The sequence below is a fragment of the Staphylococcus sp. HMSC070D05 genome, assembly GCF_001815595.1.
In the GTDB taxonomy this organism is placed as follows: Bacteria; Bacillota; Bacilli; order Staphylococcales; family Staphylococcaceae; genus Staphylococcus; species Staphylococcus hominis.
Genome location: NZ_KV821095.1, coordinates 121,258 through 166,456 on the forward strand (window position 1 = coordinate 121,258; position 45,199 = coordinate 166,456).

Consider the following 45,199-nt stretch of genomic DNA (forward strand, 5'->3'; position numbering starts at 1 on the left):
CATTATATTGATTGTAACCTTTAGCTGTACTCCATAAAAAATGACGAGCAGATAATAAGAGTGATTCCATTTTACCAACATTTTGTTGTACAGTAGGTAGTGTAGAAATTGTTCCATCAATGCTATTAGGGGAATGCGTTTTGGCAAACTCAATAGCATAATCTCTCGCTGCTTGGGCGATACCTAAATATACACTTGGTATATGTAAAATCCATCCATTGGGCTGAGGTTTATGTTTCGTTTCTACAAAGTTTTCAAACGGAACTATAACATCATTTAATACTAAATCATGACTTTCCGTTGCACGCATTCCTAACATATTCCAATTATCTGCAATTTCTAAACCTTTAGTCTCTCTAGGAATTAAAAAGAAGCCTACTTCTTGAATATCTTCTACAAATGCAGCAACAATATAATGTGTCAATGCTTTACTCATAGAAGTAAACGTTTTCACACCATTTAATTTATAACCGTCTTTAGTTTTTATTGCATGCGTAGCAGGTCTCCCACCACGAGTAGGACTGCCAGTATCCGCTTCACTTACTGCTCTATTTACAAGCGCGCCATTTTTTACTTCTATTGCAAATTGATCAAGCATAGTTTGACTCCACATATGCTGTTGATATAATTGTCCTACAACGCTTAGATGCCAGCCTATAGACAGTGCTGTAGCGCCATCTATAGCTCCAAGATATGATTGTAAAACGACCATATCTTCTATTGTTGCACCTTCTCCACCATATGATTTAGGTAAAGTTAACACACTATAACCTTCCTCTACAAGCCATTTTATATTGTCAAATGGAAATTTAGAGTCAATATCTTCTTCTGCTGCTCTTTGTTTAAATGTATCTTCAATTGTTTTAAATTTTTTAATCCATTTTCTTTGAATATCACTACTTATTAAAAATGAATCTAACATGACTATCACCTATTCGATATTTGATATATTTAATCATAGTTTAACACTCGGTTTTAATAATATAAAGTATCTCATTAACATAGTATATTAGAATTAAAAAAGAGTGGACAGAAATTCTGTCTCACTCATTTACCCCATCATCATTCTATTGTATATATTTCTCTAACTCAACAATTAAAGCATTAATTCTCTCGCGTTGTTCTTTTGTTACATAAACAATAACTGTTCTTTCATCTTGTATACTACGTTTTTTTGATAATAATTGTAAATCTTTTAATTTTTGTAATGCTTTAGTTAAGTAATAAGGTTTAAATTCTGAATACATTGCAATTTCTTTTGAAGTAATTTCATCTTTTTTACTTTTAACAATATAATTTAAAATATAAATTTCTTCATAATTCAGATTATATTTTTTCTTAGTGTCTTTAAAAAACTTTTTCACTTGAAATGTTGCGTTAACTAAATCATTGATGTCTTTAATTTGTCCCATATTCTAAACCACTCCTCTGATGTACATCTAGTTGCTACAAGGTTCATGTATACTAACTACTACAACACTAAACATTTCTTATGCTATAAAAATTATTTTATAACATTTAAGTATAATATTTCAATATTTTTATGAAATTAAAATGATATTATATATTAAAATCTCATTTGCCAAATTAAATTATACATAATTATTTCATGTGTTATACACCTAAAAGTAACTAGTGATGTAAGAGATAAGCCTTTCTTACATCACTAGTTACTTTTATTTTTAAAAACAAATTATAATGTTAATTCCTTTTTTATCATTTTACTACAATGTCTCAAGATATAATGAATCTCTTCTTTTTTTGACATATTTAACTTTATACACACTCTACGTTCATCTATAACATCTCTTTCTTTCAAAATATAACCACTTTGTTGTAATCGTTTAATTACTAAATTTATATTTATAGACTGACAACGCGAAAAATAGTTTATCGATTTCAACGAGATATCATTTTGATTCGACCAAATAATGCCTAAAACAAGCAAATCATTTAAACTTAACTGATAATGCTTAATACTTTTTTCAATTTTATTTAAAACCTTATAAATAGTAATTAGATATGTTAACTTGCAATAATTCATATTTTTAATTGATGTTTTAAGATAAGTATTTTCAAGTAATTCTTCAATTTCTAATAATAAATGATTCATTTTTCTTTCATACATTTCTACAGGTAAGATTCTTAATCTTCGTTGATCATTTGCATCATAAGATTTAAAAATCCATTTTTCGTGGTATAAATGCCTAACAAGATAGAGTAAAGTTCGTTTAGATAAATACGTTTTTTTCATTAATGTTTCAATATCCATACCTTGATGGCTCGTTTTATGATAATCAATAATAGCATATAGTACATTTAGGTGTTCAATATTTAGATTTTTAGAATATTTTAAAAGTTCATCGACTGCTTTATAAAATAAAAGATAAAATAATAGTACATCCATATCACTTTTTGTCATGATAGTTGCCACCTCGCAATTTATACAACAATTCTAGAAGACAGACTTTAGTATTGCGATACAATTTTAAAGTGTTACCAGTTTATCTCTATATCATACATATACTTACTTCATATTAAGTATGAGTAAAGGTCTAAATACTTTATCTTTTTTACTTATTATCGGACTTAATCCTATTTTAGGTATGATAGTTACTTTTGGCCTCAGCTATAAGTAACTGTGCTTCATAATCTAAAGATATTTCAACCGTCTCGGTAGTCTTATATATTGGAGCAAATTGTTTTTTTCGTGCCTGACCTGGAGTCATACCATATTTTTTACTAAATAATGCAATAAATCTCGGAAAATGATTAAATCCATGTTTATAAGCAATATCTTGAATAAATTCACTACTATCTAAAATATCAAGTAAACATAATTTCAAACGAATATCATTAATATATTGAGCAATATTATGATAAGGTGTATGAAATTTAATCACTTGACTTAACTCTTTGTTAGACATATCAAGTGAATTCGCTAATGCTTGTTTATTAATCTTTTCATGATGATGTTCGATAATATATTCATGAACTTCATCTACAAGTGGATTGTCTAGTTTATAGTTTTGACGGTGTTTTCTTTGAATATAACCTAATTCTACACATAAATGTTTAACTAATTTATCCCTTATGTGTGGAAGTCGAGGTTTTCGACTTTCAAATTCAAGAAGATTAATAATAAATGATTCTAATTGTTTTCGTTCAATAGAAGAAAATTTATATCCTTTTTGTCTGATATAATCGTCTGCAAACCTTAAATAATCTGTGAATGAAATTTCAATTATTGCAATAACAGAGTTCGTTTCGCCTTCTATCGAATATAAATCATTTAACATAATAAATACGAGATCTCTTTTTTTCATATTATATGTATCTAAGTCTACATTTATTTTTCCAGAACCCTTTAACCAATATATAAGTTTGATATTGGATTCTTTTTGTTTTAATATTCTCGTATTTTTTAAAAGCTTTACCGAAAAATTATCTATCATACGTCTTTCCTCTCGTTTGTAATATAAAGACTAGATATAAGCGATGACATTTCTCCCCTTTATTCACCACTTAATTCTATTGAATTATCGCCTCGATACTTATGTATGCGTATCGGAGATCTATCTTCATATACAATTTTATGTTTTATTTCGGTATTAGCAGTAGCAATATTTTGACTTATTTTATCACTTTATTATCTTATAGTATGATTTTATTGTTTTTCAATATAAACTTACTTTATTTATATATAAGGATGACATATAAAATAATTTTTTAGTATTTGTTTAATCAAGTAATCATTCAATAGGCTAAATTATTTTGTTATAAATTATTTTTCTATTATTTTACAAAAAGATTACAAGAAAATGAATGTTTTTTTCATATTCTTCTGTAAACACTGTCATAATAGCTTTTTTTATATTAAAAAATATTACTAAGAATTAAATTTACAAGCTTTTATATTATCGAAAAATTACAAATCATTAACATTCCCCACAAATTGTAATTTTTTTGATAAAGTATTTCTTGTCGTTAAGTAAAATGATTTAAAGACTAAGTTAACAAATGACTATTAAATATAAATAATATTAATTTAATTCTCAGGAGGAAATTTATAATGAAAAAAATCGCTACAGCTACAATCGCTACTGCAGGAGTTGCCGCAGTTGCTATCGCCGGACAAGGACATGAAGCTCATGCAGCTGAACAAGGATATAATCCAAATGATCCTACTTCATATAGCTACTCTTACACTATCGATCAACAAGGTAACTACCACTATACTTGGAAAGGTAACTGGAGCCCAGATCGTTTAAATCATTCTAACTATAATTACAATTATAACTACAATACATATAATAATTATTCTAATACAAATTCAACTCATAGTTATAACAACTATAATACTAATAACTCAAATCAAGTTGCTAGTAATCCAACACAATCTTACACAACAAATAATCAACAAACTGGTGGTTTAGGTGCTGCTTCTACTTCTAATAATAATGTAAAAGTAACTACTGTAACTGCACCTTCATCAACAGGTGTTTCAATTTCTAACTCTGCTAGCTCAGGTAGAAACTACTATACTTCTGGCCAATGTACATATTATGTATATGACCGTGTAGGTGGTAAAATCGGTTCGACTTGGGGTAACGCAAATAACTGGGCAAATGCTGCAGCATCTGCTGGTTACACAGTAAATAACCGACCATCTGCAGGGGCAATTATGCAATCTACTGCTGGTGCTTACGGTCACGTAGCATATGTTGAAAGTGTAAATAGTAATGGTTCAATCACAGTATCTGAAATGAACTATGGACATGGTGTAGGTGTAGTAACATCTCGTACACTTTCTTCAAGTGAAGCTGCTTCATATAATTTCATTCATTAATTAAATTGATAAAGAAAAAAGATTTAGAATTCAATGTGAATTCTAAATCTTTTTTTATGCATAAATACAAAAAGCGTTCAAAACTTTAATTAGTGTTTAGAACGCTTTAAGTTATAATATTAATTAAATTCATTATTATGGATTGAATTATCGCCACAAAAATTAAATCCTCTTTTAATTCATTTTTTAGGATATTTAAAATTAATGTATTTTTTAAATAACATCGCTACTATGCTTCTAATCAATACTTTAACTCTAACTTTATCATTTCCATATTATAAGAGAGTTAAACATTAAATTAATCCTTTAATTTACTTTTTTACGTATTCCAATACCAGTAAATCCATAAATAATTGCTAATATAGCACATAAATAACATGGTACTGTCCAAATAAAGAATTGATCAACTGAAACTCCTAATTGTTGCGCATAGTAAATACTTGATGTTCCCCAAGGAATTAATGGTAGAACCATAGTACTTGAATCTTCTAATGTACGAGATAAATTACTTCTATCTAAATTCATATCTTCAAACATGTCTTTCATAAGTACTCCAACCATAATAATAACAATTGACGCCACACCAGCAGCAAATACCAACATTAGTGACGATAGCACAGTAATAAGAACGAGGGTTCCAACAGATTTAACACCTTTTGCGACAGTTTGTAACATTACATCTAAACAACCAGATTTCTCTACAATACCTGCAAATGCATAACCACAAAAAATGGTCACAATGATTTGTGTCATACTCATCATTCCACCTTGTTCAATCAATGTTTTTGCATTTTCGGTAACATGAGAATGACCAGTCATAGATGATGTAAAGCCATCAAATGTTGCTTTAAAACCATCTACAAATTTGAATCCATTATTAAACTTACCTATCAAAATAGCACTCAACGCTGAAACAAGCATAGATGGAACAGTTGAAATTTTAAGTATTAAGCAAATGATAATCACAATTAAAGGAATCCATACGAAAAAATTAATATTATAAATAATAGATAGTTCATTTAAAAGTACTTTTATTTGCTTTGTATTTACATTACCTTGGGAGTTTAATCCTGCAAAAAACCATACGATAAGTCCAATGATTGATGCTGGAATAGTTGTCCACATCATTGCTCTAATATGAGAAAAAATGTTTACTTTTGTTACGAGTGCAGCAAGATTGGTTGTATCTGATAAAGGTGACATTTTATCTCCAAACACTGCACCTGCAATAATTGCACCTGCTGCCATTCCTTGATTTATACCAAGTTGACTTCCAATAGATATTAAGGCGATCCCAGCTGTAGACGCAGATCCCCAAGCTGTCCCGGTCGCTAAACTACATATAGCCGAAATAATAAATGCTGACATTAGAAAATAACTAGGATTCAAAAACTTAAGTCCATAGTAGATTAATGCAGGTACAGTACCTGCGTACATCCAGCTACCTACAATAATACCTACAGCCAAAATAATGAAAATAGCAGGCATAGCTGTTGTCAATCGATGTGTAATTCCTTCTTCCAAGTCTTTCCATTTTAAACCGACACGCATAGCAATAAAGGCAGCGTAGGTTGAGGCGATAAGTAACAATACTTGAATAGGGATATTAAATTTAATAAATCCAATTGTAACAACTATTACCATGACAATAATTGTAGATATTGCTTCTAAAAATGTGGGTTTTCTTTTCATATATCTGCTCCTTTTTCTTTTTTCTTAAGACCTCTTTTCTATACCAAACATTATATTTATTTTAATCCTAATTTATCTAGGCCAAGTTCTTCTACTGTTAATCCTTCATTAAAGAAATCACGTTCGAGAATAGTAGAGGCAATAGTAATTATCGCATCAATATTCGGTGTATCTACACCAATTTCACGTCCTAAACTTGACCATAATACAAGTCCATATGCGATATCTTCAGTAAGATAACGATTTTCTACAGAGTTCGGTCCTGGAATTTGTGAAAATACAGGACTTGTATTAAATAAACGATTTAGCGGTTCATCCTCGTCTTTACGTTCTAGATAACCTCGTTGAATACGCGCTTCTTTAGCAGTTAATAATTCAAATCCTAATTTACGCCCTAAAGTGAGACGTTCTAATTCTATAGCATGTAAAAGTCGCACTGTATGTTTTGTGATACCTTCTTTATATAATGCAAATGTATCTGCATAATCTATACGACCTACATTTAATAGTGTAGGAGCTGGATGAACTTCAGGATTTCCATTTTCTAGATTCGTTTTCCACAAACTTTCTTCTTTTACTAATTGTGGATACAATTGACTCACTTTATCAAAACATTCATTTAACTCTTTTTTATTGTATGTTGAGAAAAAGACTTTTCTTACATTAAGAGATAAATCCACTCGAGCCTCTTCAAAATCTACACGTGTTCCGTAAGTAAGTGTGTTAGCTTCTGCATATTTAGGTTGAATATTAATATGTCGTTCTTCTAATACATTCATAAATCGAATTGATCCCATAGCTGCTGCGATATTAAAGAAAATAATTTGTTCTTCCGTTACATAATGAGACATCACTTTCGCATAATATTCAATGTAAGATGAAGGAATTACTACTTGTATCACTTCTGCATCTTTTAATACATATTCAATATCATCACTAATATTTGTAAAAGGTACAAACGTTTCATGGTCTTCATTATTAAAATCAAACCCTCCTTTTTCTAACGCTCTATCAAATTTGTGAATTGACGAATTTCGACAATATAATTTGACTTCATGCCCTTGATTGACCATATCTACTGCAGCTGTAACCGCACCATTTCCTGATCCTACTATTGCAATTTTCATAGTTATAATTCCTCATTTCTCTATTTAGAATTTTTAATAGTCATCTAAAAAATTATTATCAATAAATAAAGATGCAGATATAACTACTGCATCTTCAAAATAGTATTATTTTATTCTATAGCCTAATTTAAATTTTTACAAACACTATTAGTAATATAATATTACATAAATCTCTATAAATGTAACCGCTCACTCTTAATGTATACATCTTTATATAAAATAAGTTTATTACAAGGTACTGTAATATAAATTCTATTAATATTTTCAAAAAATTAGAAAATGTATAGCAAACATGCAGTTTGCAAGAAATATTTCATTAAGAAATATTAAGCTGATTTTTATTACATCGTTGTGCAAGAATTTTGAATTTTATTTACGGTAAAGTAACAATACCCTACTATATGTTTTTAACTGATAAAGTATGACTTGTCGTTAACAGCGGCAAGTTAATTTTAAAATTTATTCAACATATCGCTAAAACTATCCTATTGTTGAATAGTATTTGGGAGGACTTTATTTATGAAAAAATTAATTACATTATCAACACTGACAGCAGGAATTGGAGCCTTTGCTTTTGGATTAAATATACATCATGCAGATGCAGCAGAATTAACTCAAAATCAAGCTACTCAACATTTGAATCAACAAAAGCAAAATCAAAACGTAATTCATTATAATAAAGCAAAATCTAAGTATCAAAATAATCATTTTCAATACAATAAAGAATCAAGCTATAAATACAAATCATTAAATACTCAAGTACATCATTACAATAATTATAAATCTAAAAAAATCGTCACTAACAAGCAAGCACCTTCTCATTTCACTCATCCTGTTTATTCAAACAATAATACAAATCCTAATCTAAATTTGACCAGTCATACTACAGAAGATGTAGCTAGTGCCACATCTATAATGAGTAAATTAAATAGTATATCTAATACTACGTCATCTAGTAGTTCATCTACTTCCAATTCCTCAAGTGTAACGAGTACATCAACTAAGAACAACTTGTACACTGCTGGTCAATGTACATGGTATGTATATGACAAAGTGAATGGTGCTATTGGTTCAACATGGGGTAACGCAAATAACTGGGCAAATGCTGCAAAAGCAGCTGGATACACAGTTAATCATACTGCCGAAGCTGGTTCAATTTTACAAACCACAGCAGGAAGTTTAGGACATGTGGCTTATGTAGAAAGTGTAAATAGTGATGGATCAATTACAATTTCAGAAATGAATTATACAGGTGGCGCCTACGTGACGGATACACGTACAATTTCAGCAAGCGAAGTAAGTTCTTATAATTATATTCATTTATCATAAATATCTAAGATTGATATAATTATGTTACCGTTTAATATCATCTTTAAGATTATATTTTTATTAATAAAAAAGTGAGAAAATGAATTCACAATGAATTCTTTCTCACTTTTCTATTTTCTAAAATTGCATAACTCATAATTGTTTGAGAAAATGTTTTTACTTATCAAAAATACTATAAGGAGTAATGGATGTAATGCAATGGTTAAAGGTCATTTTATCTGGATTGATAGAAGTTGTTTGGGTTACGTGTTTAAATTACGCTCATAATACGTTTACTTGGCTTATCACTTTATTATTTATTGCTTTAAGTTTTTATTTAATGCTTTCTGCTACAAAACAACTTCCAGTAGGTACTGTTTATGCTGTTTTTGTTGGTATAGGCGCTGCAGGAACAGTCATTGTTGATATGTTATTTATTAATCACGTTATTTCACCTATGAAATTATTATTTATTATTTTATTAATTATAGGTATTATCGGATTAAAGATTTCTACTGATGACCAATCTGAAGGAGGTCTATAAAATGGCGTGGTTATACCTTTTAGTTGCAGGATGCTTTGAGATTTTAGGTGTTGTTTTCTTAAATGAACTGAATCGTACACATAAAAAAATATATATTCTACTAGGTGCGCTTACATTTATATTTAGCTTTAGTACTTTAAAACTATCTATGCAGACGATTTCGATGGGAACTGCCTATGCAATATGGACAGGGATTGGGACTGCTGGAGGTACCATTGTAGGTATGATTTTCTATAATGAATCAAAAAAATTTATTCGTATATTTTGTATTGCTTTAATCTTAATATCCGTAATTGCTTTAAAAATAATACAATAACTTTATTCATATAAATTCTTTGTGTCCCTATCTTTCTTCCATTATACTTAATTTGAAAGATTACAAAGGAGTGAGATGGATGGAAAAAGTATATATAGCTGGTAAAATTCCAGAAGCTGGTTTAAATCTACTTAAAGAACATTTTGAAGTAGACATGTATGAAGGTGAAGATATCATCGATAAAGAAACATTAAAAAAAGGTGTCAAAGATGCTTCTGCTTTGATTAGTATTTTATCTACTAATGTAGATAAAGAAGTGATTGACAGCGGTGAAAATCTTAAAATTATTGCCAATTATGGCGCTGGGTTTAATAATGTAGATGTAGATTATGCACGTGAAAAAAACATTGATGTTACAAATACACCAAAAGCATCTACAGCTGCAACTGCTGAATTAACATTCGGTTTAGTATTAGCAATTGCTCGTCGTATCGTTGAAGGTGACAAACTTTCTCGTACAAAAGGATTTGATGGTTGGGCGCCATTATTCTTTAGAGGCCGTGAAGTCTCAGGCAAAACACTTGGTATTATCGGATTTGGAGAAATTGGTAGTGCAGTAGCTAAACGTGCAAAAGGATTTGATATGGATATCCTTTATACAGGTCCTCACCAAAAAAAGGAAAAAGAACGTGAAATTGGTGCTAAATACGTTGATTTAGATACATTATTAGAACACTCTGATTTTATTACAATCAACGCTGCTTACAATCCAGATATACACCATATGATTGATTCAGAACAATTTAAAAAAATGAAATCAACTGCTTATTTAGTCAATGCAGGACGTGGACCAATCGTTAATGAACAAGCACTTGTTGATGCATTGAAACATAAAGATATTGAAGGTGCAGCTCTCGATGTGTATGAATTCGAGCCAGATATTACTGAAGGCTTGAAATCTTTAGATAACGTAGTCATTACGCCACACATCGGTAATGCTACGTTTGAAGCTCGTGAAATGATGTCTAAAATTGTAGCTAATGATACAATTAAAAAATTGAATGGTGAAGAACCGCAATTTGTTGTTAATAAAAAATAATATTAAATAAAATAATAAGGAGTGATCATAGAATCCATAGTGAATTCTATGATCACTCCTTATTTATCTTTTGTTTTATATAAAAATTTAGTTTGACCACTAAAAAATCGTTTTGGCATATGTTTCATGATAGAATTGCGCAATGCAACAACTAGTTTATTATCTTTTTGAGCGATATGTCCGATTTTTCGAGAGCGTTTTATTACTTTTTTAGTATGTTTTACACGTAATTTATTATATCGCTGTAATGCTTTTTTTAAGTCATAAGAAGCAATACAATTAGCTAAAACGATAGCATCTTCCATTGCTTGTCCTGCGCCCTGACCCATGTTTGGCGTCATTGCATGGGCAGCATCTCCTAATAAAACTGTACGATGATGTACAAATGAAGTTAAAGGTTTTAAATCATATAAATCGTTTTTAATAATACCTGTTTCACTTTGTTTATCTAACAATACTCTCACTTGATTAGGATAATGATTAAAATAAGCCTGCAAATGTGGTTTTTCAAATGATACATATTTAGGATCTTTTTCATTTGCATTAATTGTAATAAACCAATAAGTTTGATTATTGATTAGAGGCACAATACCCACGCGTCCACGTCTTCCCCAATATTCATCTGCTGTATATTGATTCATTATGTCCGCTTCATCTATTATTCCTCTAAAGCACGTATAACCTTGATAAATCACTTTAGAGTCTGGGAATAATGCTTTTCTAACAGCTGAATGAATACCATCCGCGCCAATACATAAATCAAACGTCTGACTTGCATGTTTTGAGAAATGAAGCATTGGCAGTTCAGATTGAACATCCACTTTAGTCACTTCATAATCTGTAAATACAGTATTAGGTTTTACATATGAATATATTAACTCTATTAATGACTGACGAGATAACGTCACATTTAATGTTCCCTCTTTCAATTTAGCTGATGTAAGCAAGTCGCCTTTATCGCTATAGATATTTAATGATTTTAAATTTTGTCCGGCATTTTTGATACCTTTAGCTAAATCATGATTACCGAGTTTTTTTAAAACGTTATCACCGATGCCAATACCAGTACCTACTTCTTTAATATCAGTATTTCTTTCAAAGACTTTGACATCATGCCCTTGTTCTTGTAAAAGGGCTGCAACCGTTAAACCTCCGATACCAGCACCTATCACTGCAACTTTCATTCTATTACACCTCAATATCTCTATTTATTAGATATATAGTAATTCCTACGTATCTTATCTTTTTTTATACCCAAACGTTCATAATCTTTTTTCATATTATCTGCAATTTTATCTGCCCACTCAATATCGCTCGCATATTGATGAGACCCTGGATTTTTAGGATTCCATCTCATTTGATAAAGCGTAATTTGTTCGTTTTCAAAATATTGATGACGAATAAAAGCTGCACCGCCCATAATTGCTTTACTTGGTGTTGTCCAATCATGCTCTTTAGCATAACTATGACCAGTAGCAATGGCATCTTGATCAAATGCACCAATTCCAAAAAAATTATAATATTTATAATTATTCTCTTTAATACCATTAGCCAATTCGGATTGACCATTTGCTGTTTCTATTATTGCATGATTCATTAAATATATAATATTCACTTGATACTTATCTTGGGCTTTTAAAAATGTTTGAGCTTGATTTGTTAAAATACCTTTATTTTTAAGTATATGCTTTACCTCATCTTCACTCATTGGAACCGTTTTAGATAGATCCATATATTTTAAATCATTATCTTTTTTAGAAATACTCATTGCTCTTTTCACTTCATTATTATTCGCTAGAACAAACTGATTATTTTTATCAATAGTATTTAATTGGTTCGATTGGGTTTGCTTTTGAAGGGCCTCTTGAAAACTGTATCTTCGATCATTACGTAGTATATCCTTATGATTGATATAAAGTAATACCATCAATATGATGAGAGCAATGATAAAAAGTATAATAGATAAACGTAAATGATTACTATTTCTATATTTCATAAATTGAAATTCCTCTAATTGTCTTATTTAGATAACATACTATATGCAACTATAATAGCAATAACGACGATGGCAAACGAAATATTAATAATCATTTTCATGCCCGTACGATCTCGAAATAATACATTAAAAATAACAAGACTAATTGCCAATGAAACGGCAAACATTGCTATCGCTAACATTAATTTCATCATAATTAAAAATATAATTCCTAATATAACAAAAATATTAGAAATAATAGTCATTATTTTAATAATATTTGGATGAATAAGTCCTCTCTCCTTACACTTTAATTTATACACTCTACTTTATCATAATAGATGTATACTATATTTTACAAATTCATTTCTAAAAAAACTCCTTAACATAAGTCATCTCATTCTTATATTAAGGAGTCGTATCTATTCAATTTATTTTCTAGACATACCTTTAAGTAAATTTAGCATGTACGTTAAGCTACGATTCATATCATCATCTTTTAATACACTCATTAAGCTTCGTATCGTCGTTTTGGCATTTGGACTTGCTTGATTAGCTACGTGTAAGCCACTATTAAGTTTATTTAAAAATTGACTTAGTTCTTTAACTTCTAAATTTCCAAGCATAAATACCATTGGAGCTAAATTTGTAATGAGTCCAGTATACATATCTTTATTTAATTCCGTAGCGAATTTATTTATAATAACTTGACGACCTTTAATACCACCGTTAATAGCATCTAAGAGTTTTGCATCATCTAAATTTTTAATAATACGAATAGCTTTTAAAATACTATCCTTATTTTCAACAATTGCATCTGTAACTTCATTCAAACTTTCTAATTTAAGTTGTTCTTTTGATTTTTCAAGACGATTAATTTTAGTTATTCTTTCAGCCATATTAATCCACCACATTTCCCGGGAAAATATAATCCTTACGCTTCCATTTTTTCTGAACTTGGACACTATATTGTGGATGACGATGTTTATCTACACGGAAATTCGTTGGATTTAAAGGAGATTTACCTTTTCTAGTTATAACCTCTAAACGACAATGTGTACGTTTATAAGATGGTGTGTGTGTAGCATAATCCACGTCACTATTAGTTAATTTATTTATAGCACCTATATCACCATTACTCATAGCATCATTATTTAAAGGAATATATATCTCTTTTCCTTTAACTCTATCAGTAATTGTAGCAACTAAAGTAGCTTCTCCTGTATCAGAAATAAGTTTTACTTCTGCACCCTCATGGATATCGCGATCTTTTGCTAATTCAGGTGAAATTTCTACAAATGCGTGAGGCATTTTATATTTAATCATTTCTGTTTGATATGTCATATTTCCTTCATGGAAATGTTCTAGTACGCGACCATTATTCACATGTAAATCATATACTTCATCTTCTTTAAAGAAATTATCAAATGTTAATTCAAATAATTTTGCACGTTTATTATCAAAATTAAAGCCATCAAGATATAATGTAGGTTGATCTGTACCATCTGGTGCTACAGGCCATTGTAAACTGTTAAAGCCTTCTAATCTTTCATAGCTGACACCTGAATAAGAAGGTGTTAAGCGTGCAATTTCGTCCATAATTTCTGAAGGATGGCTATAATTCCACTCAAAGCCCATTCTTTTAGCAATCAATTGGAAAATTACCCAGTCGGGTTTTGAGTCACCTAAAGGTGATAATGCTTGATTAATACGTTGAATTCTACGCTCTGTATTTGTATATGTACCATCTTTTTCTAATGAAGGACTAGCTGGTAACACAACATCCGCATACGTTGCTGTAAATGTTAAAAATTCATCTTGAACTACCAAAAATTCAACTTTTTCTAATGCAGATTGTACATAGTTAATATTTGAATCTACAATTCCTGTATCTTCACCATACAAATATAGTGAATGAATTTGTCCTTCATGAATACCATCCATCATTTGATGATTATCACGACCAGGTGTTGGATTCAATGTGACACCATACTCTTTCTCAAATTTCTCTCTAATTTCATCATTGTGTATCATTTGATAACCTGGAAATTGGTCTGGCATACTTCCCATATCACTTGCACCTTGAACATTATTGTGGCCACGTAATGGATAAGCACCTGTGCCAGGTCTTCTATAGTTACCTGTTACAAGTAGAAGATTTGAAATTGCTGTACTTGTATCACTACCAATATCTTGTTGTGTAACACCCATTGCCCAACAAATAGCTACAGATTCTGCTTTTGCGCATTCTTCCGCAAAACTAATTAATCGCTCTTTTGAAATTCCTGTAACCTCTTCAGTAAATTCTAATGAAAATGGAGTTAATGACTCATAATATTCATCAAAATTGTCAACCCACTTTTTAATAAATTCGATATCATGTAAATGATGATCGATAATATATTTAGTCGCAGCACTCAACCATACTAAGTCTGTACCAGGTTTAGGTTGATAAAATTCATCTGCACGTTCAGCCATTTCATGTTTACGAATATCAAAGACATGCATTCTTTGTCCAAATAATTTCTGTGCACGTTTAATTCTTGAAGCGATAACTGGATGGGCTTCTGCTGTATTTGTACCAATAAGTACTGTCATAGCTGCTCTTTCCAAGTCATCAATAGAACCCGAGTCCCCTCCATGTCCTACCGTTCTAAATAATCCTTTTGTAGCAGGTGCTTGACAATATCTCGAACAATTATCAACATTATTTGAACCAAATACTTGGCGAGAAAGTTTTTGCATTAAATATGACTCTTCGTTTGTACCTTTTGAAGAGGCGATAAATGCTAGGTGATCGCCACCATATTCATTTTTAATGCGCTTAAAGTTCTCTTCTATAACATCAAGGGCTTCTTCCCATTCAACCTCATGAAATTCACCATTTTTACGAACTAAAGGTTTAGTTAAACGTTGATCCGAATTAATGTGCCCCCACGAGAATTTACCTTTTACACAAGTAGAGATTTTATTTGCTGGAGAGTCGTATGAAGGTTGAACTTTTAAGATTTCTCTATCCTTTGTCCATACATCAAATGAACATCCTACACCACAATATGTACATACTGTTTTAGTTTTGTTAATTCTTTCTTTGCGCATCTCTGCTTCAGAATCCGACACAGCAAATAACAATCCATCCCCTGGTTCAGCTTTTTTAGTTAAATCAATCATAGCTGCTAATGAACCCGGTTCCGTATCAGTTAAATATCCAGCATTGCCCTCTATATTGACCTCCATCATCGCATTACATGGACACACTGTCGCACATTGACCACATGATACACAAGACGATTCATTTATTGGAACATCATTATCCCAAATAACACGTGGGTGCTCACGATCCCAGTCTATAGAAAGTGTTTCGTTAACTTCCACATCTTGACATGCTTCTACACATCTACCACATAGGATACATTGGTCTGGGTCATAACGATAAAAAGGACCATAATCTTTCTCATAAGGCTTTGTTTTATATTCATATGATTGTTCTTGTAATCCCCATGCATCCATTGCATTGTGAATCTCACAATCACCGTTATTATAATCACATACTGTACAATACAACATATGTTTTTCTAAAATTCTATCTAATGCTTCTTTTTGGCTAGCTTTCACTCGTTTATTTTGAGTATTGACTGACATCGGACGGTCAACTATTGTACTACACGCTCGTTCAACTTTACCGTCAATTTCAACCATGCAAGTATCACAGGTTTGAATTGGACCCATAGATTCGTTATAGCAAATTGAAGGCACAAAAGTATCACGAGATTTAATAAATTCGAGTAAATTTGTTCCAGGTTCTACAAGATAATCCACATCATCTAGAGTTAAAACTAAATGTTCTTGCATTGCTTTCCCCACCTTATAATTATATTCTGCAAACAACCAATTTCATTAAGATTCTGTATTGTTTCCCCATATTCAATACAGAATTAATATTATTGTATAACTAAAATCATATAATGTTAAGGCTTTCAATAATATCTATTGACCTTTCTTTATTCTTTTAAATAAAGCATATACTCTTAAATTTTTATATTTTTAAATAAAAAATCCGAGACATATAAATGAGTCTCAGATTTTTTAATTTCTATATCAATTTTTTATTTTTTCAAATTATTATTTAATACCTCTGTCATTTGTCCTTTTGAACTTTCATTAGGAATAAAATACCATAATCCGTCATTTTGAATACTACCTGTACCTTCTAGCTGATGACGATTCACTGTATCATTAGCCTCTTTATAATGACTTCTAATTTCATTTAAGTCTCCTAATGTTAAATCGGTTGTGACGTTCTTTTGAATTTGAGTAATTAATGATGGCAAATGTGTAATCGCTGAAGAACTCACCATTTTATTTGCCATAGCTTGTAAAACTAGTTGTTGACGTTCTTGACGTCCAAAATCGCCACCTGCGCCTGTTTCTTTACGACTTCTAATAAATGCCATAGCTGTATCTCCATCAACATGAGTAGATTGCCCTTTAGTAAATGTTGTACCTTGAACTGTAAATGTATCATTACTCGTTATGTTAACACCGCCGACCGAATCAATCATGTCGTGTAATCCATCCATATCAATAGTAGCATAGTGATCTATTGGCACATTCATTAGTTTTTCTAATGATTTAACAGCCATGGTAGGGCCCCCATAAGCATAAGCATGATTAATTTTTTCAGTTGTACCTCTTCCTACGATTTCTGCTTGAGTATCACGTGGAATACTTACAAGCTCAGTCATTTTTTTCTTTGGATTCACTGATAAAATCATTATTGTATCACTACGTTCACCATCATTTGTACTTTTACGTTGTGCATTAGAGTCAACACCAAATAAGGCAATTGTAAATGGATCTCCATTTCTTAAATTAACATTATGAGAACGCAATTCAGATTGTTGACGATGAAGCGGGTTATGAATTTTATTACCTGTGATCAATATCGTTGCTGCGATAACGGCTACAACAACGATAGCTAACACAACAAGTATACTAATAATCCATTTCATTATTTTACTAGAGGAACGTTTTTTTCGATCAGGACGTTGCATTTTCCTCCTCCTATTCTGCTTATATTAAAATATATCTCCATTATTATATATTAAATGATTTAATTTACTATACAACTTTAGTAGGAAATACATCAAATAACTAAGAATAGAAGTATTAGTGTTTATCATTAATAATAGCTAATATCTCCTCATAGCACCCTTTATTACTAATAATAAAGGGACCACCTTTAGCGAAATCAAGATGTTGTCCATCCATCTGCGTCATCACTAATCCTAATTCTCTAGCGAATAAAAACTGTGCTGCGATATCCCAAGGTTTAGGATTAGTATTAAAATGTGCGCCAAATTGTCCTTTAATCACTCGCACTGAATCTAATCCGCAAGCTCCTATATATCTCACACTAAAAGACGATTGATACAAAGCTTTCCTTAATCTTTCATTCACGTATTCTGAACCAAATGAAACAATAGTATCTTTAAGCGATAATACTTCTGGAGACCCAAGTTTGACATTATTCATAAAGGCCCCCTTACCTTCAATTGCTTTATATATTATTTTATGAGCGTAGTCATAAATATAAGATAATTTAGGTTGTCCATTTTCAAAGTAAGCTAAAATAATACAATAATCTTCTTGTTGTTTCACTAAATTGGCTGTTCCATCAATAGGGTCCATAATCCAAAGGTGTCCCTGATAGGGTTCAATACCATCATTATTTTTTTCTTCAGCTAATAACTGATGTGTAGGAAAATACTTTTCAAGATAGGTTTCGAAATCATTTTGTATTTGTTTATCTACATTTGTAACTAAATCGAATCGATTTTCTTTTGTTTCTGTAACCATATTTTTAATTAAATTAGGAATAATATCATCTAAATGTTGGAACCAATTCGTAATATGCTTATCTATAAATTGAAGTTGTTGATTTTGCATGATGTCACCTCAACGTTTTTATTCATCTTATCATATAACATATTATTTTTATAAAATAAAAAATCGGCTAGTCATTTGCTAGCCGACAAAATAGAAAGGAAAGTAAGTAATAAATATTGAAGATGTTTCGATGTAACCCGAACGACTCACCTTGAGCTATCTGTTATATAGCCCCTACCCCTTTGTTTGAAATCGTTCTACCCTGTTACAAATATTATATTAGCATAATTACCTAATAATTGTAAGCGTTTTCTAAATAAAAATAGTTTATTTTTACACTTATAATCGACTTATTATTATAAATGTCTTGAATCCAAGTCTTATGTTATAATTAATGTAATATGTAATGTTCATAGGTGGTGAGTATATTGAATAAAATGGAAAGACAAAATCAAATGATTTCATTAATTCAACAAGGACATAAAATCAATGCTTCTGATTTAGCAAAACAATTTAATGTCTCTACCCGTACAATTACTAGAGATATTAATGACTTAGAATCTAAAGGCGTTCATATATACGCTCATAAAGGAAGACGTGGTGGATATGAAATTCAAAATACTGATCATTATTTTCAACTTAAATTAAATGATTCCGAACTTATTGCACTATTTTTAACTTTGCAAGAAAGTCAATCTCACTCTACATTACCTTACACTCAAGACATTCATTCAATTATGAACCAATGTTTAAAAACTCCCAATACACAAATGCAAAAAATACTGAAACATATCTCCAATAATATTAAATTAGAAGATACACATTCTCTAACATTACCACATTTGTTTTCAGATATTTTAATTTATAGTAACGAAAGACATGTTATGCTTGTTGACTTTTCAGAAAATAATGAAATAACTGCAGAAAATGTGATATTCATCGGTTTACTATGTCGTAACGGCCAATGGTTTGCCATTGTTTATGAAATTGGATTCGGTAAAACTCGTGAATTATCAATATTAAATATTGTTGATATTTCTTATTCATTTGAAAAAAAAATTCAAACATACGATATTACTATTCATAACTATAAGGAATTTTTACAACCTAAAAACAATGAACAAAGTGAGTATTGAAGAAATTTCCGTATATTCTCAAATACTAAATGCTTACACACCATATATCCTTAACATTCTCTTTTAAAGGATGAGTGTACCATGCATTATAAAACTTTAATATACGATCAACATATTTTAATTCAATTATTAATTTTACTAGAAAAAGCTAAATATTATTATTTTATGGACATAGCACATTTATCTTTGGGAATTAAAGATTACAATAATTTTATTAATCATTGTCGTGCTCATTTTAAACATAATCGAATTAATAGTATTTCATCTCATTGTTCTGATTCACAAATGTATTGCTTTAAGCAATACAATGAATTGGTGAGTCACTTAAAACAAATCCCCCTTCAAAATTTTAAAAATGGAAATTTAATCGTCGATTTGCAAGAACGCCAAAATTATATTTATAAAGTTTATAATCAAATTAATAATTATCAATAACCTTATTTTTTGATAAGTTTAGTAGGTGAATTGTCATTGTAATTTATAGTATGTATAATAATGCTTGATTAATATTAAGTAAAAACTGCATACTATTTTTTTAATCTTCGAAATAATGTCATATTGATGGGAGAATATCACATTATTTCGGTAATCCTATTACGTAAACCTTTACTTAACTTAATCACTTTACAGTTATTTATCGATATTTGTGGGAATTTAGATGTAATATATGATGTATTCACATGCCTAGATAGAGATGTTTTCATTTTCATCTATCTATTTATGATGAAAGAAAAACTTTTAATAAATTAGGTGATTGGATGACAAATATTTTAAGTAGGATAGATGAAGTCTACGCTTCGTCTTCTAAAAGTGAACAGAAACTTTCACGTTTCATATTAAATTCTCCACATAAATTAGTTTCAATGTCTAATGAAGCGATTGCAGATGAGCTTAATATTAGTGTATCTACTATGAATCGTTATAGTCAAAAATTAATTAATCAAAATTTTAAAGCTATACGCGATGAAATTAAGCAATGGTTTCCTAAACAAGTCACACCATATAATATCAAGTTAGTAGAAAATGAATCAGTAGAAAGTTTAAAACAAAAATTATATTTTCAAACTAAAGCGTCGTTAAAACAAAGTAATCATTTTATAGATCACCAAACTATTGACGCTATTTGTGAAACATTTAAACAGGCACATACCATTTTTCTATATGGTTATGGGAGTTCATATGTGTGTGCCCTTGAATTTTATCAGAAATTATCCCGTATTGGTCTCAATATTCAATTAGTTCAAGATACACATTTACTTACTACAATGTTGTCTACACATAATAAAAATGACTGTGTGATTTTTATTACAAATAGTGGTGAACAGAGCGAACTACAAGCAATGATAAAAGTCGTTAAAGATTTTAATCTTTCAATGATTACTATTACAAGTTCTAACAATAATTCAGTTGCAAAAGATTCTGATTTAGTTTTAACGTATAATGAAGATTATAAAAACGAACTGTGTATGAGTGCGACGACTGCATTATTTGCACAATTATATACGATTGATATTATATTTTATCGCTTTATAGCACGTAATTATCACGCTTCTTTAGACTATATGACACAGTCAAAGATTTCATTAGACAATTATCACAAGTATTTATCAAAAATTGAATTTAAACATTAATAAAAACGTTAAAAAATCTGAGACATTTATTCACGTCTCAGATTTTTTAATATATATATTTATCGTTATTTTACTCTTTTTATAGCATCATTTTTGTGGTGACCGCGAATAAAGTAATAAACTGTAACCCCTGCTAAAACAATAATACCTATAACCACTGAAATAACTGTGTCTTTATTAAATAACATACCAATTAAAACAATGAGTAAAAAGATAATGGTAATAACACTAGAAATTGGGCCTCCTGGCATCTTAAATGGATGATTTTCAACCTGTTCTGGATGTAATTTTCTGAAACGAATATGACTGATTAAAATCATAAACCATGGAATCATACCGGGTAAAATAGATGCACTATAAACATACACGAAAATACTATCAGCACCTTTAATAAATACAGGTAAAATAACATTTAATAATGCTCCGATTAAAATACCAATTGCAATAGTTAATACTGGATAAAGCGGCACGCCATTTTTCATTACACGTGTAAAGATTTTAGGCATTTGCCCTTTTTGAGCAAGTGTATATATCATACGACTTGCACTAAAAATACCAGAGTTACATCCTGATAATGCAGCAGTTAATACAACAAAGTTGATCAAACCTGCAGCAAATGTAATACCAATTTTAGAGAATGTAGCTACAAAAGGACTGCCAATACTTTCTAATTGATTCCAAGGGTATATTGAAACAATAACAAAAATAGCACCTATGTAAAAAATTAATATACGCCATATAACGCCATTTACAGCACTTTTAATATTTTCTTTAGGATTCTTTGTTTCACCTGCAGTAATACCAATGAGCTCAACCCCTTGATAAGAACCAATAACGATTGAAAGTGCAAAGAAGAAACCAACTAATCCATTGGGCATAAATCCACCGTGTTTCCATAAGTTAGAAATACCGATAGGATGTCCTCCATTACCAATTCCAAAGAAAATCAATCCTAACCCAGCAATAATCATTAATAAGATTGTTACCACTTTTATCATTGCAAACCAAAACTCAAATTCTCCAAACGCTTTAACTGAAGCTAAGTTTGCTACTAATAATAATACTATTGCAATCACACCTGGTATCCATTGTGGTAAATGAGGGAACCAATAATTCATATACTCACCTACGGCAATGACTTCACTCATCCCAACGACAATCCATTGGAATATATTACTCCACGCTGTCATATAGCCAGCAGCTGGATGTATGTATTCACTAGCAAATGTTGCAAATGAACCTGTTGTTGGATTTAAATAAATCAATTCTCCCATTGCTCTCATTATTAAAAATAAGAATATTCCTGCGATTAAATACGCAAAAATAACTGACGGTCCAGTCCATTTAATTGTACTTGTTGCCCCCATAAATAAACCTACACCAATTGTCCCACCAAGCGCAATCATTCTAATTTGACGTGCACTTAGTCCCCTGTGTAATTCATTATTATCCATAAAAATACCCCATCTCTATTTGGACTAAGGTGCGATACTTTTAAACTATAGAAAATATTTATTACGTTTTCTTAGTCGACATATCCTTTACCTTATTGAAGTTATTATACTATAATTTTCAGAAAATAAAATATATTTTTAAAATTACATTGAAAGCGTTTCTATTTATTTAATTAAATTTTTTTCCTTTTTTGCAAAAATGAATAATTTAATACTTGTGTTATTGAGTTATTTTTAGTTGAGAATATGATTAATCAATTAATATATTTAATTGATACTTTAGCAGTATGCTATACTGCTTATATAGACTTAAAGGAGTTTAACCTATGCAGCATTTATTAAAAAAGGATATAAAGATATCTATTATTTTTGCTATTGTGTTCTTTTTACTGAACTTTTTCAGTGAACAACAGCACATGGTAAGTTCGCTTATACTACGAACGCTTTTAGCAACTTTAGCATTTTTCTTACTATACTTAATTGTATTTTCAATCTTTAATTCAGATCAACGTAAAATAAAATTTAGTATTACTTTATCTATCGCAGTGATCATCTTTTTAATTATAGGACTATTATTATCTTCTCCAAAGTTCGGCGTTTTAATAGGAATCTGTGTAGGTATTATTGCAGGATTTATATGGGAATGGATTGAAAAAAGAAAAGGAGAATAAATATATGTCAGTAACTATTGGTATAATATTAATTATTGTTTTATTATTTTTAAGTCTCATACCAAATTATAATGCAATGAGACAAGCTAAATCACAAGGATCTAAAAGCACTAGATTTACCGTAATGGTGGGTATTGATGCGATTTTAATTGTTTTATTAGTTTTTACAATTATTCTAAAAATAATTATTTAATAAAAAAGGAACCTTAGAAAAGGTTCTTTTTTACTATCCTATAGGTTATTCATTCTATAATCTGCTTTGTAACAAAAAGAAATACGCTATAAAAGCAAGTATAAGATATATCATTGTTCCTAACATAAATGAGCGTATACGAACTCTAAAAGGAATACGTTTATTAAACATTGGACCTAAAACAAGATTTCCTATTCCGATAATAATGGGTCCAGCTAAAAAGAAGATGATTAATTGCCATGACATTTCATTCACACATTACCCTTTGCAAAAAAACGATTTATAATTTCTTCATCATTTAAATCTTTACCAATATATGGAATAGTTGAGAAGTCTTGTTTTTGAGTCATATAATTTGTATTTACTATAACATCTAATCCAGCGCGAAAAGCAGCTGTAGCACCATTTACAGAGTCTTCAATAGCTAAACAATGAGTTGGTGAATAATTAAGCTGCTGAACCGCAGTCAAATAAAGTTCTGGCTCTGGTTTTACATATTCTACACTTTCTCTCCCAACAATAATATTTATATATTCATCTAAACCTAAACTCTTAAATACTGGAAAAATGTCCTTTTTATAACTACTAGTCGCAATTGCCATAGGAATATGATGTTGCTTCAAGTATTTCATTAATTGTTCAATCGTAGGATTCATTTCTAATTGGTTGCTTGTTTGATGATGTTCTTTATAAATAATTTCTTTATTATCATTTCCAATCGTCTCTTCCAAGTATTTATGTAAATTCTTTGCTTCTCCACCAATATTTTCACGATAAAAATCGAGAGTAATTGGTGATGCATTATGACTAATTAAATGCTTATTAATAATATTAAATAAATGTTGTTCAGTATCGACAATGGTACCATCAAAATCGAATACTATTGCTTTATACATGATATTTCTCCTTTAAACTTAATATTATAGGTAAGTTTAACATATTACATCAACGTTTAGACCAATATTTGGCAAGAATAGGTCCAGAAATATTATGAACAAAACTGAATACAGCTCCTGGCACTGCTGCTAGTGGACTAAAGTGTACAGTTGCCAAAGACACAGCTAAACCTGAATTTTGCATTCCAACTTCAATAGAAACCGCCTTTTTGTCTCTTCTATCAAGTTTGAATACATGTGCTAAAACATAACCTAATAAATAGCCCACTGCATTATGTAAAATGACTACAATAAAAATAAGTAATCCAGTTTTAAGAATTTGTGATTTACTCCCTCCAACAACAGCGGCTAAAATCAATGAAATCGCTACTACAGAAATAATTGGTAAAATTTTAGTAGCTTCCCGAGTTACTTTTTTGAAAGCAAGTTGTAAAATGAATCCTATGATTATTGGTAATAAAATAACTTGAATGACCGACCATAACATACTTAAAAATGATACATGCAACCACTCATGAGCAAATAAATAAATTAAAGCAGGTGTTACAAATGGTGCTAATAAAGTAGATACACTTGTAATCGCTACAGATAACGCAACATTAGCATTAGCTAAGTAGCTCATGACATTACTTGATGTTCCACCAGGACAACATCCAACTAAAATCACTCCAATTGCTAACTCAGCTGGTAAATTAAATATTTTAGCAATAGTATAGGCCAAGGTAGGCATAATAGTGAATTGTAAAATTACTCCGATAATAACAGACCTCGGCTCTTTAAAAACTAATTTAAAATCACTAGGTTTAATTGTCATCCCCATGCCTAACATTACAATTCCTAATAGCCACGGGACGAATTGACCAATCGTCGCTAGTTGAGTTGGAAATATAAAACCTATAATAGCAGCAATAAACATCCATAATAAAAATGTCTTAGTTGCAAATTCACTTACTTTACTTAACATAATTTCACCCTCTTATTTTAAATAATGAAATAAGAGTATCATAGGAGAAAAAGTAAAACAATAAATTATCAGAATATTTAAAAAATATGAAAATTTTTATTTTTTCTCTTTTAAATAGAGTTACGAATATATTACAAAAATATTAAATTAAAATTCATTCAAAAGTCGTAGTGATAATCATAATAAAGAGTGATACAATCAGACTGTATATGGGAACGGCGTGTTTCATTTTAAGAATGATAATTACATGAAGACTACATATTATTAAGAATTGGGAGGTTCTTGCATGTGGATAGATAAATTTGAAACTTACATTCTAAATATTGTAGGTTTACAATCAAGATCGACTAAAAAGCAATTAATGAAAATTTGCAGAAATGTTCAATTTTGCGAATCATTTCAATACAACATTATTAAATATAACAATACTCCAGCCCTTGAAATCAGCTTACCTAAACAACAATTACCCTATTTCATTAGTTTTTTAAGTTTTTACCAAATTTCTATTTATCAAATTCTTTCTTCTAGAAATACACACATCTTATTGGATTCTGGACAATATTATTCTTCTTCTAAACGCTTTAATTTATGTATAGATGGATTACAAGATGCTTTTATTAAAGATAAAGTTATTGATATAATGACATATTTCTCTAATCAATATGATTTAACTTATACATTAAACAATAATTGTGCTAGCGTATGTTGTAAACCAGAAGTATTCTCGAAACTCATTCAGTTTATTGCTTGTCGAAATATTGATATTTTATCAGCCACATACAAAACTCGCGCATTACATAATGCACGTATTTCTTAGAATAGTTAAAGGGTCGAAACAAAATGTTTCGACCCTTTTAGTATCTTATTTTTTATCATTTTCATCAAACACTAAGTGTTCAAATGCTTCTCGTACTTGTGGTACGGTCATCCCTACAACTACTTGTACATTCTTACCACTTTTTACAAGTCCATGTGACATTTGTTGATGTGTAAAATATGCAGTATCTTCTACTTTTGATTCGTCATTAACAGTTAAGCGTAAACGTGTTGTACAATTTGTCACATCTTTAATATTTTCTTTTCCACCTAAACCTTCTAAATAATAATATGCTTTTTCTTCATATTCATTACTAGGCTCAAAACCTGAAGTATCTGTACTATCTTCTCCTTTTTTCTCTTTATAATCTTTTTTAGAAAATAGTTTCACTTCTTCTTCAGCACGACGTCCTGGTAATGGAATATCAAATTTTAAAATAAGATATCTAAATACAAAGAAGTAAATTGCTGAGAAAATTAAACCAATAATAACTTGAGCTACATAAGTCATCCAGTGATTTTGTCCAAGTGGAATCCAGTTTGTTGCAATAAAGTCAAGTAGTCCTCCACCCATATTACCAACTACTCCAAAACCATACATGATTGTATCCATTGTTGCAGCTAATAATGCATGAATAACAAATAAGAATGGTGCAATAAATAAAAATGTAAATTCTAATGGTTCTGTAATACCAACTACAACAGCAGTTAATGTAGCAGGTATCAATAATGCAGCTACTTTTTTGCGATTTTCTTTAGGTGTTGTAGAATACATTGCTAAAGCAATACCAATTGCGCCAAATACTTTACCATTACCTTGAAGCATGAAACCATAATGGAATTGATCTTTTAATGGTTTGCTACTTTCGGCAAATTGATTTAAATGTCTAAACCATTCTGCTTTTAAACCATCTTTTGCCACAACTGGACCTACTTCAATTGGTGCATAAACAAAATGGTGAAGTCCAGTAGGTATTAATACACGTTCTAAGAAATGGTATAGCCAAACACCTATATAACCAGAAGCAATAATGAAATGTTGTAATGATTCAATTCCGCTTTGAATCGTTGGCCACACTACACATGTAATAGCTGCTACAGGTAACATAACAAAGAATGAAATAGTGACTACAAATGTTAAACCTTGGAAAACACCAAGCATTTCAGGTAATTTCTTACTGTAATATCTATTATGTATCCATGTTACAATAGCTGAAATAATGATACCACCTAAAATATTAGTATCTAATGTTGAAATACCTGCAATTGCTTTTAAACCTGTAACATTTTCAACACCCTTTTCTAAGTTTGCACCAAACGTATGTGGCCATTGCGTTAAAATAGCATTGATAAATGTATTAAACATTAAGTAACCCATTAAAGCTGCTAATGCTGCGTGACCTGGTGCTTTTTTAGCAAGTGAAATGGGTAAACCTACTACAAATACAATTTCCATGTGATTAAAGATAACCCAACCACCAGATTCAATGACTGACCAAAATTTAAACCAAAATGTGTGACTCTCTGCCAAACCACCCATTATTGTTGGGTTTTTAAATAGTGTTGCAAATCCCAATACAATTCCGAAGAATGCAAACATTAATACTGGAACTATCATTGCGCTCCCAAAACGTTTTATTGCGTTCATATACTGACCCCCAAATCTAAATATCTTAGTTATTTATATAATATTGCACTTTTTTAAGCGCTTTCTTAATGTCTTAATCCTATTATAGTAAACGCTTTCACATATACAATGGCATTGACTCATTTTGAAATATTTTTGTATAATCAGTTTATATTTTCTATAGATGAAAAAATTTTCAATACTATAACTTGAGGTGTTTATATGTTATTAGATGAGAGAGTTAATGCTAACTTTGATAAATTAAATGACAATGATCTTCATATAGCTCATTTTGTTAATACACATATAGAACAATGTAAAACTTTAAAAATACAAGAACTATCGCAATATACACATGCATCAAACGCAACTATTCACCGTTTTACACGTAAGTTAGGCTTTGATGGCTATAGTGATTTTAAATCTTATTTAAAATTTGAAAGTCAATCTTTACATGAAGTGCCTACTGATTCAATCAAACAATTTAAACAAGAAATTGAAACAACATTTACTTACCTAGAGAGGGTAAATTTTAATCTTATTACTGAAAAAATTGATAAAGCTACAAATGTATACTTATATGGTACTGGACGAGCTCAGAAAAATGTAGCTGAAGAGGCACAACGTATCTTATTAACTATGCATAAAAATGTAATTGTATTGCATGATGAACATGAGATTAAAATGGTACTTAACTATTCTAATGAAGATGACTTATTTTTTGTGATTTCTTTATCTGGAGAAACTCACCAATTAAATGATATTACTAATTTACTTCAATTGCGCCAACGTTATTTTATTTCTGTTACAACCATGAAAGACAATACATTAGCACAAAAGGCAAATTATAATGTTTACGTTTCTAGTCATACATTTTATTTATACAATGATATAGATTATTCTAGCTTTATTAATTATCATATCTTCTTTGAAACGCTACTAAGAAAATATAATGAGCGAAAAGAAAACGGTGAATTATAGTAAATAAAAAGACCTATTAAGTAGTAACTTACTTTTACTCAATAGGTCTTTTCATTTTAATTAAAGTAACATATCATTATCCTCTACATATTGATCTAAAATTTCATTCATTCGATCAAACATTAATTCTAAACCATGTGCAGTAGAATCATGATATTCTTTCTTTTTATGTTTATATTCTAAAGCCGTTAAACGACGTTCTTTTTCTACTATAGATTGATAGTAAAAGAACATTTGCGTACCGCCAGATTCACGTTCTTCAAATTCTACTTCAATAACATCTTGACTATCGCTTAATTCTGGCATTCCAATAGTCATTTTGATATATTCATCGGATACTAATTCTTCATATTTACCTTGAATTACATTTTGTTTACCATTACGAGCATCTACTATACGATATTGTCCACCTTCATGAATATCTGCATCAAATAATTTATTTGTTCGTTGGGAGGTCATAAACCATTGCTTTAATAAGTTTATATCTGTCCAAGCACTATAAACTAATTCTGGAGAATATTTAAATAAACGCTCAATATGAATCTCAACTTGTTCATTTTCTACATTATATTTTGCCACTCATCTCACCTACTTTCACTCTTAGTTATATTTTAACGCATTTATAAATACTACCAAAATTTCAACTATCAGAAATTAAAAAAATATAAATTTAGATGATTTTAACTAGTTATATATCCTTTATTTAGTCTTAAGACGTGGAAATCTAAATATAATTGCTAGAATACCACAAATGCCTAATAAAATTGAATAAATACAATATGGCATCATGCTAAAAGGAGATATTCCAGCGACACCCGCTGCTGCAATAAGTTGAGGGCTATAGGGTAACAGACCTTGAAAACATCCAGCAAAAATATCAAGAAGACTTGCCGATTTACGAGGATCTATTTCATATTCGTCTGCAATATTTTTGGCTAATGGTCCTGACATAATAATTGAAATTGTGTTATTTGCTGTAGCGATGTCCGCTACACTCACAAGACTAGCGATACCAAATTCAGCACCACGTTTCGATTTCACTTTCGATTTCACAAAATTAAGCAACCATTCTACACCACCGTTATGTTGAATAAGACCAACAAGACCACCAATAAGTAAAGCAATAATTGCAATATCTTCCATTCCAATAATTCCTTTTGATATAGCAGTTAATAAACCTTTCCAGTTGAAAGAACCATCAATAAGACCAATGATTCCAGAAAGTATAGTACCACTAATTAGAACTAAAATGACATTCACACCAATGATGGCTAAAACAAGCACTAAAATATAAGGAATGACTTTCACTAAGTTATAATCATATTGTTTAGAATGATCGACATGTACACCATTTGTTAAGAAAAATAAAATGATAATTGTTAGAATTGCGCCTGGTAAAACAATCCAAAAATTGACTTTAAATTTATCGCTCATTTTTGTTTTTTGAGTACGTACTGCTGCTATTGTGGTATCTGATATCATTGATAAATTATCACCAAACATCGCACCGCCTACCACTGTTCCCATCGCTAACATAGCTGAAATATCAGTTGCCTGAGAAAATCCAAATCCTACAGGTGCAAGTGCTGCGATCGTTCCAACTGAGGTTCCCATTGAGATAGAGACAAACATACAAATTATAAACAATCCTACAATAATAAGATTTTGTGGTATGAGTGATAATCCTAAATTAACTGTAGACGTAACACCACCCATTTTTTCAGTAGTAGTTGAAAATGCACCTGCTAAGATAAAGATGAAAACCATTAGGACAATATTTGAATGCCCTGCTCCTTGGGTAAATATTTCAATCTTTTTTGAAAATTTTTCTTTTCTATTCATCATTAATGCTACAATCACAGTAATCGTTATCGCAACATTTAAAGGCATATTACTAAAATCTCCAGTAGCGATTCCTATTCCTAAAAATAATGCAATAAATAGCACAAGAGGTAGTAGTGCCCAAGCATGACCTTTATTACCTTCTTCCATATTTAACCTACTTTCCTTAATACTAATTGAATTTATATTTAAAGGTACAAGATTCATGTATCATCGTCAATACGATTACATGTAAAGTTCATATTATTATGATTTTGGACGTTCAATTGTAAATGTATCTCCGAGTTTAGAATAATTATTTCCCGCTAAACGTGCTACCGGTTTAAGCTGATTAGAATCAATTTTACTATCCTCAAAATAGACATCTTCACTTATATGATACATAACAACGTCTCCTATAATTAAATCAGCACCATCATTTTTAGTACCTAATTGAATCATTTGATCTAATTTACATTCAAAACGAATATTAGCTTCTTTCACAGCAGGCGTCTTTATCATAGATGAACTGATAAGAGTCAATGATGTACGTTCTAATTCATTGTCTTCGTATTTTAAAGGTGCAGCCGTCTCATTGATATCTTCAATATTGAATTCATCTGTAATATGCACAACAAATTCTTTTGTTTTTTCAATATTTATAGCTGTATCTTTACGCTTACCATTACTTCTTTGTGCTGCAATTGCTATCATAGGCGGTTTATTATTCACTACATTGAAAAAGCTAAATGGCGCACCGTTTAAATTACCTTTTTCATCTTCCGATGTTACAAACGCAATAGGTCTAGGTATAACTGAACCACTTAATAATTTATAATTTTGAATGTCTGATAATTGATTTGGATTAATCTCTTTCATTTTTAATTCTCCTTTATAAAATAAAAAGCGAGAGATTTCTAAAAATCTCTCGCCAGCATACTTAACGTCATACTGAATTAGTCGATTTGAATACCACCAGTAACGCTATGAACTTGACCAGTTAAATAACTGCCATCTTCTGAAGCAAATAATACATATGGTCCCACACATTCAACAGGTTGACCTGCACGGCCTAGTGGAGTAGCTTGGCCAAATTCTGGTATTGCTGATTGAGGTTGTCCACCACTGATTTGTAAAGGTGACCAAAATGGTCCTGGCGCTACACTATTCACTCTAATACCTTTATCTCCAAATTCTTCAGAAAGACTTTTTGTTAATGAAATAATTGCTGCTTTAGAAGCAGCATAATCATGTAAAATTGCAGCAGGTTTATACCCTTGTACTGAAGATGTCGTTGTAATTGCAGCACCTGGTTTTAAATATTTAGTTGCTGCTTGAGCAGTCCAAAAAATTGGATACACATTTGTTTCAAATGTTTCAGCAAATTGTTCAGTTGTAAATCCGTGAATATCATCATGATACTGTTGATGCCCTGCAACAAGAGTAATGTTGTCTAAGCCACCTAATTCATTATAAGCTTGTTCTACTAAATCATAGTTAAACTGCTCATTTCTCACATCTCCAGGGATAAGCACTGCTTTTCTTCCAGCTTTTTCGATGACCTCTTTAACTTCTTGTGCATCTTGTTCTTCACTTGGTAAGTAGTTAAGAACTACATCAGCACCTTCTTTAGCATAAGCAATTGCTGCTGCACGTCCAATACCTGAATCGCCACCAGTTACAAGCATTTTATAATCTTGTAAACGACCATGACCTTCATATGATTCTTCACCACAATCTGGTTTAGGTGACATTTTATATTGATAACCTGGTGTTTCTTGTTCTTGTTTTTTATAATCAGAATCTTTAAATTTAGTTCTTGGATCTTGTGCACCCATTAAAATCATCTCCTATTTACTTACTCAACATTGGTATACCACATTAAGTAGTAATTAAATCATAGTTCCAAAATTCTAATAAATGTTATGCTAATAATTGATAAATCAGTTCTATAAAATAATCAGGTATTTTTTCTAAAATACGTTCATCTGGATTGTATTTTGGATGATGTAAATCATATTCGCTATTTGATCCAATAAATGCAAATACACCTGGATGATGCTCTAATAAACCAGAAAAATCTTCTCCAATCGTATATGGATGTTCTAAATCAATTACTGTGTATCCTACTTTTTTTGCCGCTTCTTTAGCATGTTTAGTAAGCTCTAAATCATTAATAACTGCGCCTGGTAAACGTGTATAAATTAATTCAATCTCTATATTAAATAATTGTTCTAATCCTTTAGCAATGTCATGCATACGTTGTTCAATATAATCTTGTACTTCCGGTTTGAATGAACGTACCGTACCTTGAACATAAGCATTATCTGCAATAACATTCCAAGTATTACCTGAAGACACTTCTCCTATTGTAATGACAGCACTATCAAAGGCAGATAAATTACGACTAATAATTGTTTGCAAGCTTGTAATTAATTGCCCTAACGCCATTACAGGGTCATTGCCTTGCTCTGGCTTGGCAGCATGAGCCCCTTTGCCATGAACTTTAAATTCAAAACGGTCTACAGCAGAAGTAATAGGACCAGATTTAATTGCAAATTCTCCAATATCTAATGTTGGATAATTGTGAAATCCAACAATCGCTTGTACATTATCTAATGCATTGGTTTTAGCCATGACTTTAGCTCCATACCCAAGCTCTTCGGCTGGTTGAAATAAAAATCTTACTCTTCCATTTAATTGTTCTTCTTCTTCTTTTAACTTGGTAGCAATAGCTAAGATACTAGCCATGTGAATATCATGTCCACAAGCATGCATCACTCCATCATTAATAGAAGTAAAGTCTTGACTAACTTGCTCTTGAATAGGTAACGCATCAATATCAGTACGAACAGCAATACACTTTTCTCCTTGTCCTATTTCTGCTACTAGACCCGTTTCCATTGGAATGTCAATCATTTTAATATTGTATGAAGTTAATATATCTTTTATACGTTGCGTCGTTTTATATTCGTATTTTGATAACTCAGGATATTGATGAAACATGCGTCTCCATTTTACAACGTCGTTAAAACTTGTCATCAATGTCACTTCCCTTTCTCTAAGTCCAATAAAATATTGTATAGTCTATAATATCATAATGATTAAACTTTTCTTATAACTAAAATAAGAGTAGATACCCATTACTTAGAATGGTGGACTACTCTTATCTAAAAGTTCATTTCAATCTTTAAAATAACTACTCTATAAAATGGTGGATAAAATTCGCTGCAAGTTGAGCAGTACGATGATCAATATCATAATTTGGATTGACTTCAGCAATACTAATAGAAGACGTCTTTCCACTTAATATGACGCGTTTACCTATATTAAATACAGAATGAGGATTCAATCCGAGTACAGTAGGTTCACTCACTCCAGGCGCAAATGCACTATCGATGGCGTCCATACTAATTGTAAACATAATTGTTTCATGCTGATGAATAAATCGTTCAATTTTATCTTTAATGGTTGGAGACAAATCATTTAAAATTTCATCTGCATATACATAGATAATTCCTTTTTCTTCAGCATATTCATATAGAGCACGTGTATTTCTACCTTGAGATAAGCCTAAAACTAAGTAATCAACATTATCATCTTTTTCTAAAATTTGTCTGAACATTGTACCAGAATTAGATTGTACATCAGCACGCGTCTCGAAATGTGAATCGATATTAATAATACCAATAGAAGCATCAGGATAAGTGTGTCTCGTCGCTAGGTATTGTGCGTATGCGATATCATGTCCTCCACCAATAAAAAAAGATTGGTGATGCTGTTGAATAACTCGAGCAGCCAAATGGTCCATTTCTTCTTGAACTTCATTCAGAGAACCTTTTGTATATTCTACATTTCCGTAATCAACAAGAGAGTCACATTCACTTAAATCCGGTAATTGGGCAAAAGCTTTTTTTATTTCGTCTGGTCCTTTTTTAGCACCCATTCTTCCTTCATTCAGTTCAATCCCTTTATCAACGGCATAGCCTAACAAACCTACACCAACTTTATCAAAATGATTTTCTATATTTTCTAAATTAGCAAATGTGACGGTCTGAAAATGCTTAAACTGCTTAGGATCATTTTGACTATCTACTCTTCCTTTCCATAGTTTTGGATTGCTTTCACTGTACATAATATTAGATGCCTCCTAATTATTTAAAGTTACCTTAATCATATAATATATTTTATACAATCAATACCCATTTTTATTAAATTATTTACCCTTTAATTTATGATTCAGACATTAAGTATTAGTTTCAAAAATTTAAAAATAATTCAATACTATTACATTTTAATGATATTTAAAATGGACAATTTATTTATCCCCTTGTAATATGTATAATATTAAGGAAAGAATATATGGTTACCCTAATGGAGGTTACATACATGAAGACGAAACGTATTTCAGGATTTCAATGGGCTTTAACAATTTTTGTATTTTTCGTTGTTACAATGGCATTGTCTTTAATCCTGCGAGACTTTCAAGCATCTATTGGTATTAAACGTTTTGTGTTTAGTATTCATAATTTAGCGCCATTTATTGCTGCAATAATTTGTATTATTGCATTTAAAAATAAGCGTACTCAACTAGCTGGTTTGAATTTCTCTATTGATATTAGAGTTATTGAGCGTATAATACTTGCGTTAATTTTGCCGCTCATTATTTTTATTATTGGAATGATGAGTTTCAATAGATTTGCTGATAGTTTTATTTTATTACAAGCCAATGATTTATCAGTATCTGTATTTACAATTATTATTGGTCATATTTTCATGGCTTTTTTTGCTGAATTTGGATTCCGTTCATATTTACAAAACATTGTCGAAAGTAAAGTCAATACATTTTTTGCTTCAATCATTGTAGGTTTAATGTATTCTATTTGGTCTATTAATACAACATATGGAATGCAATATGCAGGTTATCACTTCTTATACACATTTATGTTTTCAATGATTGTGGGTGAATTAATCAGAGCAACTAAAGGTCGTACGATTTATATTGCACTGTTATTCCATGCTGCAATGTCATTTGCTCAAGTATTCTTATTTAGCGAAGAAACTGGCGACTTATTCTCTATGAAAGTCATTGCTTTAAGTACTACAATTGTTGGTATTATTTTCATTCTTTTAAGTTTAGTAACTCGCTTTATCTTATATAAAACAACAAACCAATCTTTAGATGAAGTAGAACCTAATAATTATTTAGACCATGTAAATGATGACACAGATGATTCAAATAAGACATCTAATAGCGAATTGGACAAAAAAGAAACGTCACATCAATCGTTACAAGAAAATAATGCGACTCATACACAGACTAATGGTTCTGAAGTTCAATTCGATGATCATCATTTAAAATCATCTTCTAAATATGCAGAAGATAGACGCTCATCTGTAGTGGATAATGTAAAAGAAGAAATCAATGACATCCATAAATCTAAGAAGTAAAAAGAGAGGAACTTAAAAATGTTCCTCTCTTTTTTACTTCTTGTTAATTACTTTAATTCCTTCTTGAGTACCAATAATCGCTTGTGTTGTCATATCTAAAAAATAACCTGTTTCTAGAACGCCTGTGAGATGAATTAAAAATTCATGTAATTGATAAGGATCTATCTTACTTCTTAATTCACAGTCTAAAATATAATTCCCATTGTCTGTAATAAATGGTATATCTTCGTTCATTCTTCGTTCAACTGAGATATCATGATATGCTTCAATTTTTTTAGATATAAGTAACCAGTTAAATTTATCAACTTCAATAGGCAATTTGAAGGTTTCACCTAAGTAATTTACAATTTTACTTTCGTCTGCTAAAACTATAAACTTTCTTGCCATTTCATCAATGACTTTCTCTCTGAATAAGGCACCTCCGCCTCCTTTAATAAGATTTAAATCCGAATCAATTTCATCTGCACCATCAATAGCTAAATCTATATAAGTAATATCATTAATATCAACCACGTTAATATTATATTGTTTAGCAAGAAATTCACTTTTATTAGATGTACATACACCTGTAATGTTTAAATTATCTTGTTGAATACGCTCTACGATTTTAGGAATCAATAGTTCAATTGTACTTCCTGTTCCAATTCCTAGAATCATATTATCTTGAATTTGAGCCACTGCATCATTTGTCGTCATTAATTTGAGTTCTTTCGCATCCTTCATTGGTACTATAACTCCTTTTCATATACTCACTTATTATTTTACACTAGCCTTTTTAAAATACCTAGGTCTATTTTACATTCATTTAATTTATCAAAAGATATTTTTATACTTTTTAAAAGTATAGTAAAATAACAGATATTATAAAAAGGAGACAATAACATGATTCCTATATATGCGATTTCAACTGGTAAAATTGAAACTTTAAACTATGAGCAAAAACGTCCAATGCGTTCTGCTTTAAATAAAACAATGTTTTCTGGAAAAATGTGGTTATCTTATACAGGGTTCAGTGAAGATGAACAAGCTTATAAGGACCATGGTGGTCCACACAAAGCCGTTTGCTGTTTTAGTAAGAAAAATTATGCAATGTATAAAAATGATATTAATATACTACCCGATTATGCAATGTTTGGTGAAAATTTAACTCTCGTTGACCTTGATGAAAATGATGTGTATTTTGGAAATCAATATCAATTAGGAGAGGCAATTGTAGAAGTTTCTGAAATACGTGAACCTTGCTGGAAAATTCAAAAAAAATATGGTATTAAAAATTTAGTTAAGCAGATGTCGTCCTCAGGCAAAACAGGTTTTTATATGCGTGTTTTAAAAGAAGGTTATGTGCAACAACAAGATCATTTATTACTCTTTAAAACTGCTGAATTTCCTACACGCTTATCTGTTCAAAATTTGAATGATATTTATTATAATGACCGTGAAAATATAGACCGTTTAAATAAAGCTATTAATAATCCTTACTTATCTCCTAAACGTATTGAAAAATTGAAATTATTAAAAGAAAAAGCAATGAATAAATAAAAACATACTACTATCACTTAATGTCATAGTGGTATGTTCCTAAATAAAAATAAAGTTATTTCTCTGAAATATGATATATTGTCTTCGCATAAAACGGAGCATTAGCTTTTAGAATTGATTTAGCATTATTGCCCTCATTGTTAATATCATTAGGTAAGTATTGCGTTTCTAGCGCTACACCTGAATGAGGTTTATAAATATTAAAATCACTCTTCCATTCTGAGGTATCGTTAAAAGTAAAAATCACTATATTAGTCATTGTTGTTTCTACATCTAACGCAAACTCATTATTTTCAACGATAAGACGATGATGACCAATATCAAATGGATGATCGAGTCCTTTATTAAAATGTATTTGTTCTTTAATTTGTTTATCTTCAGAATTAAAAATATCTTGAAATTGAATAGGACGATGATTAAATCGTTCTAATAAATCAATAGGCTGTTGACTGGAAATAAGATGGTTCTGATCAATAGGATACATTTTTAATTGTTCACTTATTATAGAGTGGTTATCAATGATATTATTATCTCTATTTAGATTAAAGTACACATGATTTGTAGGATTGAATAATGTATCTTCATTTGATGTTGCTTCATATTCAATCGTCCATCGATGTTCAACATCATATGTATGTATAACCTTAATCATCATATCTCCAGGATAACCATCCTCTTTTGATTGTATCTGAAGTTTAAATATAACTTTAATATTTGTTATATTATTTTGTATTTCATAATCAAACAATCGTCTGTCTAAACCATTACTACCACCGTGCAGTTGATTCGTCATTTCATTTGCTTCCAATTGATAATATTTATTGTTCAAATTAAAAGAAGCATTTTCAATACGTCCTGCATATCGACCAATAGTAGCGCCAAATTTATATGGATTTTCGGGGTAAAATTCATCCGCTTCTACCTTATTACCTAACACAATATTATTATCATGATATTTCCAACAAACAATTCGTGCTCCATAGTTTGTAAATACAATATACGTATCGTCATTATCTATTTTAATTAAATCTATACCATGATTTTGATTCTCTACTTCAACTATCATTACTTACGTCTCCCTCTCAACACGCTTGATCAGGCTCTATTTGGTAAAATCATTATTAATACGCCAACAATGCATACAACAGCACCTAAGATATCATACTTATCTGGAATTTGTTTATCAAATACAAATGACCATATGATGCTCATTATAATAAACACTCCACCATATGCTGCATAGACACGTCCAAAGGTTGGAAACACTTGAAATGTAGCAATCACACCATATAAGATAAGTACTAGTCCACCAATACATCCTAACCAACTTGATTGCCCTTCCCTTAACCACAACCAAATTAGATAGCCTCCACCAATTTCACAGAGACCTGATAATACAAAAATAAAAATTGAATATATCATTTGTTTATTCACCAACTTTTAAAAAGTTAGTTTCATTGTAGCAAACTACTTTAAATTTCATCTATTACTTTTAAACTTTGACTATATCATCAATACATATTGTTACACTTTTTTAATTAATATTCCATAGGTTTTATATAAATTTAAAAATGTAAACGTTATCTATTAAATGTTCTTTATTAATGCATTTAATATTTTCTAACTCTAACATTTTCCACTATAATAAAATTATTAAAAAATTTAGACAAGCATCCAAATGATTCATTTAAAGAAAGAGGTATTTATATTGGACTTTGTAAATAAACCAACAATTGAAACGGCTAAATCTTTATTAGGCGTGAAAATTAGTTATCAAGATCATATACAAACTTATAGTGGCTATATCGTCGAAACTGAAGCTTATTTAGGTTTTAAAGATAAAGCAGCGCATGGATTTGGTGGAAAACAAACGCCTAAAGTCACTTCTTTATATCAACGTGGTGGAACAATATATGGCCACGTTATGCATACGCATTTACTTATTAATTTAGTAACACGTGAAGAAGGTATCCCAGAAGGTGTCTTAATACGTGCAGTTGAACCTGAAGATGGTGTCGAATCTATGAAAATCAACCGAAATAAATCTGGTTTTGAACTTACAAATGGTCCGGGAAAGTGGACAAAAGCATTTAATATTCCTAGAACAATAGATGGTTCAACAATTAATCAATGTCGTTTATCTATTGATGTAAAGAATAGAAAATTTCCTAGAGCAATTGAAGAAAGTCCACGTATAGGTATCCCAAATAAAGGTGAATGGACAGAAAAACACTTAAGATATACTGTTAAAGGAAATCCATATGTCTCTAGAGTGAGAAAATCTGATTGTCTATTACCAGAAGAAACATGGAAGTAACACCTCATTCAATAAAAAAATCGCTTTTGAAAAGGTACTCCTTCTTCAAAAGCGATTAATATTATCCACGTTCAACTTTTAAATGTCTTTGTTCTATCCAAGACATTAACTGACTATCAAAAACAATTTTACTTTGTTTTAAATCATTAATATCTTTAGCATCTAGCATTGTCATAATAGATTTCATATGGTCTATAAATGATTCTACATATTCAATGGTACTAGTAATACCAGCATGTTCAACTTGATTTAAAAATGGACGTGACATGCCAACAGCTTTTGCACCTAAAGCTAAACTTTTAATTGCATCTAGAGGTGTTCGTAATCCACCACTTGCAAATACATTTAGTTTATCTTGATAACTTATACTTTCAAGTAATGATTCTACAGTCGATTGACCCCAATTTGAAAGGTAATCCATGTCTTTATTTGAACGACGCTCATTTTCTATTGTGACAAAATTAGTGCCACCCTTTCCACTCACATCTACATACCTCACGCCTATATTTACTAAAGATTGTAGTAATTCTTTACTCATGCCAAATCCTACTTCTTTAATGATAACAGGTACACTCACGCGTTGAACAATTGCTTCCACATTTTCTAACCATGTCGAGAACTCTCTATTTCCTTCTGGCATCACTAATTCTTGTGGTGCATTCACATGTACTTGTAAAGCTTGTGCATCTAATAATTCAACTGCTTTAACAGCTTTATCTACTGGTACATCTGCACCTACATTACTAAATATAATGCCCTCAGGATTTGTTTTGCGTACAATGCTAAATGATTCAGCCATCTTAGGATTTCTTAAAGCTGCATGTGTAGATCCTACAGCCATAGCTAAGCCTGTTTCTCTAGCAACGATTGCTAACTTTTCATTAATTGTCTTAGTCCAATCACTTCCACCTGTCATTGCATTAATGTACAAAGGAAATGTCATATCAAAATTTGAAGTATGGCTCGTTAAATTCACTTGATTCACATTGATATTTGGGATTGAATGATGTACAAACCTCATACGATCAAAATCTGACTGAGGGACATCATGTTGTGCCATTGCAATTTCTACATGTTCATTTTTTCTTTGCTCTCTTTGGATATCTCTCATGTAACAACCTACTTTCCTTAAACTATGTTCTATATTAAAACCACTTTTTCTTTTTAAAGAAGAGAATTAATGCAATTGAAATGAGTAACATGATAGTTAAACAAATAAAATAACCATAATGCCATTTTAACTCTGGCATATATTCAAAGTTCATTCCATATACGCCTACTATAAATGTTAAAGGAGAAAATATAACTGACACGAGTGTCAATACTTGCATAATACTATTCATTCTAAAAGAAGAATAAGATTCAAAATTTTCTCGAATTTCATTTGTCATTTCTTGAGAAGTTCTAATCATATTATTTTGTTTAATAATATGATCATCAATATGTTGAATATACATTGAATGTTTATAATCTACAATTAAGTTACCTTCAGTCTTAATTGTATTCACAAGTTCCTGCATTGGAAATAATACACGTTTTATTTTTATAAGATTAGAACGTAATTGAAAGACATTATCCATTACTTTTTTACTATGTGTATCATCTACATGCGCATCTTCAAAGTTGTATACCTCATCTTCAATGGTATAAACAAAATCAAAATATTTATCTACCATCATATCAAGGATATGTATAACGATATCAGCACAATCTAAATCTGGATCATGTTTACGAGCATTCATCTTGACAACTTCCATTAACGATTCAAAATGATGTTGATGATAAGTAATTAATGTTTTTCCGTCTAGAAATACATTCAATGCTATAGGAGTAAAATTATCTTTATGCATACTATGAAATACCATATATTGGTAATCATCATAAGATTTATATTTAACTCGTGGTACCCCTTTAATGGCATCTTCTAACTCTAAATAGTTAAAGTTATAGTTTTCAATCAAAAAATCATTTTCATCGGATGTTGCATTTTCAAAATCCAACCATACAATAGTAGCATCATTAGGTATATCGCTGCTTTGTTCAACTTGAGTTAGTGGTTCGTCCTTAGTTTGATATCGAATGATCATGGTCATCTTTCTGTTTCCTCCTATTTAACCATACGGTTATCATTCTACCATGAATTAAATATTGTGTATGTGTTATTTTATGTTAGTAAAGTATTTTTATAAAATTTTAAAGAAGGGATAAAATATTATGAACTATCCATTTATTATTCATAAGAGTGTAGTATCTTCTCAAGTCGATTTTAACCAACATATGCACGATGCAGAATATAATTCAGTTTTCAGTGAAGTTATTAGTGAATTTAATAATTATAATGGTTTATCATTAAAAGAAAGAGAAGCGCTTAATTATACAACATTTACAGTCGAAGAACATACAACATATTTAAAGGAATTACACTTCGAAGAATCGTTTTCAGTTCGTGTTCGTATTTATGATTATGATGAAAAACGTGTTCACTTCTTTTTAGAATTATTTAAAAATGATGAAACTTTAGCTGCAACAAGCGAAATAATGATGATGGGTATTAATCGTTTAACACGCCGCCCTGCTTCTTTCCCCGCACACTATAAATCTAATATCCAAATATACTATGATTCTCAATATGATAAGCGCTGGCCTAAATCATTAGGACATCAAATCGGCATTCCAAAGAAAGGAGAAGCATAATGGCAGACACTATTTCTGAAATCTTAGAAAACACACTATTTGATCTTAGTGACACACTTAAAATACATTTAATTGAATTAAATGAAAACCGTTCATTATTTATGAATGGACCAAGTCAAGAGCTCATTCAACGATCATTTAATATCAGTTTTTATCAAGGACAAAAACAAGCGATAGAAGCATTAGATAGAGAAATTAAAACGACTACGGATGAAAATGATTTAATAGCTAATCTAAAAAGACATTCTCAAGACGTTGAAAAACAACTTTTAAATGTAATAAAGTTACATACTACAACTTATGAATCCAAAGAAAATTTAAGATTGGCACAATCTCTCGATACTTATTATCATTGTAAAGGTCAGCATGATATTATTAGTGAATTATTATTGCAAGTTAATAAATACTCAATATAAAAATATAGGACTAAAGTAAAATCTCATTCGATTCTACTTTAGTCCTTAACATTATCCATGAATTGCCTTATTAATTTGTTTAATCACCTTATGAGATTCATGAATTGGGAATAACGCAAAGTCATGAAACATTTTTGGATACTCAAAAAATTGTATAGATTGATTATGCGTTTCCAATTCATATGCCAAACGTTGCATATCTGGATAATAAATTTCCTTACCACCACCAAACATTATAATTGGTGGCAATCCTTGTTTTATTCCATATATCGGAGAAATTAAAGAATTTGATAATGGTTCTTTATCGCTCCACACATTCATTATGTTTTGAAGCCCTTGAATATTAACAAAGCGATCTTTTTCAACCAAATCTTCAGTAATTTGAGGATTTGTCAATGTTGCATCAAGCATTGGAGAAATTAAACATAGTTTATATGGTAAAGGTTTGCCATTTTCTACTAATTGTTGTACATAACTCAGTGCAAGTGCTCCGCCAGTTCCATCACCCATAATAACAATGTTTTCATTATTAACTTCACTTAATAACGATTCATATACATTATTAATTGCTTTAAATGTATCTTTAAGATGAAACTCTGGTGCTTTAGGATATATCGGTAAAACGACCTCATATAAAGTGTTGAGGGCAAGTTTGTCCATTAATCTCCAATGGAATGGAGACGGTTGTAATGTGTTGTATCCACCATGAATATACAAAATTTTCTTTTCAGTTTCGTGACGAAAATTAAATCTAAACACTTGCATATCTCCTAAAGATAATTTATCAAGATTTGCTTTCACATTTAAAGTGGGAGGTTGCTTATGTTTCGCTCTATTAATATCTTTTCTACGCTCCATAAACGATTCGAACTCGTCTTCACTCTTAAACTGAATTGAGCGATTATGTAGTAAATATTTATTAACAATTCTATTTACCATACGTGTTTTCATAACATTTTTACCTACCTTATAAATTTATAAAATTAATCAAAGTTTATTACAGACAGCTAAAAAAACGATATAATACTATTTATATAATTAAAAATGAGCAATCTAGTTCATATAATTGCCTATTGCGCATTAAATTCAGTATAAATTAGTCAACTATAGAAAACAAATGAATGACGGCGAAGGAGTAATAATAATGCAAAACCCTAATAGATATCAAACAAACCGCCCCCCATATGCTCGTGTTAACCAACAAGCTTATTATGGTAAAAAGAAAAATTCGTGGATAAGTTTAATTATACATATCATCATTCTTATACTTGTAGGGATTACTTGTTATAGCATGTATAAACAACCTATTCTAAATTTTGTTCTTGCAAATCAAGCGATTGATTTCTCTGAGATTAAAAATTTTCAAAATACAACTACTCAGATTGGGCCGCTCAATGTTAATATTAGTGAAGTCGCTAACTTACAAGGTGTAATAGATAAATTTATTCTAGCCTTTAATATATTTTTCGTTTTATGTATTGTCAGCATGATTATTTCAATTTTAACCATTGTATTTAATAGAACGATTTTAAAAGTGATTAATTTCATAGTTATCGCTATTTCGTTAATGATGGCTTTTTTCTTTAGTTATACAATTCAAATGTTAGGAAAGCAAGTATCTCAGAACTTGCATCACTTTTTCTTAGATTTAGCACCAAATCAAATTATTACTGAAGCAAATGCTATTCACAATGCACTGATCTTACTTTCAAGTAGTTTAGCGTTACTATTTATAAGCTTTTTCTTTAGAAATCGTCATCCTAGAATCAAATAGAAATGTAATCTCGTTTTATATTTAATAAAATAAAAAGGTATTGAACGTTTGGACTGACCCCAATTAGTGGGAATGATAT

Annotated in this window: 48 protein-coding genes (1 of these 48 cut by a window edge); 18 read left to right on the plus strand and 30 right to left on the minus strand. The window is 30.3% G+C overall.

Annotation, left to right across the window (positions count from 1 at the left end; genetic code table 11):
- From HMPREF3046_RS02480 to HMPREF3046_RS02495, 4 genes are all read right to left on the minus strand, one after another.
- Nucleotides 1–922: the 5' portion of an acyl-CoA dehydrogenase family protein gene (locus tag HMPREF3046_RS02480; RefSeq protein WP_070716127.1), read on the minus strand. The gene continues 224 nt to the left of window position 1, outside the view; 922 of the gene's 1,146 nt are visible here — the first part of the coding sequence; the start codon lies at nt 920–922; its stop codon lies off the left edge, out of view.
- 145 nt (nt 923–1,067) lie between these two features.
- Nucleotides 1,068–1,412, minus strand: coding sequence for a transcriptional regulator, SarA/Rot family (locus HMPREF3046_RS02485; RefSeq protein ID WP_070716129.1), 345 nt, complete (start codon nt 1,410–1,412; stop codon nt 1,068–1,070).
- Between the two features lie 281 nt (nt 1,413–1,693).
- Nucleotides 1,694–2,422, minus strand: a complete 729-nt coding sequence (locus tag HMPREF3046_RS02490) for a transcriptional regulator, SarA/Rot family (protein WP_070716130.1) — start codon at nt 2,420–2,422, stop codon at nt 1,694–1,696.
- Nucleotides 2,423–2,600: 178 nt separating this feature from the next.
- Nucleotides 2,601–3,455: a helix-turn-helix transcriptional regulator gene (locus tag HMPREF3046_RS02495; protein ID WP_070716131.1), complete on the minus strand. Its 855-nt coding sequence runs from the start codon at nt 3,453–3,455 to the stop codon at nt 2,601–2,603.
- Between the two features lie 617 nt (nt 3,456–4,072).
- Between HMPREF3046_RS02495 and HMPREF3046_RS02500 the strand changes: the two genes are divergently transcribed.
- The gene (locus tag HMPREF3046_RS02500) at nt 4,073–4,849 is read left to right on the plus strand and encodes a CHAP domain-containing protein (protein WP_070716132.1); all 777 of its coding nucleotides are present in this window, start codon (nt 4,073–4,075) and stop codon (nt 4,847–4,849) included.
- 306 nt (nt 4,850–5,155) lie between these two features.
- Here HMPREF3046_RS02500 and nhaC read toward each other — a convergent pair whose 3' ends face one another.
- Together nhaC and HMPREF3046_RS02510 are read right to left on the minus strand one after the other, a co-directional pair.
- The gene (gene nhaC / locus HMPREF3046_RS02505) at nt 5,156–6,541 is read right to left on the minus strand and encodes a Na+/H+ antiporter NhaC (protein ID WP_070716134.1); all 1,386 of its coding nucleotides are present in this window, start codon (nt 6,539–6,541) and stop codon (nt 5,156–5,158) included.
- A 56-nt stretch (nt 6,542–6,597) separates the two neighbouring features.
- Nucleotides 6,598–7,668 (minus strand): NAD/NADP-dependent octopine/nopaline dehydrogenase family protein, encoded by a 1,071-nt coding sequence (locus HMPREF3046_RS02510; protein WP_070716136.1) that lies wholly within the window; start codon nt 7,666–7,668, stop codon nt 6,598–6,600.
- A gap of 519 nt (nt 7,669–8,187) precedes the next feature.
- Here HMPREF3046_RS02510 and HMPREF3046_RS02515 point away from each other — a divergent pair.
- The 4 genes from HMPREF3046_RS02515 (at nt 8,188) to HMPREF3046_RS02530 (ending at nt 10,875) form a co-directional block, all read left to right on the plus strand.
- Nucleotides 8,188–8,997: a CHAP domain-containing protein gene (locus HMPREF3046_RS02515; RefSeq protein ID WP_070716139.1), complete on the plus strand. Its 810-nt coding sequence runs from the start codon at nt 8,188–8,190 to the stop codon at nt 8,995–8,997.
- 193 nt (nt 8,998–9,190) lie between these two features.
- Complete coding sequence (locus HMPREF3046_RS02520; RefSeq protein WP_002448391.1) at nt 9,191–9,520, plus strand: DMT family transporter; 330 nt, start codon at nt 9,191–9,193, stop codon at nt 9,518–9,520.
- 1 nt (nt 9,521) lies between these two features.
- Nucleotides 9,522–9,836 carry a DMT family transporter gene (locus tag HMPREF3046_RS02525; RefSeq protein WP_002454990.1) on the plus strand — a complete coding sequence of 105 codons (315 nt, stop codon included), beginning with the start codon at nt 9,522–9,524 and terminating at the stop codon, nt 9,834–9,836.
- A gap of 79 nt (nt 9,837–9,915) precedes the next feature.
- Nucleotides 9,916–10,875: a 2-hydroxyacid dehydrogenase family protein gene (locus tag HMPREF3046_RS02530; RefSeq protein ID WP_002448389.1), complete on the plus strand. Its 960-nt coding sequence runs from the start codon at nt 9,916–9,918 to the stop codon at nt 10,873–10,875.
- 59 nt (nt 10,876–10,934) lie between these two features.
- On the opposite strand, the gene HMPREF3046_RS02535 is transcribed toward HMPREF3046_RS02530, so the two are convergent.
- The 7 genes from HMPREF3046_RS02535 to HMPREF3046_RS02565 form a co-directional block, all read right to left on the minus strand.
- Entirely contained in the window at nt 10,935–12,059 is a 1,125-nt protein-coding gene (locus HMPREF3046_RS02535) for an FAD-dependent monooxygenase (RefSeq protein ID WP_070716141.1), read from the minus strand.
- Between the two features lie 20 nt (nt 12,060–12,079).
- Nucleotides 12,080–12,871, minus strand: coding sequence for an N-acetylglucosaminidase (locus HMPREF3046_RS02540; protein WP_070716143.1), 792 nt, complete (start codon nt 12,869–12,871; stop codon nt 12,080–12,082).
- 23 nt (nt 12,872–12,894) lie between these two features.
- On the minus strand, nt 12,895–13,116 hold the full coding sequence (locus HMPREF3046_RS02545) for a hypothetical protein (protein ID WP_070716146.1): 222 nt from the start codon (nt 13,114–13,116) through the stop codon (nt 12,895–12,897).
- A gap of 165 nt (nt 13,117–13,281) precedes the next feature.
- On the minus strand, nt 13,282–13,749 hold the full coding sequence (locus HMPREF3046_RS02550; protein WP_070716147.1) for a helical membrane plugin domain-containing protein: 468 nt from the start codon (nt 13,747–13,749) through the stop codon (nt 13,282–13,284).
- A gap of 1 nt (nt 13,750) precedes the next feature.
- Nucleotides 13,751–16,702: a formate dehydrogenase subunit alpha gene (gene fdhF, locus HMPREF3046_RS02555; protein ID WP_070716149.1), complete on the minus strand. Its 2,952-nt coding sequence runs from the start codon at nt 16,700–16,702 to the stop codon at nt 13,751–13,753.
- A 254-nt stretch (nt 16,703–16,956) separates the two neighbouring features.
- Complete coding sequence (locus tag HMPREF3046_RS02560) at nt 16,957–17,904, minus strand: LCP family protein (protein WP_070716151.1); 948 nt, start codon at nt 17,902–17,904, stop codon at nt 16,957–16,959.
- 115 nt (nt 17,905–18,019) lie between these two features.
- A complete protein-coding gene (locus HMPREF3046_RS02565) occupies nt 18,020–18,799 on the minus strand; it encodes an inositol monophosphatase family protein (protein ID WP_070716153.1) in 780 nt (259 codons plus the stop codon).
- A 368-nt stretch (nt 18,800–19,167) separates the two neighbouring features.
- Here HMPREF3046_RS02565 and HMPREF3046_RS02570 point away from each other — a divergent pair, with 368 nt between their 5' ends.
- The 3 genes from HMPREF3046_RS02570 to HMPREF3046_RS02580 all read left to right on the plus strand — a co-directional run bounded on the left by HMPREF3046_RS02570 (nt 19,168) and on the right by HMPREF3046_RS02580 (nt 21,506).
- Nucleotides 19,168–19,875: a helix-turn-helix transcriptional regulator gene (locus HMPREF3046_RS02570; RefSeq protein ID WP_070716154.1), complete on the plus strand. Its 708-nt coding sequence runs from the start codon at nt 19,168–19,170 to the stop codon at nt 19,873–19,875.
- A gap of 81 nt (nt 19,876–19,956) precedes the next feature.
- Complete coding sequence (locus HMPREF3046_RS02575; RefSeq protein WP_070716156.1) at nt 19,957–20,310, plus strand: hypothetical protein; 354 nt, start codon at nt 19,957–19,959, stop codon at nt 20,308–20,310.
- Nucleotides 20,311–20,633: 323 nt separating this feature from the next.
- Complete coding sequence (locus HMPREF3046_RS02580; RefSeq protein WP_070716158.1) at nt 20,634–21,506, plus strand: MurR/RpiR family transcriptional regulator; 873 nt, start codon at nt 20,634–20,636, stop codon at nt 21,504–21,506.
- A 65-nt stretch (nt 21,507–21,571) separates the two neighbouring features.
- On the opposite strand, the gene HMPREF3046_RS02585 is transcribed toward HMPREF3046_RS02580, so the two are convergent.
- Complete coding sequence (locus tag HMPREF3046_RS02585) at nt 21,572–22,960, minus strand: amino acid permease (RefSeq protein WP_070716159.1); 1,389 nt, start codon at nt 22,958–22,960, stop codon at nt 21,572–21,574.
- Nucleotides 22,961–23,286: 326 nt separating this feature from the next.
- Between HMPREF3046_RS02585 and HMPREF3046_RS02590 the strand changes: the two genes are divergently transcribed.
- Both HMPREF3046_RS02590 and HMPREF3046_RS02595 read left to right on the plus strand, forming a co-directional pair.
- Nucleotides 23,287–23,631, plus strand: a complete 345-nt coding sequence (locus tag HMPREF3046_RS02590; protein ID WP_070716161.1) for a hypothetical protein — start codon at nt 23,287–23,289, stop codon at nt 23,629–23,631.
- Nucleotides 23,632–23,635: 4 nt separating this feature from the next.
- Nucleotides 23,636–23,824, plus strand: a complete 189-nt coding sequence (locus HMPREF3046_RS02595; protein ID WP_070716162.1) for a hypothetical protein — start codon at nt 23,636–23,638, stop codon at nt 23,822–23,824.
- Between the two features lie 54 nt (nt 23,825–23,878).
- On the opposite strand, the gene HMPREF3046_RS02600 is transcribed toward HMPREF3046_RS02595, so the two are convergent.
- The 3 genes from HMPREF3046_RS02600 to HMPREF3046_RS02610 are packed head-to-tail and all read right to left on the minus strand — an operon-like array spanning nt 23,879 to nt 25,684.
- Nucleotides 23,879–24,070, minus strand: a complete 192-nt coding sequence (locus tag HMPREF3046_RS02600) for a hypothetical protein (protein ID WP_070716220.1) — start codon at nt 24,068–24,070, stop codon at nt 23,879–23,881.
- Between the two features lie 5 nt (nt 24,071–24,075).
- Nucleotides 24,076–24,720, minus strand: a complete 645-nt coding sequence (locus tag HMPREF3046_RS02605) for an HAD-IA family hydrolase (RefSeq protein ID WP_070716164.1) — start codon at nt 24,718–24,720, stop codon at nt 24,076–24,078.
- A gap of 49 nt (nt 24,721–24,769) precedes the next feature.
- Nucleotides 24,770–25,684, minus strand: a complete 915-nt coding sequence (locus HMPREF3046_RS02610) for a bile acid:sodium symporter family protein (protein ID WP_070716166.1) — start codon at nt 25,682–25,684, stop codon at nt 24,770–24,772.
- 286 nt (nt 25,685–25,970) lie between these two features.
- Between HMPREF3046_RS02610 and HMPREF3046_RS02615 the strand changes: the two genes are divergently transcribed.
- Complete coding sequence (locus HMPREF3046_RS02615; protein WP_070716168.1) at nt 25,971–26,501, plus strand: hypothetical protein; 531 nt, start codon at nt 25,971–25,973, stop codon at nt 26,499–26,501.
- A gap of 45 nt (nt 26,502–26,546) precedes the next feature.
- Here the strand turns inward: HMPREF3046_RS02615 and HMPREF3046_RS02620 are convergent, their stop codons facing one another.
- Nucleotides 26,547–28,148 (minus strand): alpha-glucoside-specific PTS transporter subunit IIBC, encoded by a 1,602-nt coding sequence (locus tag HMPREF3046_RS02620; RefSeq protein WP_070716171.1) that lies wholly within the window; start codon nt 28,146–28,148, stop codon nt 26,547–26,549.
- Between the two features lie 201 nt (nt 28,149–28,349).
- Between HMPREF3046_RS02620 and HMPREF3046_RS02625 the strand changes: the two genes are divergently transcribed.
- Nucleotides 28,350–29,108: a MurR/RpiR family transcriptional regulator gene (locus HMPREF3046_RS02625; RefSeq protein WP_070716174.1), complete on the plus strand. Its 759-nt coding sequence runs from the start codon at nt 28,350–28,352 to the stop codon at nt 29,106–29,108.
- A gap of 60 nt (nt 29,109–29,168) precedes the next feature.
- On the opposite strand, the gene HMPREF3046_RS02630 is transcribed toward HMPREF3046_RS02625, so the two are convergent.
- From HMPREF3046_RS02630 to hutG, 6 genes are all read right to left on the minus strand, one after another.
- Nucleotides 29,169–29,687 (minus strand): SRPBCC family protein, encoded by a 519-nt coding sequence (locus tag HMPREF3046_RS02630; RefSeq protein WP_070716176.1) that lies wholly within the window; start codon nt 29,685–29,687, stop codon nt 29,169–29,171.
- 120 nt (nt 29,688–29,807) lie between these two features.
- Nucleotides 29,808–31,100 (minus strand): Na+/H+ antiporter NhaC family protein, encoded by a 1,293-nt coding sequence (locus HMPREF3046_RS02635; RefSeq protein ID WP_070716178.1) that lies wholly within the window; start codon nt 31,098–31,100, stop codon nt 29,808–29,810.
- 96 nt (nt 31,101–31,196) lie between these two features.
- A complete protein-coding gene (locus HMPREF3046_RS02640) occupies nt 31,197–31,808 on the minus strand; it encodes a flavin reductase family protein (RefSeq protein ID WP_070716180.1) in 612 nt (203 codons plus the stop codon).
- 77 nt (nt 31,809–31,885) lie between these two features.
- Complete coding sequence (locus HMPREF3046_RS02645) at nt 31,886–32,767, minus strand: SDR family oxidoreductase (protein WP_070716182.1); 882 nt, start codon at nt 32,765–32,767, stop codon at nt 31,886–31,888.
- A gap of 85 nt (nt 32,768–32,852) precedes the next feature.
- On the minus strand, nt 32,853–33,971 hold the full coding sequence (locus HMPREF3046_RS02650; protein ID WP_070716186.1) for an amidohydrolase: 1,119 nt from the start codon (nt 33,969–33,971) through the stop codon (nt 32,853–32,855).
- A 157-nt stretch (nt 33,972–34,128) separates the two neighbouring features.
- Nucleotides 34,129–35,064 (minus strand): formimidoylglutamase, encoded by a 936-nt coding sequence (gene hutG / locus HMPREF3046_RS02655; protein ID WP_070716188.1) that lies wholly within the window; start codon nt 35,062–35,064, stop codon nt 34,129–34,131.
- A 254-nt stretch (nt 35,065–35,318) separates the two neighbouring features.
- Here hutG and HMPREF3046_RS02660 point away from each other — a divergent pair, with 254 nt between their 5' ends.
- Nucleotides 35,319–36,380 carry a peptidoglycan release complex CPBP-like subunit SdpC gene (locus HMPREF3046_RS02660; protein WP_070716189.1) on the plus strand — a complete coding sequence of 354 codons (1,062 nt, stop codon included), beginning with the start codon at nt 35,319–35,321 and terminating at the stop codon, nt 36,378–36,380.
- Nucleotides 36,381–36,413: 33 nt separating this feature from the next.
- On the opposite strand, the gene HMPREF3046_RS02665 is transcribed toward HMPREF3046_RS02660, so the two are convergent.
- Nucleotides 36,414–37,103, minus strand: coding sequence for a ribose 5-phosphate isomerase A (locus HMPREF3046_RS02665; RefSeq protein ID WP_070716191.1), 690 nt, complete (start codon nt 37,101–37,103; stop codon nt 36,414–36,416).
- A gap of 159 nt (nt 37,104–37,262) precedes the next feature.
- Between HMPREF3046_RS02665 and HMPREF3046_RS02670 the strand changes: the two genes are divergently transcribed.
- A complete protein-coding gene (locus HMPREF3046_RS02670) occupies nt 37,263–37,919 on the plus strand; it encodes an MOSC domain-containing protein (protein ID WP_070716193.1) in 657 nt (218 codons plus the stop codon).
- Between the two features lie 55 nt (nt 37,920–37,974).
- Here the strand turns inward: HMPREF3046_RS02670 and HMPREF3046_RS02675 are convergent, their stop codons facing one another.
- Nucleotides 37,975–38,985: an aldose epimerase family protein gene (locus HMPREF3046_RS02675; RefSeq protein WP_070716195.1), complete on the minus strand. Its 1,011-nt coding sequence runs from the start codon at nt 38,983–38,985 to the stop codon at nt 37,975–37,977.
- Between the two features lie 29 nt (nt 38,986–39,014).
- A complete protein-coding gene (locus HMPREF3046_RS02680) occupies nt 39,015–39,341 on the minus strand; it encodes a YnfA family protein (RefSeq protein WP_070716196.1) in 327 nt (108 codons plus the stop codon).
- A gap of 286 nt (nt 39,342–39,627) precedes the next feature.
- On the opposite strand from HMPREF3046_RS02680, the gene HMPREF3046_RS02685 reads away from it, so the two are divergent.
- Entirely contained in the window at nt 39,628–40,236 is a 609-nt protein-coding gene (locus HMPREF3046_RS02685; protein ID WP_070716199.1) for a DNA-3-methyladenine glycosylase, read from the plus strand.
- Nucleotides 40,237–40,297: 61 nt separating this feature from the next.
- On the opposite strand, the gene fni is transcribed toward HMPREF3046_RS02685, so the two are convergent.
- Both fni and corA read right to left on the minus strand, forming a co-directional pair.
- On the minus strand, nt 40,298–41,347 hold the full coding sequence (fni, locus tag HMPREF3046_RS02690) for a type 2 isopentenyl-diphosphate Delta-isomerase (RefSeq protein WP_070716201.1): 1,050 nt from the start codon (nt 41,345–41,347) through the stop codon (nt 40,298–40,300).
- Between the two features lie 34 nt (nt 41,348–41,381).
- Nucleotides 41,382–42,329, minus strand: a complete 948-nt coding sequence (corA, locus tag HMPREF3046_RS02695; protein WP_070716203.1) for a magnesium/cobalt transporter CorA — start codon at nt 42,327–42,329, stop codon at nt 41,382–41,384.
- Nucleotides 42,330–42,450: 121 nt separating this feature from the next.
- Here corA and HMPREF3046_RS02700 point away from each other — a divergent pair, with 121 nt between their 5' ends.
- Nucleotides 42,451–42,930, plus strand: coding sequence for a thioesterase family protein (locus HMPREF3046_RS02700; protein ID WP_070716204.1), 480 nt, complete (start codon nt 42,451–42,453; stop codon nt 42,928–42,930).
- Nucleotides 42,930–43,346, plus strand: a complete 417-nt coding sequence (locus HMPREF3046_RS02705) for a hypothetical protein (RefSeq protein ID WP_070716207.1) — start codon at nt 42,930–42,932, stop codon at nt 43,344–43,346. Before HMPREF3046_RS02700 ends, HMPREF3046_RS02705 begins: the two co-directional genes overlap by 1 nt.
- 51 nt (nt 43,347–43,397) lie before the next feature.
- Here the strand turns inward: HMPREF3046_RS02705 and HMPREF3046_RS02710 are convergent, their stop codons facing one another.
- On the minus strand, nt 43,398–44,297 hold the full coding sequence (locus HMPREF3046_RS02710) for an alpha/beta hydrolase fold domain-containing protein (RefSeq protein WP_070716209.1): 900 nt from the start codon (nt 44,295–44,297) through the stop codon (nt 43,398–43,400).
- 193 nt (nt 44,298–44,490) lie between these two features.
- Between HMPREF3046_RS02710 and HMPREF3046_RS02715 the strand changes: the two genes are divergently transcribed.
- Complete coding sequence (locus HMPREF3046_RS02715) at nt 44,491–45,120, plus strand: hypothetical protein (protein WP_070716211.1); 630 nt, start codon at nt 44,491–44,493, stop codon at nt 45,118–45,120.
- Nucleotides 45,121–45,199 lie beyond the last annotated feature (79 nt).

Bases quoted from the DNA above. Each gene is read 5' to 3' on its own strand.
- HMPREF3046_RS02485 (WP_070716129.1), bottom strand. From the start codon at position 1,412: ATGGGACAAATTAAAGACATCAATGATTTAGTTAACGCAACATTTCAA.
- HMPREF3046_RS02490 (WP_070716130.1), bottom strand. From the start codon at position 2,422: ATGACAAAAAGTGATATGGATGTACTATTATTTTATCTTTTATTTTAT.
- HMPREF3046_RS02495 (WP_070716131.1), bottom strand. From the start codon at position 3,455: ATGATAGATAATTTTTCGGTAAAGCTTTTAAAAAATACGAGAATATTA.
- HMPREF3046_RS02500 (WP_070716132.1), top strand. From the start codon at position 4,073: ATGAAAAAAATCGCTACAGCTACAATCGCTACTGCAGGAGTTGCCGCA.
- nhaC (WP_070716134.1), bottom strand. From the start codon at position 6,541: ATGAAAAGAAAACCCACATTTTTAGAAGCAATATCTACAATTATTGTC.
- HMPREF3046_RS02510 (WP_070716136.1), bottom strand. From the start codon at position 7,668: ATGAAAATTGCAATAGTAGGATCAGGAAATGGTGCGGTTACAGCTGCA.
- HMPREF3046_RS02515 (WP_070716139.1), top strand. From the start codon at position 8,188: ATGAAAAAATTAATTACATTATCAACACTGACAGCAGGAATTGGAGCC.
- HMPREF3046_RS02520 (WP_002448391.1), top strand. From the start codon at position 9,191: ATGCAATGGTTAAAGGTCATTTTATCTGGATTGATAGAAGTTGTTTGG.
- HMPREF3046_RS02525 (WP_002454990.1), top strand. From the start codon at position 9,522: ATGGCGTGGTTATACCTTTTAGTTGCAGGATGCTTTGAGATTTTAGGT.
- HMPREF3046_RS02530 (WP_002448389.1), top strand. From the start codon at position 9,916: ATGGAAAAAGTATATATAGCTGGTAAAATTCCAGAAGCTGGTTTAAAT.
- HMPREF3046_RS02535 (WP_070716141.1), bottom strand. From the start codon at position 12,059: ATGAAAGTTGCAGTGATAGGTGCTGGTATCGGAGGTTTAACGGTTGCA.
- HMPREF3046_RS02540 (WP_070716143.1), bottom strand. From the start codon at position 12,871: ATGAAATATAGAAATAGTAATCATTTACGTTTATCTATTATACTTTTT.
- HMPREF3046_RS02545 (WP_070716146.1), bottom strand. From the start codon at position 13,116: ATGACTATTATTTCTAATATTTTTGTTATATTAGGAATTATATTTTTA.
- HMPREF3046_RS02550 (WP_070716147.1), bottom strand. From the start codon at position 13,749: ATGGCTGAAAGAATAACTAAAATTAATCGTCTTGAAAAATCAAAAGAA.
- fdhF (WP_070716149.1), bottom strand. From the start codon at position 16,702: ATGCAAGAACATTTAGTTTTAACTCTAGATGATGTGGATTATCTTGTA.
- HMPREF3046_RS02560 (WP_070716151.1), bottom strand. From the start codon at position 17,904: ATGCAACGTCCTGATCGAAAAAAACGTTCCTCTAGTAAAATAATGAAA.
- HMPREF3046_RS02565 (WP_070716153.1), bottom strand. From the start codon at position 18,799: ATGCAAAATCAACAACTTCAATTTATAGATAAGCATATTACGAATTGG.
- HMPREF3046_RS02575 (WP_070716156.1), top strand. From the start codon at position 19,957: ATGCATTATAAAACTTTAATATACGATCAACATATTTTAATTCAATTA.
- HMPREF3046_RS02580 (WP_070716158.1), top strand. From the start codon at position 20,634: ATGACAAATATTTTAAGTAGGATAGATGAAGTCTACGCTTCGTCTTCT.
- HMPREF3046_RS02585 (WP_070716159.1), bottom strand. From the start codon at position 22,960: ATGGATAATAATGAATTACACAGGGGACTAAGTGCACGTCAAATTAGA.
- HMPREF3046_RS02590 (WP_070716161.1), top strand. From the start codon at position 23,287: ATGCAGCATTTATTAAAAAAGGATATAAAGATATCTATTATTTTTGCT.
- HMPREF3046_RS02595 (WP_070716162.1), top strand. From the start codon at position 23,636: ATGTCAGTAACTATTGGTATAATATTAATTATTGTTTTATTATTTTTA.
- HMPREF3046_RS02600 (WP_070716220.1), bottom strand. From the start codon at position 24,070: ATGTCATGGCAATTAATCATCTTCTTTTTAGCTGGACCCATTATTATC.
- HMPREF3046_RS02605 (WP_070716164.1), bottom strand. From the start codon at position 24,720: ATGTATAAAGCAATAGTATTCGATTTTGATGGTACCATTGTCGATACT.
- HMPREF3046_RS02610 (WP_070716166.1), bottom strand. From the start codon at position 25,684: ATGTTAAGTAAAGTAAGTGAATTTGCAACTAAGACATTTTTATTATGG.
- HMPREF3046_RS02615 (WP_070716168.1), top strand. From the start codon at position 25,971: ATGTGGATAGATAAATTTGAAACTTACATTCTAAATATTGTAGGTTTA.
- HMPREF3046_RS02620 (WP_070716171.1), bottom strand. From the start codon at position 28,148: ATGAACGCAATAAAACGTTTTGGGAGCGCAATGATAGTTCCAGTATTA.
- HMPREF3046_RS02625 (WP_070716174.1), top strand. From the start codon at position 28,350: ATGTTATTAGATGAGAGAGTTAATGCTAACTTTGATAAATTAAATGAC.
- HMPREF3046_RS02635 (WP_070716178.1), bottom strand. From the start codon at position 31,100: ATGGAAGAAGGTAATAAAGGTCATGCTTGGGCACTACTACCTCTTGTG.
- HMPREF3046_RS02640 (WP_070716180.1), bottom strand. From the start codon at position 31,808: ATGAAAGAGATTAATCCAAATCAATTATCAGACATTCAAAATTATAAA.
- HMPREF3046_RS02645 (WP_070716182.1), bottom strand. From the start codon at position 32,767: ATGGGTGCACAAGATCCAAGAACTAAATTTAAAGATTCTGATTATAAA.
- HMPREF3046_RS02650 (WP_070716186.1), bottom strand. From the start codon at position 33,971: ATGACAAGTTTTAACGACGTTGTAAAATGGAGACGCATGTTTCATCAA.
- hutG (WP_070716188.1), bottom strand. From the start codon at position 35,064: ATGTACAGTGAAAGCAATCCAAAACTATGGAAAGGAAGAGTAGATAGT.
- HMPREF3046_RS02660 (WP_070716189.1), top strand. From the start codon at position 35,319: ATGAAGACGAAACGTATTTCAGGATTTCAATGGGCTTTAACAATTTTT.
- HMPREF3046_RS02665 (WP_070716191.1), bottom strand. From the start codon at position 37,103: ATGAAGGATGCGAAAGAACTCAAATTAATGACGACAAATGATGCAGTG.
- HMPREF3046_RS02670 (WP_070716193.1), top strand. From the start codon at position 37,263: ATGATTCCTATATATGCGATTTCAACTGGTAAAATTGAAACTTTAAAC.
- HMPREF3046_RS02675 (WP_070716195.1), bottom strand. From the start codon at position 38,985: ATGATAGTTGAAGTAGAGAATCAAAATCATGGTATAGATTTAATTAAA.
- HMPREF3046_RS02680 (WP_070716196.1), bottom strand. From the start codon at position 39,341: ATGATATATTCAATTTTTATTTTTGTATTATCAGGTCTCTGTGAAATT.
- fni (WP_070716201.1), bottom strand. From the start codon at position 41,347: ATGAGAGATATCCAAAGAGAGCAAAGAAAAAATGAACATGTAGAAATT.
- corA (WP_070716203.1), bottom strand. From the start codon at position 42,329: ATGACCATGATCATTCGATATCAAACTAAGGACGAACCACTAACTCAA.
- HMPREF3046_RS02700 (WP_070716204.1), top strand. From the start codon at position 42,451: ATGAACTATCCATTTATTATTCATAAGAGTGTAGTATCTTCTCAAGTC.
- HMPREF3046_RS02705 (WP_070716207.1), top strand. From the start codon at position 42,930: ATGGCAGACACTATTTCTGAAATCTTAGAAAACACACTATTTGATCTT.
- HMPREF3046_RS02710 (WP_070716209.1), bottom strand. From the start codon at position 44,297: ATGAAAACACGTATGGTAAATAGAATTGTTAATAAATATTTACTACAT.
- HMPREF3046_RS02715 (WP_070716211.1), top strand. From the start codon at position 44,491: ATGCAAAACCCTAATAGATATCAAACAAACCGCCCCCCATATGCTCGT.